At 62.5% G+C, this 57,671-nt stretch carries 49 protein-coding genes (2 of these 49 cut by a window edge); 33 read left to right on the top strand and 16 right to left on the bottom strand.

Annotated features, from left to right (window positions below; translation table 11 throughout):
- Window positions 1–485: the 5' end (the start) of an SMP-30/gluconolactonase/LRE family protein gene (locus tag CIW50_RS10630; protein ID WP_149531180.1), read on the bottom strand. The gene continues 631 nt to the left of window position 1, outside the view; only the first 485 of its 1,116 coding nucleotides appear in the window; the start codon lies at window positions 483–485; the stop codon falls past the left edge of the window.
- Window positions 486–790: 305 nt separating this feature from the next.
- Here CIW50_RS10630 and CIW50_RS10625 point away from each other — a divergent pair, with 305 nt between their 5' ends.
- A complete protein-coding gene (locus tag CIW50_RS10625; RefSeq protein ID WP_172980288.1) occupies window positions 791–2,026 on the top strand; it encodes a tetratricopeptide repeat protein in 1,236 nt (411 codons plus the stop codon).
- Window positions 2,027–2,082: 56 nt separating this feature from the next.
- On the opposite strand, the gene CIW50_RS10620 is transcribed toward CIW50_RS10625, so the two are convergent.
- The 4 genes from CIW50_RS10620 to CIW50_RS10605 form a co-directional block, all read right to left on the bottom strand.
- Window positions 2,083–3,384: an MFS transporter gene (locus CIW50_RS10620; RefSeq protein WP_149531178.1), complete on the bottom strand. Its 1,302-nt coding sequence runs from the start codon at window positions 3,382–3,384 to the stop codon at window positions 2,083–2,085.
- 234 nt (window positions 3,385–3,618) lie between these two features.
- Window positions 3,619–4,542: an SDR family oxidoreductase gene (locus tag CIW50_RS10615; protein ID WP_149531177.1), complete on the bottom strand. Its 924-nt coding sequence runs from the start codon at window positions 4,540–4,542 to the stop codon at window positions 3,619–3,621.
- Between the two features lie 198 nt (window positions 4,543–4,740).
- Window positions 4,741–5,880: a thiolase C-terminal domain-containing protein gene (locus tag CIW50_RS10610; protein ID WP_149531176.1), complete on the bottom strand. Its 1,140-nt coding sequence runs from the start codon at window positions 5,878–5,880 to the stop codon at window positions 4,741–4,743.
- 4 nt (window positions 5,881–5,884) lie between these two features.
- On the bottom strand, window positions 5,885–6,298 hold the full coding sequence (locus CIW50_RS10605; protein WP_149531175.1) for a Zn-ribbon domain-containing OB-fold protein: 414 nt from the start codon (window positions 6,296–6,298) through the stop codon (window positions 5,885–5,887).
- A gap of 226 nt (window positions 6,299–6,524) precedes the next feature.
- Here CIW50_RS10605 and CIW50_RS10600 point away from each other — a divergent pair, with 226 nt between their 5' ends.
- The 7 genes from CIW50_RS10600 to CIW50_RS10570 all read left to right on the top strand — a co-directional run bounded on the left by CIW50_RS10600 (window position 6,525) and on the right by CIW50_RS10570 (window position 13,319).
- Entirely contained in the window at window positions 6,525–6,857 is a 333-nt protein-coding gene (locus CIW50_RS10600; protein ID WP_068735784.1) for an AtuA-related protein, read from the top strand.
- Window positions 6,858–6,897: 40 nt separating this feature from the next.
- The gene (locus CIW50_RS10595) at window positions 6,898–8,262 is read left to right on the top strand and encodes an amidase (RefSeq protein WP_149531174.1); all 1,365 of its coding nucleotides are present in this window, start codon (window positions 6,898–6,900) and stop codon (window positions 8,260–8,262) included.
- A 24-nt stretch (window positions 8,263–8,286) separates the two neighbouring features.
- Window positions 8,287–8,976, top strand: coding sequence for a DUF2848 domain-containing protein (locus CIW50_RS10590; RefSeq protein WP_149531173.1), 690 nt, complete (start codon window positions 8,287–8,289; stop codon window positions 8,974–8,976).
- A gap of 271 nt (window positions 8,977–9,247) precedes the next feature.
- Window positions 9,248–9,994, top strand: a complete 747-nt coding sequence (locus CIW50_RS10585; RefSeq protein ID WP_149531172.1) for a 2OG-Fe(II) oxygenase — start codon at window positions 9,248–9,250, stop codon at window positions 9,992–9,994.
- A 21-nt stretch (window positions 9,995–10,015) separates the two neighbouring features.
- Complete coding sequence (gene alkB / locus CIW50_RS10580; protein ID WP_149531171.1) at window positions 10,016–10,666, top strand: DNA oxidative demethylase AlkB; 651 nt, start codon at window positions 10,016–10,018, stop codon at window positions 10,664–10,666.
- 80 nt (window positions 10,667–10,746) lie between these two features.
- Window positions 10,747–11,991 (top strand): MFS transporter, encoded by a 1,245-nt coding sequence (locus CIW50_RS10575; RefSeq protein ID WP_149531170.1) that lies wholly within the window; start codon window positions 10,747–10,749, stop codon window positions 11,989–11,991.
- A gap of 110 nt (window positions 11,992–12,101) precedes the next feature.
- Window positions 12,102–13,319, top strand: a complete 1,218-nt coding sequence (locus CIW50_RS10570; protein ID WP_149531169.1) for an ABC transporter substrate-binding protein — start codon at window positions 12,102–12,104, stop codon at window positions 13,317–13,319.
- A 74-nt stretch (window positions 13,320–13,393) separates the two neighbouring features.
- On the opposite strand, the gene CIW50_RS10565 is transcribed toward CIW50_RS10570, so the two are convergent.
- The 6 genes from CIW50_RS10565 to hpaH form a co-directional block, all read right to left on the bottom strand.
- A complete protein-coding gene (locus tag CIW50_RS10565; protein ID WP_149531168.1) occupies window positions 13,394–15,019 on the bottom strand; it encodes a thiamine pyrophosphate-dependent enzyme in 1,626 nt (541 codons plus the stop codon).
- A gap of 15 nt (window positions 15,020–15,034) precedes the next feature.
- Window positions 15,035–15,904 (bottom strand): fumarylacetoacetate hydrolase family protein, encoded by an 870-nt coding sequence (locus tag CIW50_RS10560; RefSeq protein ID WP_149531167.1) that lies wholly within the window; start codon window positions 15,902–15,904, stop codon window positions 15,035–15,037.
- Between the two features lie 22 nt (window positions 15,905–15,926).
- Window positions 15,927–16,910, bottom strand: coding sequence for a 3,4-dihydroxyphenylacetate 2,3-dioxygenase (gene hpaD / locus CIW50_RS10555; RefSeq protein ID WP_149531166.1), 984 nt, complete (start codon window positions 16,908–16,910; stop codon window positions 15,927–15,929).
- Between the two features lie 77 nt (window positions 16,911–16,987).
- On the bottom strand, window positions 16,988–18,529 hold the full coding sequence (gene hpaE, locus CIW50_RS10550; RefSeq protein WP_149531165.1) for a 5-carboxymethyl-2-hydroxymuconate semialdehyde dehydrogenase: 1,542 nt from the start codon (window positions 18,527–18,529) through the stop codon (window positions 16,988–16,990).
- Window positions 18,522–18,920, bottom strand: coding sequence for a 5-carboxymethyl-2-hydroxymuconate Delta-isomerase (locus tag CIW50_RS10545; RefSeq protein ID WP_149531164.1), 399 nt, complete (start codon window positions 18,918–18,920; stop codon window positions 18,522–18,524). Before CIW50_RS10545 ends, hpaE begins: the two co-directional genes overlap by 8 nt.
- Window positions 18,921–18,936: 16 nt before the next feature.
- Complete coding sequence (gene hpaH / locus CIW50_RS10540) at window positions 18,937–19,743, bottom strand: 2-oxo-hept-4-ene-1,7-dioate hydratase (protein WP_149531163.1); 807 nt, start codon at window positions 19,741–19,743, stop codon at window positions 18,937–18,939.
- A 223-nt stretch (window positions 19,744–19,966) separates the two neighbouring features.
- On the opposite strand from hpaH, the gene hpaR reads away from it, so the two are divergent.
- From hpaR to CIW50_RS10505, 7 genes are all read left to right on the top strand, one after another.
- Window positions 19,967–20,434 (top strand): homoprotocatechuate degradation operon regulator HpaR, encoded by a 468-nt coding sequence (hpaR, locus tag CIW50_RS10535; RefSeq protein ID WP_172980306.1) that lies wholly within the window; start codon window positions 19,967–19,969, stop codon window positions 20,432–20,434.
- Between the two features lie 159 nt (window positions 20,435–20,593).
- Window positions 20,594–21,742, top strand: coding sequence for an ABC transporter substrate-binding protein (locus tag CIW50_RS10530; protein WP_149531161.1), 1,149 nt, complete (start codon window positions 20,594–20,596; stop codon window positions 21,740–21,742).
- A gap of 211 nt (window positions 21,743–21,953) precedes the next feature.
- Window positions 21,954–22,829, top strand: coding sequence for a branched-chain amino acid ABC transporter permease (locus CIW50_RS10525; protein ID WP_149531160.1), 876 nt, complete (start codon window positions 21,954–21,956; stop codon window positions 22,827–22,829).
- Window positions 22,826–24,604: a branched-chain amino acid ABC transporter ATP-binding protein/permease gene (locus CIW50_RS10520; protein WP_149531159.1), complete on the top strand. Its 1,779-nt coding sequence runs from the start codon at window positions 22,826–22,828 to the stop codon at window positions 24,602–24,604. The genes CIW50_RS10525 and CIW50_RS10520 overlap by 4 nt, the downstream gene beginning before the upstream one ends.
- Window positions 24,604–25,347: an ABC transporter ATP-binding protein gene (locus CIW50_RS10515; RefSeq protein ID WP_149531158.1), complete on the top strand. Its 744-nt coding sequence runs from the start codon at window positions 24,604–24,606 to the stop codon at window positions 25,345–25,347. Before CIW50_RS10520 ends, CIW50_RS10515 begins: the two co-directional genes overlap by 1 nt.
- Window positions 25,348–25,398: 51 nt before the next feature.
- Window positions 25,399–26,484 carry a malate/lactate/ureidoglycolate dehydrogenase gene (locus CIW50_RS10510; RefSeq protein ID WP_149531157.1) on the top strand — a complete coding sequence of 362 codons (1,086 nt, stop codon included), beginning with the start codon at window positions 25,399–25,401 and terminating at the stop codon, window positions 26,482–26,484.
- Window positions 26,485–26,548: 64 nt separating this feature from the next.
- The gene (locus CIW50_RS10505; RefSeq protein ID WP_149531156.1) at window positions 26,549–27,325 is read left to right on the top strand and encodes an HpcH/HpaI aldolase family protein; all 777 of its coding nucleotides are present in this window, start codon (window positions 26,549–26,551) and stop codon (window positions 27,323–27,325) included.
- 204 nt (window positions 27,326–27,529) lie between these two features.
- On the opposite strand, the gene CIW50_RS10500 is transcribed toward CIW50_RS10505, so the two are convergent.
- The 4 genes from CIW50_RS10500 to CIW50_RS10485 all read right to left on the bottom strand — a co-directional run bounded on the left by CIW50_RS10500 (window position 27,530) and on the right by CIW50_RS10485 (window position 30,668).
- Window positions 27,530–28,060, bottom strand: coding sequence for a MarR family winged helix-turn-helix transcriptional regulator (locus tag CIW50_RS10500; RefSeq protein WP_172980287.1), 531 nt, complete (start codon window positions 28,058–28,060; stop codon window positions 27,530–27,532).
- A 67-nt stretch (window positions 28,061–28,127) separates the two neighbouring features.
- Window positions 28,128–28,877, bottom strand: coding sequence for an ABC transporter permease (locus CIW50_RS10495; protein ID WP_149531154.1), 750 nt, complete (start codon window positions 28,875–28,877; stop codon window positions 28,128–28,130).
- A gap of 1 nt (window position 28,878) precedes the next feature.
- A complete protein-coding gene (locus CIW50_RS10490) occupies window positions 28,879–29,700 on the bottom strand; it encodes an ABC transporter ATP-binding protein (protein WP_149531153.1) in 822 nt (273 codons plus the stop codon).
- Window positions 29,700–30,668, bottom strand: coding sequence for an ABC transporter substrate-binding protein (locus CIW50_RS10485; RefSeq protein ID WP_149531152.1), 969 nt, complete (start codon window positions 30,666–30,668; stop codon window positions 29,700–29,702). Before CIW50_RS10485 ends, CIW50_RS10490 begins: the two co-directional genes overlap by 1 nt.
- 297 nt (window positions 30,669–30,965) lie before the next feature.
- On the opposite strand from CIW50_RS10485, the gene CIW50_RS10480 reads away from it, so the two are divergent.
- The 13 genes from CIW50_RS10480 (at window position 30,966) to CIW50_RS10420 (ending at window position 52,682) form a co-directional block, all read left to right on the top strand.
- On the top strand, window positions 30,966–32,126 hold the full coding sequence (locus CIW50_RS10480) for an FAD-dependent oxidoreductase (protein ID WP_149531151.1): 1,161 nt from the start codon (window positions 30,966–30,968) through the stop codon (window positions 32,124–32,126).
- Window positions 32,105–33,055 carry a polysaccharide deacetylase family protein gene (locus CIW50_RS10475; protein ID WP_502707437.1) on the top strand — a complete coding sequence of 317 codons (951 nt, stop codon included), beginning with the start codon at window positions 32,105–32,107 and terminating at the stop codon, window positions 33,053–33,055. The genes CIW50_RS10480 and CIW50_RS10475 overlap by 22 nt, the downstream gene beginning before the upstream one ends.
- 175 nt (window positions 33,056–33,230) lie before the next feature.
- A complete protein-coding gene (locus tag CIW50_RS10470) occupies window positions 33,231–34,229 on the top strand; it encodes a Bug family tripartite tricarboxylate transporter substrate binding protein (RefSeq protein ID WP_172980286.1) in 999 nt (332 codons plus the stop codon).
- Between the two features lie 772 nt (window positions 34,230–35,001).
- Window positions 35,002–36,525 (top strand): UxaA family hydrolase, encoded by a 1,524-nt coding sequence (locus CIW50_RS10465; RefSeq protein WP_149531149.1) that lies wholly within the window; start codon window positions 35,002–35,004, stop codon window positions 36,523–36,525.
- Between the two features lie 102 nt (window positions 36,526–36,627).
- Window positions 36,628–39,933, top strand: a complete 3,306-nt coding sequence (locus CIW50_RS10460; protein WP_149531148.1) for a transglutaminase family protein — start codon at window positions 36,628–36,630, stop codon at window positions 39,931–39,933.
- Between the two features lie 31 nt (window positions 39,934–39,964).
- Entirely contained in the window at window positions 39,965–42,472 is a 2,508-nt protein-coding gene (locus tag CIW50_RS10455; RefSeq protein ID WP_149531147.1) for a circularly permuted type 2 ATP-grasp protein, read from the top strand.
- Window positions 42,469–43,347, top strand: coding sequence for a transglutaminase family protein (locus tag CIW50_RS10450; protein ID WP_149531146.1), 879 nt, complete (start codon window positions 42,469–42,471; stop codon window positions 43,345–43,347). The genes CIW50_RS10455 and CIW50_RS10450 overlap by 4 nt, the downstream gene beginning before the upstream one ends.
- A complete protein-coding gene (locus tag CIW50_RS10445) occupies window positions 43,344–44,543 on the top strand; it encodes a BaiN/RdsA family NAD(P)/FAD-dependent oxidoreductase (protein ID WP_149531145.1) in 1,200 nt (399 codons plus the stop codon). Before CIW50_RS10450 ends, CIW50_RS10445 begins: the two co-directional genes overlap by 4 nt.
- A gap of 153 nt (window positions 44,544–44,696) precedes the next feature.
- Window positions 44,697–46,031, top strand: coding sequence for a globin-coupled sensor protein (locus CIW50_RS10440; RefSeq protein ID WP_246664214.1), 1,335 nt, complete (start codon window positions 44,697–44,699; stop codon window positions 46,029–46,031).
- 73 nt (window positions 46,032–46,104) lie between these two features.
- Entirely contained in the window at window positions 46,105–47,487 is a 1,383-nt protein-coding gene (locus CIW50_RS10435; RefSeq protein ID WP_149531143.1) for an ethanolamine ammonia-lyase subunit EutB, read from the top strand.
- A gap of 225 nt (window positions 47,488–47,712) precedes the next feature.
- Window positions 47,713–49,296, top strand: coding sequence for a B12-binding domain-containing radical SAM protein (locus CIW50_RS10430; RefSeq protein ID WP_149531142.1), 1,584 nt, complete (start codon window positions 47,713–47,715; stop codon window positions 49,294–49,296).
- Between the two features lie 17 nt (window positions 49,297–49,313).
- Entirely contained in the window at window positions 49,314–50,099 is a 786-nt protein-coding gene (eutC, locus tag CIW50_RS10425) for an ethanolamine ammonia-lyase subunit EutC (protein ID WP_246664213.1), read from the top strand.
- A 243-nt stretch (window positions 50,100–50,342) separates the two neighbouring features.
- A complete protein-coding gene (locus CIW50_RS10420) occupies window positions 50,343–52,682 on the top strand; it encodes an efflux RND transporter permease subunit (protein WP_502707434.1) in 2,340 nt (779 codons plus the stop codon).
- Window positions 52,683–52,769: 87 nt separating this feature from the next.
- Here CIW50_RS10420 and CIW50_RS10415 read toward each other — a convergent pair whose 3' ends face one another.
- Window positions 52,770–53,267 carry a hypothetical protein gene (locus CIW50_RS10415; protein WP_149531140.1) on the bottom strand — a complete coding sequence of 166 codons (498 nt, stop codon included), beginning with the start codon at window positions 53,265–53,267 and terminating at the stop codon, window positions 52,770–52,772.
- A 461-nt stretch (window positions 53,268–53,728) separates the two neighbouring features.
- Here CIW50_RS10415 and CIW50_RS10410 point away from each other — a divergent pair, with 461 nt between their 5' ends.
- From CIW50_RS10410 to shc, 5 genes are all read left to right on the top strand, one after another.
- Window positions 53,729–53,971: a cysteine rich repeat-containing protein gene (locus tag CIW50_RS10410; protein WP_149531139.1), complete on the top strand. Its 243-nt coding sequence runs from the start codon at window positions 53,729–53,731 to the stop codon at window positions 53,969–53,971.
- A gap of 233 nt (window positions 53,972–54,204) precedes the next feature.
- On the top strand, window positions 54,205–55,086 hold the full coding sequence (gene hpnC, locus CIW50_RS10405) for a squalene synthase HpnC (protein ID WP_149531138.1): 882 nt from the start codon (window positions 54,205–54,207) through the stop codon (window positions 55,084–55,086).
- Window positions 55,083–55,937, top strand: a complete 855-nt coding sequence (gene hpnD / locus CIW50_RS10400) for a presqualene diphosphate synthase HpnD (RefSeq protein ID WP_149531137.1) — start codon at window positions 55,083–55,085, stop codon at window positions 55,935–55,937. Before hpnC ends, hpnD begins: the two co-directional genes overlap by 4 nt.
- On the top strand, window positions 55,937–57,187 hold the full coding sequence (hpnE, locus tag CIW50_RS10395; protein WP_149531136.1) for a hydroxysqualene dehydroxylase HpnE: 1,251 nt from the start codon (window positions 55,937–55,939) through the stop codon (window positions 57,185–57,187). Before hpnD ends, hpnE begins: the two co-directional genes overlap by 1 nt.
- A gap of 42 nt (window positions 57,188–57,229) precedes the next feature.
- Window positions 57,230–57,671, top strand: the beginning of a protein-coding gene (shc, locus tag CIW50_RS10390; RefSeq protein ID WP_502707433.1) for a squalene--hopene cyclase. It continues 1,532 nt past the right edge of the window; 442 of the gene's 1,974 nt are visible here — the first part of the coding sequence; its start codon is at window positions 57,230–57,232; its stop codon lies off the right edge, out of view.

Raw genomic sequence — 57,671 nt, 5'->3', positions numbered from 1 at the left:
GCCAGCGTCGTGACGCTGCCATTGTGCTCGAAGCGGACAAGGCGCGTGCGCTGCGCGGAAAGCTGGCGGCCCTCGGTGTCGAACGAATTTCCGTTGCTCTCCTCGGATGGATAGCGGAAGCGTTCGGAGATGTGGCCGTCATCGTCGAGATAACGCAGCTGGCGATTGGCAGGGATGTCGCTCCAGATCAAATACTGACCCTGCGCATTCCACGCTGGTCCCTCCGCCCACAGGCAGCCGGTATAGAGCCGCTTGATGACGGTGTTGCCGACTTTCGCCTTGAAGCGATTGGCGTCGATGACAACGATATCAGGATCGGGATAGCGCTGCGGCTCCGCACCACGGCCGAAGTTGCGCGCGAGGGCATCAGGTGCGATTAGCGTTGTCGCAGCCAATGCTGCGGCACTGCCCAGGATATTTCTGCGACTGAGTGAGTTGGATGGTGCGGCGGGGTGAGCGGATTCTTGCGTGAGCTGAGTTGGCATCGTCATCCTCCCGGCTTTTCTGGTTTTCTCCAGCCGTTGCCGGGAGTTTAAATACCGTTGCGACGAGGATGCCACACAATTCGTTGCTGCCGCGCGATCATGGCGGTGCACAAGCGCGCATCGCAGCGCGGTGAACGTTTTGATAGTTCCGTGCGACCAACACCAAAGCTCTCATTTGATGCGCGGTTCCCATGTCATCGTTTCGCTGTCACATACGTGTTGCAATCGCTTCTGCAGCATTGCTGTTTGTCACGTCATTGTCAGCGCAGGCGGACAATGCATGTCGTCTGCCGGTCAATGACCGCATGATTGCGGGTTGCACGGAGATCATCGATGACACTGCTGCGACGCCTGCAGAGCGCGCTGAAGCCATGAGCTATCGTGGGGCCGCACAGATGTCTCGCGGCAATCTGGAGCGTGCGCTGGCCGACTTCTCGGCTTTCATTGCGATGCGCCCGGACAGCGCACAAGGCTATTACATGCGTGCGACAGTTTATGAAAAGCAGGACAATCACGATCGCGCCCTCGCCGATTACGACAAGTCCATCGCGCTCAATCCGAACTATCCGTTTGCCTATGCGGCACGCGGTGCCATCTATGCCGCCAAGGGTGATTTCGGCCGCGCGCTCAAAAATCACGACGAGGCGATCCGGCTCAAGCCGGAACTGGCGGCGCTTTATAACAACCGGGGTCTGGCGCGCCGGGACAGCGGGGATATGAAGGGCGCGATCGCCGATTTCTCCACGGCTATCCGTCTCGATCCGAAAAACACATTGGCGCTGGCGTTTCGCGGCAACGCCTATCTGTCGCGCAACGATTCCGACCATGCGCTGGCGGATTTCGAAGCCGCATTGCGCCTGTCAACAACCAATCAGGACATGGCCTATTACGGACGCGCCGAGATCAAGCTGCAGCGCGGCGACAATGACGGCGCGATCGCCGACTATAGCAAGGCGCTCGAGCTTGCTCCCGATACCGTCGATGCCTACATCAATCGTGGCGTTGCGTTCTCGCGCAAAGGCGATTACGCCAGCGCGATTCCCAACTATGACGCTGCGCTGAAGCTGACGCCGAATGATCCCGCCATTCGCAACCGGCGCTCGCACGCGTACTTCATTACCGGGCACTTCGCCGAAGCGGCAGAGGATTTCGGCGATGTGGTGGAGAAGAGCCCGGAATATGGTCTTGCCAAATTGCTGCGCTACATCGCACGGGCGCGCAGCGGCGACTACGACATGGGCGAGCTGAAGCGCAACGCGGACACGTTCGATCGCAAGGACTGGCCATGGCCGATGGTGGCGGTCTATCTCGGCCAGATGACCCCCGAGGAGATGCTTGCCAAAATGAAGGGGATGCGGCTCGAAGACGACTTTGGCCCTTGCGGCGTGTCGTTCTATCTCGGGCAGTATTTGATGGTGAAGCACAAACCGCAGGAGGCGCTGCCTTATCTGAAACAGGCAGCTGAAGTGTGCCGGGGCGACGGCGAATTCGAGCGCGAGGCCGCGCGCAACGAACTCAAGCGGCAGCAGGCGTCGAACTGACAAACAAAAAGGGGCAGCGCCGGCGCTGCCCCTTCGACATTCGCCGGCCGGCGAAATCAGACCTCGTGTTTGTCCGAGGCGAAGATCGCGATGAGCGTGATCACCGCGGCGGCGAGCACGTAATAGCCGATGTAAGCGAGACCGTAATTCGCCTGCAGCCAGGTGGCGATATAGGGCGCCAGCGAGGCACCGAAGATGCTCGCCAGATTGAACGTCATCGACGCGCCCGTATAGCGCACGGTGGTCGGGAACGGTGCCGCGAGCGCGGCGCCGATCAGGCCGTAATTGATGCCGAAGATCGCCAGACCGATCAGCGCGAAGGCATAGATGCCCGCCACGCCGCCTGACAGCAGCGGTGCCAGGAAGAACGAGAACACGATCACCATCAGGCAATTGGCGATCAGGAGCGTGCGACGACCGATCTTGTCCGCGAGCAGGCCGGCCAGGATGTTGGTGGTGCCGAAGGCGACGGCGCCGGCGATCTGCACCTTGAGCGCGTCGAGCAGCGACATCTTTGCCACGCCGACATTGTAGGACAGCAGATAGGCCGTGCAGACATAGAAGAACACGAAGGTCATCAGACCAACCAGCGTGCCGAGCACAAGGCTGCGCTTGTGCTTGCGCAGCAGCTCCATGGCGGGCACAGCCACGCGCTCGGCCTTGTCGATGGCCTTCTGGAATTCCGGCGTCTCGGTGATCGAGAGGCGGACCCACAGACCGATGGCGATCAGCACAATGGAGGCGAGGAACGGCACGCGCCATGCCCAGCTCAGGAAGGATTCCGGCGAGACGAAATGCAGCAGGATGAAGAACGTGCCGGACGACAGGAACAGGCCGAGCGGCGCGCCGAGCTGCGGGAACATGGCGTACCAGTTGCGCTTGCCTTCCGGCGCGTTCTCGGTGGCGAGCAGCACCGCGCCGCCCCATTCACCCCCGAGGCCAAAACCCTGGCCGAAACGGCACAGCACCAGCAGCAGCGGCGCGGCGAGGCCGATCTGCGCGTGCGTCGGCAGCAGGCCGATCAGCACGGTCGAAATGCCCATGGTCAGCAATGCTGCGACCAGCGTGGTCTTGCGGCCGACGCGATCGCCGAAATGGCCGAACACGACAGCGCCGAACGGACGCGCAAAGAACGCGATCGAGAACACCGCGAAAGACGCCAGCAGCGCGGCGGTGTCGTTGCCAGCCGGGAAGAACAGTTTTGGAAACACCAGCACCGCGGCGGTGGCATAAACGTAGAAGTCGAAGAATTCGATCGTGGTGCCGATCAGGCTCGCCAGCAGAACGCGGGCGGGGGAATTCAGCGGCTTGGAATGCGGCATGGCCGCGGAGGGCATCGCGCCCGCGTGATCTGTCATGATGTTCGTCCAGCAAATGCGGTTTCGTCCGCAGATGCGTGACGTCAAACCCGTTGATTGCTGGTGGCATAGCCGGTCTTGGCCGGCGTTTGAATTCTTTATGACGAAATTTGAGCGATATCAGGTCAGATGAGACCGATATGCATGGCTATTTGAGCAATATCGTTTCGTTTTCGATTTTGGGTTGTAGAAGTCGGCTCGCGGGAGTGTTGCTCCGGCGAGCCGATTGGATGCTTAGACCGGATCCCAGCTGAAGATGTCAGCCGAACGGTCGAGCTTGTAGAACGACGGTTTCAACGCCGGCATACCGTGTTCGGCGAGGGTCTGCGGGGTCCAGCCTTCGTCGCGGTGGACCGAGCGCAGCGGGCGCGACTGGCCCATCAGGAAGATCTCGTTCATGCGCGCGGCGAAGATCTGTCCGGTGACGTCCTTGCCGGCGTCCGAGAGCAGATAGGCGACGAGCGGTGCGATCTTTTCCGGACCCATGCGCTGGATCCGTTCGACGCGGGCCTTCTCGGCTTCGGTCTCGGTCGGGATCGAGCCGATCATGCGGCTCCAGGCGAAGGGCGAGACGCAGTTCGAATTGACGCCGAAGCGGCCCATGTCGAGCGCGATCGACTTCGATAGGCCGACGATGCCGAGCTTGGCGGCCGCGTAATTGGCCTGGCCGAAATTGCCGATCAGACCCGAGGTCGAGGTGAAGTGCACGAACGAGCCGGAGTTCTGCTCGCGGAAATAACGCGCGGCGGCATGCGAGGTGTAGAACGAGCCCATCAGATGGACCTTGATTACCATCTCGAACGCATCGATCGACATCTTGTGGAAGATCGCGTCGCGCAGGATGCCGGCATTGTTCACCACGCCGTCGATCTTGCCGTAGGTGTCCACGGCCTGCTTGATGATCTTGCTGGCCGGGACCGCTTCGGCAACCGACTCGAAGTTAGCGACGGCGGTGCCGCCGGCCTTGGTGATTTCCTCGACGACCTGTTCGGCCGGTGCCGCGCCATCGCCGCCCGAACCGTCGGTGCCGACGCCGGGATCGTTGACGACAACCTTGGCGCCTTCAGCCGCGCAGAGCAACGCAATGCCACGGCCGATGCCGCGCCCTGCGCCGGTGACGACGATGACTTTTCCGTCGAGCGATTTGGTAGATGCCATGTAGTGGTTCCTCTTGGTGGTGTGATTGATGTTTTCTAACCTCGCCCCGCTTGCGGGGAGAGGTCGTCCCGGCGAAGCCGGGGCGGGTGAGGGGGACTATCCGCTTGCTCCGCGCCTGCGGATAGTCCCCCTCATCCGACTCGAACGCGCTTCGCATTCGAGCCACCTTCTCCCCGCAAACGGGGAGAAGGCACTGAGTTACTTCTCGTTCGTAAAAATCACCGTGCCCGACGCGGCGAACATGCCGCCGACGCCATGGCACACGGAGATTTTCGCGCCCGGCACCTGCGCCGGCGCGATGCCGCGCATCTGGCGGACGCTCTCCTGCAGCGCATACATGCCGTACATGCCGGAATGCATATAGCTGAGACCGCCGCCATTGGTGTTCATCGGCAGTTTGCCGCCGGGGCGGGTGTTGCCGTCGGCGATGAACTTGCCGGTTTCCTCATGCGGCATGAAGCCGAGATCGCCGAGACCATACAGCGGCAGATGCGCGAAGGCATCGTAGATCATCAGGTGATCGACGTCCTTGTGCGCGATCCCTGCTTCGCGGAACGCAGTCGGTCCTGCCACGGTGAAGGCACCAGATGAATCGAATGTCTTCATCTGGCTGACCATCGGCGTTTCTACGCTCTCGCCGGTGCCGAGAATATAGACCGGCTTGTTCGGGAAATCCTTGGCGCGATCCGCCGAGGTCAGGATTAGCGCACCGCCGCCGTCGGTGACCAAACAACACTGCAGGATGCGGAATGGATAGGCGATCATCTTCGAGTTCAGCACGTCATCGACGGTGATCGGCGCCTTCATCATCGCGCGCGGATTCTTCGCGGCCCATTCGCGCTGGAACACGGCCACGGACGCGATCTGCTCATGCGTGATGCCATGGGTCTTCATGTAGCGCAGCACGGGGATCGGGAACATGCTCGGCGGACCGTAGACGCCATAGGGCGCCTCGAACTGGCCCTGCAGGCTGTCAGCCGGCATCGAGCGCGGCAATTTGCCGATCATCGACTTGCCGGACTCCGCATGGGTGATCAGCACGGTCTTGCAGAGGCCCGCCTCGATCGCTGCCGCAGCATGGCGAACATGCAGCATGAAGGAGCAACCGCCCACTGATGTGCCATCGACCCAGGTCGGGGTGATGCCGAGATAATGCGCGATCTGCTGCGGTGTCTCGACTGCAGTGGCGATGCCGTCGATATCCGAGAGCTTCAGCCCGGCATCCTTGATGGCGTTAAGCGCCGCGTCCGCATGAAGCTGGATCTGCGACATGTTGGGGATGACGCCGAGTTCGGTGGTCTCGGCTGCGCCGACGACGGCGACTGCGTTTCTGCGCATGATCTCAGCCCTTCGCCGGACGGAATACGGGGAGGGTGATGGTGTCGTCGAGCTTCTCGAAGGCGACCTCTAACTTCATGTCGAGTTCGAGCGCTTCGGGCGTCTGCGGGCAATCGATGATGCTGCTCATCAGCCGCGGACCTTCGTCAAGCTCGACCACGGCGATGGCATAAGGCGGCGTGAAGCCCGGCGCGGCGGGGCGATGATTGATGACGTAGCTGTAGAGGAAACCCTTGCCCGAGGCCTGGAACACCGAGACCTTGCGCGAGGCGCAGGACGGACAGAACGGCCGCGGCGGAAAATACACATTGCTGCAGTCGTCGCAGCGCTGCAGGCGCAGTTCGCCGGCTTTGGCGCCGTCCCAGTAATGCTGCGTTTCAGGTGTCGGTTTCGGGCGCGCGCGGGCAGGTTCTGCCATGTTCGTGGTTCTCTCCCTTGGACGGGGATTTGGCCCCGTTCGTTGTCCTCTGGATGGACATTCCACATTCCACCGGGGGCGGTCCAGCGCGCATGCTGCATGGCCGTATCTGCTCACTGCGGGACGACACGGAATTTGAATTGGAATTCCGGTTGGAAAACGTGCGAGGCTTGTCCCGCTGCAACCTGACAGGGTAGGTTGGTACGGATGGTTCAGGGAGCATGACGTGAAGCTGCGCGAGATCGCCCATTCCCGCACCGGTGACAAGGGCAACATTTCCAACATCTCGGTAATTGCCTTTGACGCAAAGCTATATCCGTTGATAGTATCGCAGGTGACCGCCGCGCGCGTGAAGGCCCTGTTTGCGGGGATCGTCGCGGGCGAGGTGGTCCGCTATGAACTGCCCAATCTGGCGGCCTTGAATTTCGTCATGGATCAGGCGCTTGGCGGCGGGGTGACGCGATCGCTCGCGCTCGATGCGCATGGCAAATCGCTCAGCTCCGCGCTGCTCGATCTGGAAATCGAGGACACTTTCGGCGATACCGACCGGGCGCCGTGACCACTTGCGGGTCCGGCAAGACACACAGGATGCCGCGACCATGAGCAACGACTTCCACCAGACCGCACCGACCCTCGCCAGCCTGGCCGCCGATCTTGCCGCCGGCCGCACCACCTCCCGCAAACTGGTCGAAGCCTGTCTGGCCAAAATCGCCGATCCGAACGGCGAGGGCGAGCGCATCTTCATTCATGTCGACAAGGACGCGGCGCTGGCCGCTGCCGATGCCATGGATAGCTTACGCAAGGCCAATGCCGCGCCGTCGCGCTTCGCGGGCATCCCGATCTCCATCAAGGACCTGTTCGACATCAAGGGCCAGGTGACCCGCGCCGGTTCCCGCGCGCTGGACGATTCCGCGCCGGCCGATGCCGATGCCCCGACCGTCGCGCGTCTGCGTCGTGCCGGCTTCGTGGTGATCGGCCGCACCAACATGGTCGAATTCGCCTATTCGGGCATCGGCACCAATCCGCATTACGGCACACCCAAGGGCGCGTGGAAGCGCGAGGTCGGCCATGTGCCGGGTGGCTCGTCCTCCGGTGCCGCCGTCTCCGTGCTCGATGGCATGGCGCATGCGGCATTGGGTACCGACACCGGCGGTTCCTGCCGCATTCCAGCAGCCTTCAATGGCATCGTCGGCTACAAGCCGACCCAGCGCCGCGTGCCACTCGACGGCGCGGTGCCGCTGTCCTTCACCCTCGACAGTATCGGCCCTCTCGCACGCTCGGTCGCCTGCTGCGCGGCGATGGATGCCGTGCTGGCCGGCGAACCCGAATTTGAGCTCACGCCACGCCCGATCAAGGGCATGCGCCTTGCTGTACCGACCACCATGGCGATGGACGATCTCGATCCCGTCGTGGCCACCGCTTTCGAACGCGCACTGAAGAAGCTCGCCGACAAGGGCGCGATCATCGAGCGCATTGAGGTGCCTGAGTTCAACGATATCGCGCCGATGAGCACCAAGGGCGGTTTCACCGCTGCGGAGAGCTATGCCTGGCATCGTTATCTGCTCGCCAGCAAGGGCGACGTCTATGATCCCAGAGTCGCACTCCGCATCCAGCGCGGTGAGACCCAGAATGCCGCCGACTATCTCGATCTCCTGCCGATGCGTCGTTCGCTGATCGCGCGCACTGAAAAGCGCATCGCGCCCTTTGACGCGCTGGTGCTGCCGACCTGCGCGATCACGCCGCCCTCGATTGCCGACATGGAAGACGACAAGGTGTTCTCCAAGCAGAACCTGATGGCGCTGCGCAACTGCACCCTGATCAACATGATCGACGGCTGCGCCATCTCGCTGCCGATCTCGGCCCCGGACGAAGCACCGGTCGGCCTGATGCTGGCAGCCGCCGGCGGCTCCGACCGCCGCATCTTCGAACTCGCCGCGGGCATTGAAACCACCGTTCGCGGTTAATCTCTGGAAGACAAGGATATACGCATGACCACCGAGATCGCGTTCACGCTGGACGCAAAAGGCACCAAGACGCCGCTGATGCTCAAGATCACCCAGGGCGTCATCGCCGGCTGGACCGGCCGCGATCCAGTCGCGCGCGATCATCACATCAAGGAACTCGAGGCGCTCGGCATCGCGCCGCCGGCCTCGACGCCGATCTACTACCGCTGCTCGGCGCGCCGCTTCACCACCGATGGCATGATCGAATGCACCGACGAGAATTCGTCGGGCGAGGTCGAGTTCTGCCTGATCGCGTCGGGCGGCAAGACCTATGTCGGCGTCGGCTCCGACCATACCGACCGCAAGGTCGAGACCTACAACATCACCGTGTCGAAGCAGATGTGCGACAAGCCGATTGCGCCGGTGGTGTGGGAGCTTTCCGAACTGCTTCCGCATTGGGACCAGATCATTCTGCGCTCCTGGGCGACCATCAAGGGCGAGAAGGTGCTGTATCAAGAGGGCTTGCTGAGCGGCATGCTGACGGTGGCCGAACTGATCAAGAAGGGCTTTGACAGCGACAAGCTGCCCGATGGCACCGCGATGTTCGGGGGCACCTTTGCGGCGAAGGGCGGCATCCGCCCGGCGGAGCGCTTCGACTACGAGATCGAAGACCCCGTGCTGAAGCGCAAGATCAGCCATGGCTATGACGTGAAGACCTTGCCGGTGCTGGGGTAACCACACACACGCATAATTTCACACGCTTCATTCCGGGGCGCGGGCAGCGCGAGCTGCACGCGAACCCGGAATCTCGCGGTGTTTGGCTCCCGGAGACTCCCATGTCGAGATTCCGGGTTCACGATCGCCAAGCGACGCTCGCGCCCCGGAATGACGTTTTGGGGCATGCCGCTTTGCTATCCGGAAATCGGGTGGCTTCACCCACCCATCTCCCCAAAATGGCCGGATGGCCATGACAACCTTATCGCGGCCGGATAACGGAGGCGATGACATGGTTTCACTGGCGAAAAAGACGCCCGCGCAAAACGACCTCACGCCGCAAGCGCGTGTCGAAGGCATCGACTGGCAGCGCATTGGCGCTGAGCTCGACGCCCAGGGCTGCGCGGTGTTCGACAAGCTTCTTTCTCCCGACGAATGCCGCGCGCTGGCATCGCTCTACCCCGACGACGCCCACTTCCGCAGCCGCATCGTGATGTCGCGCCATGGCTTCGGCCGCGGCGAATACAAGTATTTCAATTATCCGCTGCCCGATCCGATCGCCGGCCTGCGTCCGGCGCTCTACGGACCATTGAGCACGATCGCCAATCGCTGGAACGAAACGATGGGGATCGACGTGCGATTCCCCAGCGATCACGCCGCGTTCTTGAAGCGCTGCCACAACGCCGGCCAGACCCGCCCGACGCCTTTGCTGTTGCAATACGAAGCCGGCGACTTCAACTGCCTGCATCAGGACCTCTATGGCGAGCATGTGTTTCCGTTGCAGGTCGCGATCCTGCTGTCGGAACCATCGGAAGATTTCACCGGCGGTGAATTCGTGTTGACCGAGCAGCGGCCGCGGATGCAGTCGCGCGCCGAAGTGGTAGACTTGCGGCAGGGTGATGCGGTGGTGTTCGCCGTGCATCACCGCCCGGTGCAGGGCACGCGCGGCAGCTATCGTGTCAACCTGCGCCATGGCGTCAGCCGCGTGAAATCCGGCCGGCGTCATACGCTCGGTGTGATCTTTCACGATGCGAAGTGACGATGCTAACGTGGCAAAGCCATGACCGATCTGTTCGCCGATATCACCGACGCCCAGCCTGCGCGCGAAGATCTCGCCGAGGGTGCGGTGCTGCTGCGTGATTTTTTCGCCGCCGAAGCGCCAGATGTGATCGCCGCACTGCGGGTCATCGTCAAACAAGCGCCGTTCCGTCATCTGATCACGCCCGGCGGTCACACCATGTCGGTCGCGATGACCAATTGCGGCCGGGTCGGATGGGTGTCCGATCCATCAGGCTATCGCTACGATCCCGTCGATCCCGACAGCGGCAAGCTGTGGCCCGAAATGCCGGCGCCGTTTCGCGATCTCGCCGCACGTGCGGCGGTTCGTGCCGGCTTCGAGGCCTTCGTGCCGGATGCCTGTCTGATCAATCGCTACAAGCCCGGCGCCAAACTCTCGCTGCACCAGGACAAGGACGAACTGGATCTGCGCGCGCCCATCGTCTCGGTGTCGCTTGGCCTGCCGGCGACATTTCTGTTCGGTGGTCTCACCCGCAGCGCGCCTCAGAAGCGCTATCGTTTGACGCATGGTGATGTCGTGGTCTGGGGCGGCCCGTCGCGGCTGGCGTATCATGGCGTTGCGCCGCTGCCGGACGGCGAACATCCGGTCATGGGCGGCCAGCGCATCAACCTGACCTTCCGCAAGACCTGTTGAACGAGACCTGTTGAGCGCTGCGCGTTGAAAGCTTTCCTTGGCTGTCGCGACCATTCTATGGTCGGTGGGGCGAGGGGACCATGAGCGAGCAGGAACGAAACGGCACACAGGCCGCCGCCAGCAATGCTGCGGGCGTCTATCTCGCCGTGCTGCAACTGATCTTCACGCTCGGCTGGGTCACCTATGTGATCTATCTGCCGAAGCTCGCCGCCGATGTCGGTATTGCGCCGACTGTCGTGATTGTCATCCTGATGCTCGATCAGGCGATCTTCACTGTCACCGATACGGCGATGGGTCTGGTCGCCGACAGGATCGCGCGCGTGGTCGGGCGGCTCGGTCTCATTGTCGGCATCCTGACTGCGGTGTCCTGCGCAGCCTTCGTCGCGCTGCCTTTCGTTGCCGGGCAGGGGCCGAAGGCACAGGTCGCACTCATTGTGTTGATCGTGATCTGGTCGGCGACATCCTCGGCACTCCGTGCGCCGCCGCTGACATTGCTCGGCAAATATGCCGCGCGCCCGTCGCGGCCGTTTCTCGCTGCGCTGGCCATGCTCGGCTATGGCGTCGCCGGTGCGCTGGCGCCCTATCTCGGCGCGACATTGCGCGGCGTCGATCCGCGGCTGCCTTTCGTTCTTGCCGGCTTGGTTTTGCTGATTGTAACGGTGGCGCTGTCGCGCGTCGAGCGTGGCCTCGTGCAGGTTAGTGCCCGCGAGGCAAAGGCTTTGCCGGCGCAGGGCAACGCGCTTGGCCGCATGCCGCAGCTCTTTGTCGGCGCCATGGTCATTCTCGCGCTGGGCTTCCAGCTACATTTCAGCATCAACAGCGCGCCGATGTTCCTGCGCTTCGCCAAGCCGGCCGATCTGGAATGGCTGATGCCGATATTCTGGATAGGCTTCAACATTGCCATGTTTCCGGCCAGCGCCGTGGTCAAGCGTCAGGGCGGCATCGTCGCCATCGGGGCAGCCGCATTGCTCGGCGCGTGTGCGGTGATCGGCGCGGAGTTTGCTTTCAATCTCAACATGCTGATTGCAGCGCAATTCATCGCTGGCGCGGCATGGGGCTGCATGATGGTGAGCGCGGTGTCGGCGGCGATGGCGATCGGCGAGACCGGCGCGGAGGGCAAGGTCATCGGTCTCGTCTTCTCGGCGCTGGCACTCGCAACCTTCGCACGCATGGCCGCGGTCGCCGGCGGACTGCAGAAACTGCCGGACTATGCGCCGTTGCTGCACTGGGCGCCTGTCGCATGCTGGGCCGTGGCCGGTGCTGGACTACTGGCACTTGCTGCGGTTCGGTGGCAGCGGCGTAGCGCATCGATATCGGTCGTCTGATGCTTTCCGCGCGTCGGAATTCAATTTAATCGGTCGATTAAATTTCGCTGGCCAAGGCATTCGGCCGCCATTACGCTTTCCTCAATAAAAACCAGAACGAGGAAACGACAATGACCCGAATGGGCATCTTGGCTGCCATTGCTGTTGCTTGCCTGAACGGTTCGGCGCTTGCCGAACCCATCACCAAACCTCTCACCATCGCCGTGCTGAACGACAAGAGTTCGGTGTTCTCCGATGCCGGCGGCACCGGCAGCGTGGTTGCGGCGCAGCTTGCGATCGATGATGTCGGCGGCAAGGTACGCGGCCTGCCGGTGAAACTGCTCGGGCCGGATCATCAGAACAAGACCGATATCGGCGTCTCGCTGGCGCGCGATCTCTATGATCAGCAGGGCGTCGATGCGATCTTCGACATCGGCAATTCGGCGATCTCGCTGGCAGTGCAGAACATGGCGCGCGAGCGCGGCAAGGTGCTGGTGCATGTCGGCTCGGCCACCGCCGACGTGTTCGGCAAGCAATGCGCGCCGACCGCGGCGATGTGGCTGTACGATACCTATTCGCTTGCGCAGGGCATCGCCAAGGCTGTCGTCAAGCAGGGCGGCGACACCTGGTATTTCATCACGGCGGATTATGCATTCGGCATCGCCATGCAGGCGGAAGTCTCGAAAGTGGTGGAAGCTGCCGGCGGCAAGGTCCTCGGCGCGGTGAAACATCCGGTCGGCACGATGGATTTCTCGTCCTTCCTGCTGCAGGCGCAATCCTCCGGCGCCAAGGTGATCGCGCTCGCCAATGCCTCGGGCGACACCGTCACCAATATCAAGCAGGCGCGCGAATTCCAGATCGGCGAGGGCAAGCAGAAGCTCGCCGTGTTGATCTTCTATCTCACCTCGGTCAAGGCACTCGGCTCCGAAGCCACGCAGGGCGTGCAGTATCTCGAGGGCTATTACTGGGACAATGACGACAAGAGCCGCGAATTCGGCAAGCGCTTCATGGCGAAGCACGGCAAGATGCCGACCCACGCGCAGGCCGGCGTCTACAGCGCCGTGAAGCATTACCTGCGCGCTGCGGAAGCCGCGAACAACAACGATGGCCTCACCGTGATGCGTCAGATGAAGGCGATGCCGGTGGACGATTTCTTCGCGCCGGGCGCCCGCGTGCGCGAGGACGGTCGGTTGATGAACGACATGCTGCTGGCAGAAGTGAAAAAGCCGTCAGAGGTCAAGGGGGAATGGGATCTGCTCACCATCAAGGGCAAGGTGAAGGCCGAAGACATCATGCGTCCGATTGCGGAAGGTGGCTGCACGATGCTGGATCCGCTGGTGAAGCAGTAACGCACAAGCACACACTCGTCATTCCGGGCGCGGGCGGTGCGAACCGCACGCGCCCCGGAACGACGAGCGTGGGGCTACGGCTTCTTCGGATGAATGAACGCCCACGGACTGACTTCCGAATCCCTCGGCACATCGATCGCGATCAGATACGGCCCACCGTCCGCCAGCGCCTTTTCCAGCGCCGGCTTGAACTCCGCCGGTGACGTCACCCTGATAGCACCGACGCCGAAGGATTCCGCGAGCTTGACGAAATCCGGATTGACCAGATCGGCGGCGACCACGCGGCCGTCGAACACCTGCAACTGGTCGCGGCGCACATTGCCATAGGCATTGTTGTTGAACACCAGCACCACCACGCCGATCTTGAACTGCACGGCGGTGGCCAGTTCCTGCACCGCGAACATGAAGCCGCCATCGCCTGTGATCGCCACTACCGGGCGATCGGGATGCGCGACCTTGGCGCCGAGCGCGGTGGGAAAGCCCGAGCCGAGCGTTCCCTGATAGCCTGAAGTAATAAAGGTGCGCGGCTGATAGACCGGAAAGCCGAACCATGAGGTGAAGCCGACCTGCGACAGCTCGTCGGTGACGATGGCGTTGTCGGGCAGCACGTCGCGCAGGATGTCGAGATAGGCCATCTGTGGCTGGATCGCCTGGATGTCCTTCTGCGCTTTCGCCGACGCCGCGCGGATGGTTTCGCGGCGGCCTGATGTCTTCGTGTATCCGGCCTTGCTTACGGCGGCGACCAGCGCGCGCGTTCCTTCTATCGCATCGGCAACGATCGGCGCATCAACCGTGAGCCGTCTGAATTCGACCGGATCGATATCGATGCGGATAGACTTCAGCCCCTCCGGCCGGAATGGCCAGCGGAACGTGGTCGGCAATTCCATCCGCGAACCGATGCCGATCATGAGATCGGTCTGCGGCCACAGATTATAGGCAGCGGCCATGGTGAGGCCGAGCTCATGCGCATTGCTGACGATACCGCGCCCCGAGCGGAACGCGACCACGGGCGCGTCGATCATTTCCGCGAGTTCGAGAATCGCATCACCCGCATCCATTGCGCCCGCGCCGACAAAGATCATCGGTGCCTTCGCGGCCTTGATCAGCGCGGCTGCTGCCTTGATACGATCCGGATCGGGCGAGGGCGCTGCGAACGGTTCAAGCCTCGTCGCATCCGCTGTCTCCGCGCGCTGCGTGAACACGTCCCACGGCATTTCCAGCGCCACGGGCCCGCGACGGCCGGACGTCATCTCCTGAAATCCGCGTGCCACTTTGATCGGTGCGTCTGCGGGATAGTCGATGCGGTCGGCCCACTTCACGAAACTGCGGAGCGTCGCGAGCTGGTCGGGCATCTCGTGCAGATGACCGCGGCCACGGCCAAGGTAATCACTCGGCACCTGACCGGTGAGGCACATCACCGGCTCGTTGCAGCCGAAGGCAGTCAGCATCGCTGCGCTGGCATTGAGAATGCCGGGGCCGGGGACGACGCTGAACACGCCCGGCTTGCCGGACGCGCGGGCATAGCCAAACGCCATATAGCCGCAGGCCTGTTCGTGGCGCGCGCCGATAACATTGAGCTTCGCCTGGTGAAAGGCGTCGAACAGGCCATAGACCTGCGCGCCGGGCAGGCCGAAGATGGTGTCGACGCTGTGAGCCTTGAGCCCGCTGACGATGGCTTCGCCGCCGGTGAGAACAGTCATGCGTATTCCAATCCGTTAGTGTTCGTCGACGACGCCATTGCGCAGCGTGCCGATGCCCTCGGCCGCGACTTCGATCACATCGCCGGGCACAAGATAGCGTGGCGGGTCGAAGCGCGCACCGGCGCCGGTCGGCGTGCCGGTGACGATGACGTCGCCGGGCACGAGAGTCGTGAAGGTCGAGATATAGCTCAGGAGATAGCGGAAGCCGAACATCAGGCGCGAGGTGCGATCGTCCTGCCGCAGCTCGCCGTTGACATGCGTGGTGAGGCGGATATCGGCGATCTGGCTTTCGTCCGTATAGGGCACGATCCATGGCCCGAGGCTGCCGGTGGACTCGAAATTCTTGCCTTGCGTGACGTTGAACTTGGCGTGCCGTACCCAGTCGCGGATGGTGCCTTCGTTGCAGAGCGTCAGTGCGGCGATGTGATTCAGCGCATCGCCCTCGGCGAGGTGTCGCCCGGCTTTGCCAATCACCAGCACCACTTCGCCTTCATAGTCGAGCTGCCTGGATACGCGCGGCCGCACCAGCGGCGTGTCATGTCCGACGAAGGAGCGCGGCGTACGCATGAACATCGAGGGATATTTCGGCGCGTCCTGACCGTCCTTGTATTCGGCGTTGCGGTCCGGATAGTTGACGCCAATGCAGATGATTTTTTCGGGGGCGGGGATCGGCGGCTGCCAGGTGATGGCGTCCAGTGCGAAATCCGCAGGCTGGTTGGCCGCGGCATCCGCGAGCCGATGCAGGGCGCCATGCGCGATGGCCTCGCGCAGTGTCGGATAGTCCCCGCCATAGCGCGCGGACAGATCGACGATCCCGTCGTCGGTGACGGCGCCGTATTTGGTGGTGCCTTGATAGGTGAAGGTGGCGAGGCGGGGGTGGGTCATCTGATATCCAATACTGTCTGGATCAATCCGCAATCGTCACATCAGCTACAAAGGCCGGTTCACGCACTGTCTGCCCATTGAATGGCGAGCCTTGTTCGAACCATGACCTTGGTGCCGGCGCGCCCCACAGGGTCTGGCGACGCGGGTCCTTCAGCGACCAGCGCAGCGGCTCGTGGTCGGTGTCCATGGTCTGGTAGTCTGACGTGTAGAGTTCGAGGCGATGGCCGTCGGGGTCGCGTACATAGAGGAAGAACGCATTGGAGATGCCGTGGCGGCCGGGGCCACGCTCCAGGTTCTTCAGATAGCCCGATGATGCCATCACATCACAGAGATGCAGGATGTTCATCGCGGTCGGCACCCAATAGGCGAAGTGGTGCAGCCGCGGTCCCCTTCCATTGGTGATGGCGAAGTCGTGGACGTTGCCCTTGCGATGCATCCAGGCGGCGGCGATGCGGCCGCCTTCGCCGTCTTCCTCGCCATATTCGGTGAGGCGGAAACCGAGCCGCGCATAGAAGTCGACGGTGTCCTGCACTTCAGCGGCGAAGACGTTGAAATGATCGAGGCGCTGCGGATGGCAGCCCTTGTAGAGATCGAAACGCCGCAGCAGATGCGGGCGCTTCTCCATCTTTGCAGTGAGTTCGATCTGAAAGCCGAACGGATCGGTGAAGTGCAGCGTGCGGCCCTGGAACGGCCGCTCGACGAAGGAATAGGTGATGCCGTTGGCGGCGAACCAGGCGGCCGCCTTGTCGAGATCGTTCTCGCTGGCGACGCGGAAACCGAGCCGGTGACAGGCGGCGACCTGCGCCTTGCGCAGCACCAGCGAGTGATGCTGGTGCTCCTCCACGGCGCGCAGATAGACGGTCTCGCTGTCGGCGTCCTCGACATGCAGGCCGACGGCGTTCTCATAGAAGGCGCGGCTGGCCTTGAGATCGAGGACATCCAGTACGACGTGGCTGGAGCGCAGGATGTTGAAGGGCGGATCGAACACGTGGGTCGGCACGGGCATGGCGTTTCCTAGCGTTTTTATTCACTCGTCACTCAGGGTTCACGTGCGTAAGGACGCACGCGCCCCGGAATGACAACCTAGATGCCTAGTCTCTGTATCTTGTGCGTCCCCTTCGCCAGCGAGACGTGTTTGGTTTCCATATAGAAGTCGAACGAATAGTCGCCGCCGTCGCGGCCGATGCCGGAAGCTTTCATGCCGCCGAACGGCGTCGGCAGGTGGCGGACATTTTCTGAATTCAGCCAGATCATGCCGGCTTCCAGCGCGTCGGCCACGCGCAGCGCGCGGCCGGTGTCCGAGGTCCAGACATAGCCAGTGAGGCCGTATTGCACGTCGTTGGCGATGGCGATGGCCTCTGCCTCGTCCTTGAACGGGATCACTGTCAGGAAGGGGCCGAACACTTCCTCCTGTGCCACGCGCATGTCCTTGTGCGCGCCGGTCACCAGCGTCGGCTGCACGTAATGTCCGCCGCCGGGGCCGTCATGCGGCTTGCCACCGACCGCGATGGTGGCACCGTCCTGCCGCGCGATGTCGAAATAGCTGCAGACTTTTGCGTGATGCCGTTCATGGATCAGCGGGCCGACTTCGGTCACGGGATCGAGCGGATGGCCGACCTTCAGCGCACGCACGCGAGCCTTGAGCTTCTCGATGAATTTGTCGGCAATGCTCGCCTGCACCAGCAGGCGACTGGACGAGGTACAGCGCTCGCCATTCAGCGAATAGATCATGAAGACGACAGCATCGAGCGCGCGGTCCAGATCGGCATCGTCGAACACGATCACCGGATTCTTGCCGCCGAGTTCGAAATGCACGCGCTTCAAGGTCGGCGCACCCTGCGCCATGATCGCCGAACCCGTGGCGCTTTCGCCGACAAAGGCGATAGCCTTGATGGCGGGGTGCTCAGTCAGCGCCTTGCCGGATTCCTCGCCGAAGCCATGTACCGTGTTCAGCACGCCGTCGGGCAGGCCGGCCTGCTTGGCAAGCTTTGCCAAAAGGTCAGCCGTGACCGGCGACCATTCGGCCGGCTTGTGCACCACCGTGCAGCCTGCGGCCAGTGCCGGTGCAATCTTCCAGGTGGACAGCATGAACGGCGTGTTCCACGGCGTGATGACGCCGACCGGGCCGATCGGCACGCGGGTCGAGACATTCCAGTGCTCATCCGCCGGCATGTTCAGGCCGTCGCGGGCCTCCAGGCATTTGTCGGCATAGAAGCGGAAATTCTCGGCGCCACGGATCGCCGCCTTGGCCATGAAGCGATGCGCCTGGCCGGTATCGATACATTCGAGAACGGCGATGTCGTCAGCATTGTCCTCGATCGCATCGGCGACGCGATGCAGCAGCTTCTTGCGCGCGGTCGGCGCCATGTCGCGCCATTCCTTGAAGGCGCGCTGGGCGGCCTTGGCCGCACTGTCGATATCCGCTGCCGTGCCGCGCGCGACCTGCGCCAGCACACTGCCATCGATGGGCGAAGTCGTCTCGAACACCTCACCCGACGATGACGGCACGATCCGGCCATCGACGATATTGCCGATGCCATCGGCGCGTAACGCCTTCAGCAGCGGCGCGGCGCGTTCCTGATTGGCCGTGAAGACGGCGGCGGGATCGGCAGGGGTCTTAGCCATTGTTGGCCTCGGCTTTCAGCAGGTCGTGAATGGTGTTGCGCTTCCAGCTCGTCGCGCTGTCGTTGATCTGCATGTCGAACGACAATGCGAATCGGCCTGACGCAAAGACGGTTTCGAGATGGCTGGAGACCGTCTGGAAAATCTGTTCGCCGGCCTTCTGGCGAACCTCGAGCGAACGGCCTTCGCCGATCCGCAACAGGATATCGAGAAAGCTGAGGCCGGCGCGGCCGTCGGCTATGGCGTAGTGCTCGCAGCGGATCGCGCGCACGCGGATGCCGCCGAGCGGGAAGATTCCGGTCTGCACCGCAGCGTTGCGGACCACCTCGCACAGCGCTGACATGTCGATGGCTTCGTCGAGATTGGCCGAATATTCGATGGTGAAATGCGGCATGGTGCGCGATCCCTGTTCAGCCGAAGTAGCAGCTCACGGTGCCCCAGGGGCCATAGTCCGCCTGGATCGTGTCGCCTTTGCGGGTCTCGATGGGGCGAATGAATGATCCGGCGAGCACGACCTGACCGGGCTCCAGCGCAAGCCCATGTGGCGCGATCTTGTTGGCAAGCCAGGCGACGCTGGTGGCGGGATGATTCAGCACACCGGCGGCCAGGCCCGTTTCTTCGAGCTGGCCGTTGCGATGGCACATGGCGCCGACCCAGCGCAGGTCAGTCTCCAGTGGCCGCATCGGGCGGCCGCCGAGCACGATGCCGGCATTCGCTGCATTGTCGGCGATGGTGTCGAAGATCTTTCGCGTGGCTTTGGTTGCGGCATCGACGCGCTCGACGCGCGTGTCGAGGATCTCCAGCGCCGGGACCACGAAGTCGGTGGCATTCAACACATCGAACATCGTGCAGTCCGGCCCGCTCAGGCGTGTCTTCATCACGAAAGCCAGTTCGGCCTCGACGCGTGTCGCGATGAAGCGGTCGGTGGGGACGATACCGCCGTCGGCGAAGAACATGTCGTCGAGCAGCACACCTGAATCGGGTTCGTCGATATTCAGCGCGCTCTGCATCGCCTTGGAGGTCAGACCGATCTTGTGGCCGCGCACCACACGGCCTTCGCCGGTCTTGGTGGCGATCCAGGCCTTCTGGATCGCATAGGAATCATCGATGGTGATCGCCGGATGATCCAGCGACAGTTGCCGGATCTGCGTTCGGGTCTTCTCGGCATGGTGCAGGCGCTGCGCCGCGCCTGATATCTCTAAAGAGGTGAGTGCCATCGGGTCATCATCCCGCGCAGAAAAGCCGCGCGAAAAACCGATTAACATGTTAAATGGTTGTGATCAAACCCGCGCGTGATATTTCGATTGTGCAATGCACGCGCGAGAAAATGCAGAGCGAGACATGACCAAGCCGCACAAGGCCCGGACCGAAGGCAAGCCTGCCGAAAAGGAGACCGCTGAAAAAGAGGCCGGTGGGAAAAAGGTCGCTGCGAAAATTCCGATGCGCGACTTCTCGCAGTCGCTGCCGATGTCGCTGCTGCGGACACGGGAATCGGTGATGCGACATTTCCGCCCATCACTGCGGGCGCATGATCTCACCGAGCAGCAGTGGCGCATCATCCGCGCGCTAGCAGCCTCCGGCGAGATCGAGGTGACGGAGCTGGCACGCGTCGCATTCCTGTTGGGCCCCAGCCTGTCGCGAATCCTGCGCGATCTGGAAGCCCGAAAGCTGATCGAACGGCGGCTGCTGAAGGCCGATTTGCGCCGCAGCATTGTTTCGATCACGTCAAAGGGATTGAAATTGATCGAGGCTGTCGCGCCGACATCGGAGGCGATCTATGCCGAGATGACGAAACGTTTCGGTGTGCGCAAATTGTCGGACCTGCAGGCCTTGTTGCATGAGCTGGAGGCCGCGCTGCTGGCGATGCCTGCGGCCGACGGCGCGGAGGACGATCTCTCCGATCAATAGCGCGCCTGCATAATTTTGCGGCAAAGCCGTCTCGCGGCCTGCGATTGTTAATTCGTCGTACCAATTTCGCAGGGCTGTAGACAGGAGAAGAATTTTTCGCTCAACTCCCGCCATCAAAAGAAGGCTGGCGCTCAAGTCCGGTCTCTTAGGGAGAGAATGATGACGCTCACGAGACGTGGATTCACGGCTGGTATCGCGGCTGGCTTTGCAGCCCCCTACATTATGGGCAGCGCGCGCGCCCAGGGCGGCGGAACGATCAAGATCGGCATGTGCGCGCCGATTACCGGTCCGGCGGCGGAAGCCGGCAAATATGCGACCGGCGGCGCCAAGCTTGCGGTCGAGGCCATCAACAAGGCCGGCGGCATCCTCGGCAAGCAGATCGAACTGATCATCGAGGACGATCAGACCACCAATCCCGGCATCGTGCTGGCCTTCTCCAAGCTTGCTGCCAATCCCGAGATCGTCGGTTTCCTCGGCTCGATCCGTTCGACTCAGGTGCATGCGATGGCGCCTGACGTCATGAAGCTCGGCAAGCCCGTGATGTTCGGCGGCACCGATCCCAATCTCACGAAGCTGGGCAATCCCTGGCTGTTTCGTTTCCGCCCGAACGACAGTTATTCCGGCCGCGTCATCGCCGAATATGGCGTCAAGAATCTCGGTAAGAAGAAGTGGGCCGTGCTGCACTCGACCGATGCCTTCGGCACGGCGGGCGGCAAGGCGCTGACCGAGGCGCTCGGGCCGCTCGGTGCAACCGTCGCGCTCGATCAGGGCTATGCCAATCAGAGCCAGGATTTCACGCCTGTCGTGCTGGCGATCAAGCAGTCCGGCGCCGAGATTCTCGGTTCGTATTTCACCTTCGAGAACGATCTCGGCATCTTCGCCCGCCAGTTGCGTCAGCTCGGCGTCAATATTCCGTGGGTCGGTTCGCCCTCGATCGTTAACGTCACCGCGCTGAAGCTCGCGGGGCCGGCGCTCTATGGCACCTTTGGCGTTGCCGACTATGCGGAAGAGTCCTCCGAGGCGTCGAAGGCCTTCGGCAAGGCTTACCGCGATGCCTACAAGGTCGCACCGGATAACCAGAGCTCGTGGCCGTATGACGCGATCAACGTGCTGGCGATGGCCATCAAGAATGCCGGCTCGACCGATCCGCAGAAGATCCGCGAGGCCATCGTCGCCATCAAGAAATATCCGGGCGCTGAAGGCGAGTACAATTTCGACAAGAATGGCGACGGTCTGCACGGCTACAACATCGTGAAGAACGAGAAGGGCAACATCGTCTTCGACAAGCACATCGAGTTCGATAACTGACGGTGAGGGCCGTCCTCCGACGGCTTTCACCGTCATCCCATGGCGCGCGCGGCTTCGCGCGTGAACCTCAGCCACTCCAATTGGAGTGGCGGGGTATCCCGAAGTGTTCAGCGCCTGCTGCCACACACGCCATGCCGGGATTCCGGGTCTGCGCCCAAGCGGGCGCATCCCGGAATGACGAGTCAAAATCACCTCCCACCGAGCGCGCCTGATGGATCTGGTACTGCAGTTACTGTTTACGGGCATCGGCATCGGAGCCGTCTATGCGCTGGTCGCGCTGGGCTTCGTGCTAATCTTCCGGGCCACCAATGTCGTCAATTTTGCGCAAGGCGAGTTCTCGATGGTCGCCGCCTATCTCATGGTGGTTTGCGCCGTCGATCTGGAATTGCCTTACTGGCTGTCCTTCATCATTGCGCTCGCCGGCATGGCTGTCATCGGCGTCATCTTCAATCTCGGCGTCTATTATCCGTTGCGTCACCGCACCTATCTGCCTGTGATCATCGCCACCATCGGCGCGTCGATCCTGATGGCCAATGGTGTGCTGGCGCTCTACGGCCCGCAGCCGCAGGTGCTGCCGGGCTGGTTCGAGACGCCCGGCATCCAGCTCGGGCCGGTCTATCTCGACAGTCAGTATCTCCTGATCATCGTGGTCACGATTGCGCTGGTGATCTTCAATTACTGGTTCTTCGAACACACGATGATCGGCAAGAAGCTGCAGGCGACGTCGCAAGACAAGGAAATGGCGTCGCTGCTGGGTATCTCCGTCTCCACCATGATCATGATCACCTTCATCTATTCGGCCGTGCTCGGCGGCCTCGCGGGTCTTCTGGTGGCGCCGATCCTGTTCGTCTCCATCCAGATGGGCTCGACCATCGCGCTGAAGGCCTTCGCCGCCACCATCATCGGCGGCTTCGGCGATGTCGCCGGCGCCATCATCGGCGGCCTTGCGCTCGGGATCATCGAGACCTTCGGGGCTGCCTATATCTCCGTGCCGTATAAAGACGGCTTTGCCTTCCTCGTGCTGGTCTTGTTCCTGGTGTTTCGTCCGCAGGGCATCTTCGGCGAACGTGTCGCGGAGAAAGCATGAGCACCTCCAGCGAAAACATCGATGCGGTGGTCATCACGCGTCCGAAGCCGTTGCTGCTGCGCCACGCTCCGTATTTCATCGGCGCCGCCATCGTGGTCTTTCTGGCGTCGTCGATGCAGTTCGACGGCTACATCCTCAATATCCTGATGCAGGCCACGACCTTCGCCATCGCCGTGTTCGGCTTGTCGGTGGTGCTTGGCCTGTGCGGGCAGATCAATCTGGCGCAGGCGGCATTCTTCGGCTTCGGCGCCTATGCGGTCGGCATCGGCACGACGGACTATCAGCTCAGCTACTGGCTGTGCCTGGTCGCCGGCTGCGTAATGGCACTGATTGCTGGCGCCGTTCTCGGCCTGTCGACGCTGCGGCTCGGTGGTCACTATCTCGCGATGGTGACGATCTCGTTCCAGCAGATCGTGACACTGGTGATGATCAATGCGATCTGGCTCACCAAGGGGCCGGACGGCGTGTCCAAGATCGGCCGCCCGTCGCTGTTCCTGTCGTCGCAATCCTATCTGGCCTTCTGCGTCGCGATGCTCGCTTTGGTCGGCTACATCGTCTGGCATCTACCGGAGACGCGGCTCGGCCGCGCGATGCGGGCCGTGCGTGACAACGAGCTCGCAGCCGGCGTTAACGGCATCGATGTGTTCCGCACCAAGGTCTATGCCTTCGCCATATCGGCCGTGCTCGGCGGCCTCGGCGGCGGCCTCTTTGCGGGCGGCTTCGCTTACATCAGCCCGGACCAGTTCTCCTTTGCGGAGTCCATCGTGTTCCTGACGATGTCGCTGCTCGGCGGCGTGGCATCGCCGATCGGCTCGGCGATCGGCACGGGCTTGCTGATCCTGATTCCGGAATGGCTGCGTTTCCTCAAGAGCGTGCCCGGCCTGTATCTGGCGATCTACGGCCTGTCGGTGATCCTGATCATCCGTTTCATGCCCGATGGCATCTGGGGCTTCGTCACCGCGGCCTATGATCGCATGCGCAGCAGCAAGAAGGTGGCAGTCACAAGCGCGCCGCTGCAGCTCAAGCCGGCGGCGACCGGCGGCGATATGGTGCTCGAAGTCACCGGCCTGTCGAAACATTTCGGCGGGTTGAAAGCCGTGGATGAGGTTGATATTGCCGTTCGCCGCGGCGGTGTGCACGCGCTGATCGGGCCGAACGGCTCGGGCAAGACGACGACGCTGAATGTGTTGTCGGGTCTCTACAATGCAACCTCGGGCAAGGTGGTGCTGGACGGCACCGACGTCACCACCATGCCGCCACATCTGCGCGCGGCAGCAGGCCTCGGCCGCACCTTCCAGAATATCCGGCTGTTCCGCTCGATGACCGCGCTCGAAAACGTCATCATCGGCGCCGAACGGCCGGGCAATACGCTGACCGGCAAGGGCGATGAAGCCGCGCTCACCGAGCGCGCGCTGGCGGCGCTGACTTTCGTCGGCCTCGGCCCGCGCGCCATGGAGCTGATCTCCAGCTTCTCCTACGGCCATCAACGCCTGATCGAGATCGCGCGCGCACTGGCGGCGAACCCGACGCTGCTGCTGCTCGACGAGCCCGCCGCCGGTCTCAACTCGACCGAGAAGCTTGAGCTGCACGAATTGCTCAAGCGTATCGCGGCGCAGGGGCTGACCATCCTGATCATCGATCACGACATGACGCTGGTGTCGGAAGCAGCCCAGCACATCACCGTGCTGAATTTCGGACGCCGCATTGCCGATGGCGAGTCGATGGCGGTGCTGCGCCATCCCGATGTCGTCTCAGCCTATCTCGGAACCGACTGATGCCGCTTTTGCAGATCAACGATCTCAATGTCCGCTACGGCGAAATCGTCGCGCTTCGCGGTGTGTCGTTCAATGTCGAGGAAGGGCAGGTGGTGACGCTGCTCGGCGCCAACGGCGCCGGCAAGTCGACCACGCTGCGCGCGATCTCCGGTCTGGCCAAGCCGGCTTCGGGCGACATCCTGTTCGACGGCAAGTCCATTGCAGGCCTCGGGCCGGAAGCCATCGTGCGGATGGGCATCTCCCATGTGCCTGAGGGCAGGCGGGTGTTTCCCGGTCTCACCGTAAAAGAGAACATCATGCTCGGCGGCTCCAACCGCAAAGCGAGCAAAGCAGAACTGTCTGGTGAAGCCGACGCGATGTTCGACCTTTTTCCCGACATACGGAAATTCTCCGATGCGCTGGGCTGGACGCTGTCCGGCGGCCAGTTGCAGATGGTCGCCGTCGCGCGCGGCCTGATGGCCAAGCCGCGGCTGTTGCTGCTCGACGAGCCGTCGCTCGGTCTCGCGCCGGTCATCGTGCAGGCGGTGTTCCGCATCATCACGGAGATCCGCCAGAGCACCACGGTCTTGCTTGTAGAGCAAAATGCGCGCATGGGACTATCGGTCGCCGATCAGGGTTACGTGCTGGAAACAGGCCGTATCGTGCTTGGCGGCAAGCCGGAGGATCTCTGGGCCAACGAAGCCATCGCCGCCGCTTATCTCGGTGGTCACGGCAAACCTGCAGCGGGTCTCCCGGCCCATTGAGGGCTTGCACCGACGGCCTCGCTGCCCAACAACAAGGACGAATGTCCCGCCATGGTTACAGTTCAAGTCAACAAGCTCATCGATTTCGTCGCCGACGTTTTCAGCCATGCGGACTCTTCCCCGGAAGAGGCGAAGCGCATCGCGACCTATCTGACGACGGCGAATCTCACCGGCCATGACAGTCACGGCGTCATCCGCGTGCCGGTCTACATCCGCTGGCGCAATAACGGGATGATCACCCCGAACCAGACCATCGAAATTCCTGTCGACACGCCATCGCTCGCCGTGGTCGATGGCCGCTTCGGCTATGGCCAGACCGTCGGTCCGCAGGCCGTGAAGCTCGGCATCGAGAAGTGCAAGGCGGCCGGTCTCTCGGCCATCGCCACAAAGAACTCCGGTCACATCGGCCGGGTCGGCGACTGGGCTGAAATGGCCGCGGCTGAAGGGCTGGTCTCGATCCATTTCGTCACAGCGGCTGGCTCCGTGCTGGTCGCGCCTTACGGAGGCGTCGAGCGTCGTCTGTCCACCGCGCCCTATTGCGTCGGCATTCCGCGCCCCGGCCAGATGCCGGTGGTGCTCGATTTCGCGACCTCGGTCGTTGCCGAAGGCAAGGTGCTGGTCGCCTCGCGCGGCGGCAAGAAGCTGCCGAAGGGCGCGCTGATCGCGCCCGATGGCACGCTGAGCGAAGACCCGGCATTGTTGTACGGCCCGCATGAGATGCAAGGTCCGCGCGATCATTCGCAGGGCACCGGCGCGATCCGTGCCTTCGGCGATCACAAGGGCTCGGGCCTCGCATTGATCTGCGAATTGCTCGGCGGCGCGCTCACCGGCAACGGTGCCACCAAGTATGATCGGCCATTCGCCAATGGCATGTTCTCGATCTATATCGATCCGAAGGTGATCGACCCCGCTAACTTCTTCGATGGTGAAGTCGCGCGCTATGTCGATTTCTTCAAGAGCGCCAAGCCGGCTGCCGGCGTCGATGCGGTTCTGATCCCCGGCGACAACGAAGCGAAGACCCGAGCCGAGCGCACCGCCAATGGCGTGCCATTGCCGGACGAAACCTGGGCCGCCATCGTGCAGACCGCGCGCGACGTCGGCGTCAGCGAAGACGCAGTGAAGAAGGCGACCTCATAATTTTTCGAACTCAACTCTGCTGCACTCAAGTCATCACCACCAACCAAAAGAAGGACCATCGACGATGGCAAACAAGGTCAAGGAAATCTGGAAGTCCGGCAAAGCTGTCGTCAACGGCTGGTTGGCAATCCCGTCGGGCTTCTCCGCCGAAGTGATGGCGCAGTGTGGCTTCGACAGTGTCACCGTGGATATCCAGCACGGCGTGCAGGACTACATGTCGATGGTGGAGTGTTTCCAGGCGATGGGTGCCCATCCGGTGACGCCGATGGTGCGTGTGCCATGGAACGAGCCAGGCATCATCGGCAAGGTGCTCGATGGCGGCGCCTATGGCGTGATCTGTCCGATGGTCAACACCAGGGAAGAAGCCGAGAACTTCGTTCAGTATTGCAAGTATCCGCCGCGCGGTACCCGCAGCAACGGCCCGATCCGCTCGGGCATGTATGGCGGCGCAGGCGACTACCAGAAGACGGCGAATGACGAGATCATCTGCCTGCCGATGCTGGAGACCAAGACCGCAGTCGACAACATGGAAGCCATCCTCGATGTTGAAGGCATCGATGGTGTCTATGTCGGGCCCTCCGATCTCGGCTTCTCCTACGGACTGGTGCCGAAGCTCGATCGCGAAGAGCCGGAGATCATGAAGATCTACGACAAGCTCATCAAGGAATGCGACAAGCGCGGCCTCCACCCCGGCATCCACTGCTCGGGTCCCGCCGGTGCTGCCAAGAACATCGGCATGGGCTTCAAGCTAGTGACGCTGCTCAACGACAGCGGCATTCTCGCCACCGGCGCGAAGAACTGGGTCAACGACACCCGCAAGGGCTCGGGCGGCAAGGCGTAAGCAGCCACAATCTCGTCGTTCCGGGGAGCGCGCAATGCGCGCGAACCTCAGCCACTCCAATTGGAGTGGCTGGGAACTTCGCAATGAGAGCCACCTCTCTCCGCACGTGACGTGAGAGGTGATGAACACGTCAAGATTCCGGGCCCGGTCCCGCCGCCTTCGGCGTCGGTCCCGTCCCGGAATGACGGTGTTAAAGATTGGCGGTCATTGCTCGGATGATCGGGCGTCCGTTTTCGCCTCGCTCTGTCGGCTGTCGATCGCGTCGGCAAATCGCGAGAGGTCACGGACCAGTTGTTGCTGCCCCTCCGGGCCGAGCGGCGCCAGCAACTCCCGCTGCACGTCGAATACCCGCGGGATCGCCTCATTGATGATGGTCTCGCCCGCCGACGTAAGCTGGACGCGCAGCGTGCGGCGATCATTCGGCTCCGGCAGCCGTGCCAGGTAGTTCTGCGCTTCCAGCTTGTTGAGCCGGCTGGTCAGGCCGGCGCCTGACAGCAGCAGCGATTGGGCGATCTGCTTCGGCGACAGGCTGTAGGGCGCGCCGGCGCGGCGCAGCGCCGTCAGCACGTCATAGGTGCCGCGCGTCAGTTCGAAGGGCGCGAGCGCCTCGTCGATGAGGGCCGTGCATTGCATCTGAATCCGGCCGATCAGGCCGTAGATGTGCACCGGACTGGGGTCGATATCCGGCCGCTCCGTCTGCCACTGCGAGAAAATGGCATCGACCTGTTCGCGCATCGCCGCGCGCGCACGCGTCGGACGACGCGAGGGTGGTTTCGATCCAGATGTCTCGTCAGTCATGGTGTCAGGGCGTCCAGTCGATCACACGTCGTTCGATAAACTCGATGCCGTGAAACAGCGCAATACTCAACACGGTGAGCAGCGCGATGGCTGCGAAAGCGAGCGGCGTCTGCGACTGCGCGGTGGAAGTCAGGATCAGATAGCCGAGCCCGTCCTGCGCGGCGACGAATTCGCTGATCACAGCGCCGATCACGGCGAAGGTCACCGCCACCTTGCAGCCGGTGAAGAAGTGCGGCAGCGCCACGGGAACGCGCAGCCGGCGGAACACCATATGCGGCGAGGCACCGAGCGAGCGCATCAGGTCGAGCATGGTCTTTGGCGCAGCCTCGAAGCCGGCGACCATATTGACGAGGATCGGGAAGAAGCAGACCAGCACCACGACCAGGATCTTCGGCCATTCCGAGAGGCCGAACCACAGGATGATGAGCGGCGCCACAGCGACCTTCGGCACCGACTGCAGGCCGAGCAGGATCGGATAGATGATCCGGCGCGCCAGCGGATTGAGGCTGATGATGATCGCCAGCGGCAGCGACAGCGCGATCGCCAGCACGAAGCCGAGCACGGTCTCGCGCAGTGTTACCAGCGTGTTCGATGCCAGCTCCGGCGCCCACTTTACGGCGGATGTGTAGATCTCGGAGGGTGCCGGCAGGATCCAGGTCGGAATCTTCAGGGCGTCGCAGATGATTTCCCAGCCGATCAATAGGGCCACATAGATCAGCGGCGTGGCGGCGCGGTCGATGAAGCGTGAGATCATGTCAGCCACCCGTCCGGTTGAAGATGATGTCGCGGATCTGGTTCTTGATCTCCTGGAAGCGCGGCAGCTTCACGGTGTCGGCATCGCGCGGACGCGGCAGATCGATGGTGATGTCGGCACGGATGGTGCCGGGGCGTTCCGACATGATCAGAACGCGGTCACCGAGCAGGATCGCTTCCTCGATGTCATGGGTGATGAGCAGCGCGGCGCGGCCCAGCTCCTGCCAGAGGCGCGAGAGTTCCAGCGACAATTCCTCGCGGGTGAGCGCGTCGAGCGCGCCAAAGGGTTCGTCGAGGAGTAGCAGGCGCGGATCGGAGATCATGGCACGGCAGAAGGCAGCGCGCTGCTTCATGCCGCCGGACAGTGCCTGCGGTCGCTGATGGGCGAAATCCTTCAGGCCGGTGAGTTCGAGCAGCTTCAGCGCACGCTCGCGCGCGGCGGCTTTCGGCAGCGCCAGCACGTCAGCGGGAAGCAACACGTTGTCGAGCACGCTGGTCCATGGAAACAGTACGTGCTCCTGAAACACGATGCCCACTTCATGCGACGGACCGTCGAGCGGCGTACCATAGCGTTGCATGGTGCCGGTGTCGGGCATTTCCAGCCCGGCAACGAGGCGCAGCAGCGTGGACTTACCGCAGCCGGATGGGCCGACCACCGAGACGAAACTGCCGGGATCGATGCGCAGATCGACCGGACCGAGCGCATGGGTCGCCTTGCCGCCTTTGCCGGGATAGGTCTTGGTGACGCCCTTGAGGTCGATCGCAGGAACCACCGCCGCGGCAGTCCGCGACGACGCATCATTGGATGTGGAGATTGCCGTCATCAGTCGATGAAGCCCGGCGCGAACAGGTCTTCCGGCTTCACGGGATTCTTCAGCGTGAAGTTGGCCGACATCACATCGACGGTGCTGGCAATGCTCTTCGGGTCGATATGGCCGAGTGATCCCTTTACTTCTGCGAGCTCCTTGACCAGCCTGGTCTCGCCTTCGATCACCGTCGGCTGCAGTTCCTTCTGATACTTCGCCATGATGGTGGCGGCTTCCGCCGGATTGGCGAAGGCGTCCTTCATGCCCTTGATGGTGGCGCGGACGAAGGCCTTCACCTGATCCGGGCTCTTTGCGATCATCTCCTCAGAGGCGATCAGGCCGTTGCCGTAATAATCGAGATTGGAGTCGGCGTAGTTGATACGGATGACTTCCTTCGGCGCCACGGCTGCTGCAATCAGCGGCTCGCCGACCGAGAACTGGCAGATCGCATCCGCGCGGCCATTGGCGAGCAGCGACGGCAGCGCTGAGCCTTCGGCGACCACCCACTTCACCTTGCTGGCGTCGATGCCGGCGGCCTTGGCGAAAGCCGGGAACAGCAGGCGCACCGAGCTTGATGCGGTGTCGGCGACGGTCTTGCCTTCGAGATCCTTCGGCGAATTGATGCCGCTGCCCTTGATGGCGAAGATCGCCTGCGGCGGTTTCGCATAAACCACCGAGACCAGCTTAACCGGCACGCCGTCATTGCCGCGCGCCAGCACCAGCGAGCCGGCATCGGCGAAGCCGAAGGTGGCGACGCCGGCAGCCACCTTCTTGATGGCGTCGGCCGAGCCCTGGCCGCGCACGAAGTTCACGTCGAAACCCTCGGCCTTGTAGTAGCCCTTCTCGCGGGCGACGTAGAAATAAGCGTGGCGGCCGTTAAAGCCGAAATCGGTGATGAAATTGATCTCGGCAGCCTGCGCGATGGAGACGCCGGCCGTAGCCAGGGTCGCGAGCAGGGCGGCGGTGAGGCGAGCGCGGAATTTCATGGTCTGACCTTCAGTGGCAGGTGAGGAGGAGGCCGGCTTTCGGGCGCAAGCAATGCACCCAAATTCGTTCGCAATCGAATAAATGCTAAAGGCGGCTTTGAGGAAGATCAACCGCGGCGCTGCCCAAAAACTCATCGAGATAAGTGAAATTCCGCGTAAAATCCGCGCATTTCGCTTGTTTCTGAGGCGGCTCATGCCGTTGCTTGACAGTCGCGACTGACCCGTTCTAAGCGAAATCATTAGCTATCGAACGATATGGCGCTCGGACGTTGGGGTGCCGCTGGAATGAGGTGAGAGATGGATCGCGGAACACGGATCGCCGTTCTCGGCGCGGGTCTCGCCGGATTGACGGTGGCGGGGCTGCTGCAGCGCGCCGGCTTCCCGGTCGCGGTCTATGAGCAGTCGCCGAGTTTTTCGCGCATCGGCGCCGGCATCATTCTTGGCGCCAACGTTTCGAAGGTGCTGCGCCGGCTCGATCTCGAAGACGCCTTCGCCGCCACCGGCATTCGCCCCGATGCGTTTCTTAGCCGCGCATGGGAGTCGGGCGAGCAGCTCTACAAGCTCGATTTCGACGCGGAATGCGAAGCGCGTTTCGGCGGCCCTTTTGTCAATATCCACCGCGCCGATCTGCATCAGTTGCTGCAGCGACCGCTCGCGCCCGGGACCATCCGTTTCGGTCACAAGCTCACCGGCATCGAGGAGCGCGGCGACGCGCTCACTTTGCGCTTCGCGAACGGCGCAAGCGCGGAAGCCGATATCGCCATCGGCGCTGACGGCATCCGCTCCATCACCCGCGAACTCATTCTTGGCGTGGAAGAGCCGCGCTTCATCGGGCGTTCTGCACCGCGCGCGGTGTTTCCGGCGAGCCGCATCAAGGGGGACCCTATCGACGACTGTACCAAGTGGTGGGCGCCCGATCGGCATACGCTCGCTTACTACATGACGCCCGACCGCCAGGAGGTCTATGTCATGGCGGCGCTGCCGATGGCGCGCTGGGACGGCGATGGTTCACCGGTGAAGGGCGACCGCGACGAATTCATTGCCGCGTTCGACGATGCGCATCCCGATCTCAGGCGCGCGGCGGAGGCGGCGGAAGATGTCACCGTGTGGCCGATCTTCGACCGGCCGCGCAACGACACCTGGCACAAGGGCCGCGTGGTGCTGATGGGCGATGCCTGTCACGCGGTGCGTCCGTTCATGGCGGCTGGCGGCTCGGCGGCCATCGAGGACGCCGCGGTCCTCGGCCGCTGCATCGCGGAGTTCGACGATCCCGCCACGGCTTTCGCGCGTTACACGATGATCCGCATTCCGCGTGTCGCCGACATCCAGCAGATTTCCATCGCCAATTCGTGGATGCATGGTCCGACCGAGACCGACTGGTTTTTCGGTTACGATCCCTGCACCGTCCCCCTCGACCGCGCCATTCCGGAGGCCCTATGTCCGAATTTGCAGCGATGAAGCCCGGCGACGTCCGCCCCGATGCGATGGTCACGCGCGATCTCGTCGGCTATGGCGCCACATCACCCGATCCGCGCTGGCCGAACGGCGCGAAGATCGCGGTCAGCATCAGCCTGAATATCGAAGGCGGCGGTGAGTCCACACTGGTGAATGGCGATGCAGTCTCCGAAGGCATGCTGAATGACATCGGCGTGCCGACGAAAGAGGGCGTTCGCGTTCCTCTGGTGGAGTCCGTGTTCGAATATGGCAGCCGTCGCGGCGCCTGGCGCGTGCTCGATGTGCTCGATCGCTTCAAGGTGCCTGTCAGTATTCTCGGCGTCGCGCGGGCCATGGAGCAGAATCCGGAACTGGCGAAAGCCTGCGTTGCGCGCGGCCACGAGATGGTCAGCCACGGCTATCGCTGGATTGATTATTGCGATGTGGATGAAGCGACCGAGCGCGCGCATATCCGCAAGGCGATCGAGATATTCACCGAGCTGACCGGTAGCCGCCCGCTTGGTTGGATGACCGGCCGTCCCGGTCCGAATACGCGGCGCCTGCTCGCGGAAGAGGGCGGCTTTCTCTACGACCGCGACTCGCTCGCCGACGAGCTGCCCTATTGGGTGAAGACCGAACACGGTCCGTTTCTCGTCGTGCCGTATTCCTATGAAGCCAACGACAACCGCTTCAATGAGAATTCAGGCTTCGCGACCGGCGAGCAGTTCTTCACTTACATGCGCGATGCGTTCGATGTTCTCTACGCGGAAGGCGTCGCCGGTGCGCCGAAACTGCTGTCCATCGGTCTGCATGACCGTTTGATCGGCCGTCCTGGCCGTGTTGGCGGGCTCATCAGGATGCTCGAACACATGAGCGCGCATGATGGCGTATGGTTCTGCCGCGGCATCGATATCGCGCAGCATTGGCGAACGCATTTTCCGCCGACGCCATGATGCGCTGCTGACGGCCGGGCAATATTCCGACTGAAGGCATGCACGCCAGAGGCGGCGTTGTCGCACGTGTTCTCGAATGCCTGAGCGTGTCACTGCTGCTTTGCCTTCGCAGGCCAAGCCGGTCATACTCGACGCACCTGTCCGGAGAGACAGGATCAGCATCGGGAGGACGATCGTGCGAAACAACCTGCACCTGCTCAACCGTCGTCAATTCGTCACTGCGAGTGCAGGCGCAGCTGCATTGTTCAGCGCGCCATCGCTCGTCCGCGCGAACACCTGGCCGACCAAGCCGATCAAGATCCTTGCCGGCTCCGCAGCCGGCGGCCAGACCGATCAGTTCGCGCGCGTCTACGGCGAATATCTGTCGCGTGAACTCGGGCAGACCGTGGTGGTCGAGAACAAGGCGGGTGCCGGCGGCGCCGTTGCGGCGATGGAGCTGAAGCGCTCCGATCCCGACGGCCACACGCTGATGGTCTGCAACACCACCGCCTATATGCTCAATCCCGTCCTCATCAAGGACATCAAATACAGTGTCCCGCAGGACTTCGCCTGGGTGGCGGTGATGCCGGGCGGAAGCCTGTCGCTGATGGTGAGCGAAAAGATCGGCGCGAAGACGCTGAAGGACTTCATCGACTATGCGCGCAAGACCGAGAAGGTGAATGTCGGTACATATGCTGCCGGCTCCTTCGCGCATATGGTCATCGTCGAGCTCAACAAGCAGTATGGGCTGAAGATGGAGGCCGTGCATTATCGCGGCGAGGCGCCGATGTGGCAGGATCTCGCCGGCGGCTCCATCGATGCCGGCTTCGGCAGCTACGCCGCGGCGCTGCCGGTGCTGCAGACCGGGAAGGCCCGCGCCGTCGCGGTGTCGCGCCGCCGCATCGAAGCGCTTCCCGACGTCGCGACATTCGTCGAACAGGGCGCAACGTCGCGCGCGCATAGCCTTTTGACTTTTCAGGGATGTGTGGCTCCGGCGAAGACGCCGCCCGAGATCATCGCAAAACTGTCCGCGCTGTTCGTTGGCGCCGGAAAGAGCGACCGCGTGCGTGAATTCCTCAAGAGCCAGGGTATCGATGAGGGCCCGATGACGCTGGAAGCCAGCAACGCGCTCTACAGGGACGAGGCGCCGGTCTGGGCGGAGCTTGCGGCGGCGCTGGGGCCGCAGCCGCAGTAATTATGCGTCATTCCGGGGCGTGCGCGAAGGCGCGCCCGCGCCCCCAGGCAAACCAATTGGTTTGCCTGGGAATGACAGCTTGGGGCGCCAGAACATTTTTTCCTATCCGCCGTTGACAATATCCCTTCTTTGATTATATTCCCCTCCGTCCTGCCCCACCGAGAGGGGCGATCGCGATCGTCACGTTCGCGGGGTGGGATGCGGTGGACGCCGGAGATGCGGCGTCACGGGAGATGTGGGTGACGGCTGTCTTCGGGCAGGCCGGATCGTCTGTGGTCAGGATACCACTGGGACAGACGGCACGGTTTGTCTTTGGGTGGCAAGACCCTGCAGATCACGCGACGGACGACTTCATCCGAGGCGTTCGGTTCTTGGCTGCGCTAATCCGACCTCATCGCAATGGGGTCTAATAATGGTGGGTCTGAGGATTCATCTGGAAAGCCGGGCACCCCGTCAAACACCGCGTGCGGAACGCTGGGCACTTCCTTGCCCTGCGCCTCCGAAAGTCCTGATGCATTCACTATTGCGGAAGACCGCATGGCATCAGGCCCAAGGGTGCAACGGGCACCCGGCGTTCCGCACGCCCTCTCACAGGAGGGCGGGAATGCAAGCGACGACGGCGCCCCCGCGCCGCAAACAATGGGGGTGATGACGCATGTCTGATCGGCGTCATCAGGGGCCAAAGCAGGGCTGACGTCGCCTGCGTCTTTCAGCTAGAGTCATTCCAAACAAGAGGTCTGCCAGACCACAAAACGCGCGCGAGGAAATTCCAATGGCTCCATCTCCCGTCATTCGTCTGCATGACAACGACGCCGTATTGATCGCGCGCACCACGCTGCTGCCCGGTATCGAGGTGATGACAGGCGTCGTGACGTCGGAACGCATTCCGGCCGGTCACAAGGTCGCGATCCGGCCCATCGCCACCGGCGAGGAAATCCGCCGCTACGGCCAGATCATCGGCTTCGCCACGCAGCCGATCGCGCCGGGCCAGCATGTCCATACGCAGAACATGGGCATGGGCGATTTCGATCGCGACTACGCCTATGGCGTCGACGTCAAGCCGACGCCGAATTTTGATCTGCCCGCGAGTTTCATGGGCCTTCGGCGCAGCGACGGTCGCGTCGCCACGCGCAACTATATCGGCATCCTCACATCGGTGAATTGCAGCGCCCATGTCGCCAGCATGGTCGCCGACGTCTTCAAGAAGAATCCCTTCACCGGTCACAATCCGCTCGCCGACTATCCCAATGTGGATGGCGTCGTGGCGCTCACGCACAAGACCGGCTGCGGCATGACGCAGGACGAACCGCTCACATTGTTGAGGCGGACGCTCGGTGGTTACGCGCGTCACGTGAACTTCTCGCATGTGGTGGTGCTCGGCCTCGGCTGCGAGATCAACCAGATCGGCGGCCTGATGCAGGAGCAGAAGCTCGCAGGACGCCTGCGCGAAATGCAGATCCAGGAGATCGGCGGCACGCGCAAGACCACGGAAGCCGGTGTTGCCTTCGTCAATGAAGTGCTGGCCGATGCCAACAACGTCACGCGCGAGGAAGTCTCTGCCAGCGAACTTACGGTGGCCCTGCAATGCGGCGGCTCCGACGGCTATTCGGGCATCTCGGCCAATCCGGCGCTCGGTGCGGCGAGCGATCTGCTCGTGCGCCACGGTGGCACGGTGGTGCTGTCGGAAACGCCGGAGACCTATGGCGCCGAACATCTGCTGACGCGCCGCGCGGTGTCGCGCGAGGTCGGCGAGAAGCTGGTCGGGCTGATGCGCTGGTGGGATGCCTATTGCGCGCGCGAGGGAGCCGAGATGAACGCCAATCCGAGCCCCGGCAACAAGGCAGGCGGTCTCACGACGATTCTCGAAAAATCGCTCGGCGCCATGGCCAAGGCCGGCTCGACCAATCTCGTCGACGTGCTGAACTATGCCGAGACGATCACCAAGAAGGGTTTTGTGTTCATGGACACGCCCGGCTACGACCCGGTGGCCGCAACCGGGCAGGTCGCCGGTGGCGCCAATCTCGTCTGCTTCACCACCGGCCGTGGCAGCGTGTTCGGCTGCAAGCCGGCACCGTCCATCAAGCTCGCTACCAACACGCCGATGTTCAAGCGCATGGAAGAGGACATGGACATCAATTGCGGAACCATCCTCGATGGCGACGAGACGGTCGGGGAATGCGGCCAGCGCATCTTCGAGCTGATGCTCAAGACCGCCTCCGGCGCGCCGACCAAGAGCGAAAGCTTCGATTTCGGCGGCGCGGAGTTCGCGCCCTGGGTGCTGGGCGCGACGATGTGAGGAAGTTACGCCCTCACAACGTGCACATCGTGCCCGTTGTTAGAGCTTGATCCCTGGCACCTCCGGTGTTCTGCTTAAAAAAGCTGCTGGAGTTGCGCCACTGTGTCGATCTTCGTCGCACTGAACCACGTCACCCATTACAAATATGATCGGCCGATCACGCTGGGGCCGCAGACCATCCGGCTGCGACCGGCGCCGCATGCGCGCACCCCGATCCTGAGCTATTCGCTCAAGGTCACGCCGACCAACCATTTCGTGAACTGGCAGCAGGATCCGCAGGGCAACTGGCTGGCGCGCTTCGTCTTCCCGGAACCAGCGAACGAGTTGAAGATCGAGGTCGACTTCACCGCCGAAATGACCGTGATCAATCCGTTCGACTTCTTCGTCGAGCCCTATGCCGAGACGTTTCCCTTCGCCTATACCGACGACCTGAAGATCGAACTCGCGCCTTACATGGCGACGACCGAACCGGGGCCGCGCTTCACGGCCTATATGGCTGAGATCGCGAAGGAGGCGCCGAACACCGTCAACTTCCTCGTCGATCTCAATGCGCGCCTGCGCGAGAAGGTCAACTACATCATCCGCATGGAGCCCGGCGTGCAGACTCCGGAGGAGACGCTGCTGTCCGGAGCCGGTTCATGCCGCGATAGCGCTTGGCTCCTGATCGAGACGTTGCGTCACCTCGGTCTCGCCGCGCGTTTCGTCTCCGGTTATCTGATCCAGTTGCGGCCCGACATCGATCCGATCGAAGGGCCGCCTGAGGTCGAGGCTGATTTCACGGACCTGCACGCCTGGGCCGAAGTCTATATCCCCGGCGCGGGCTGGGTCGGCTTCGACGCGACCTCCGGCATGCTGACGGGCGAGGGGCACGTCCCCGTGGCTGCGACACCGCATTTCCGTTCGGCCGCGCCGATCTCCGGCATGGCCGGCTTTGCCGAAGTCGAGTTCGCGTTCGCGATGGGCGTCAAGCGTATTCGCGAGGCGCCGCGGATCACCAAGCCGTTCTCGGATGAATCCTGGGCCAGGCTCGATGCGCTCGGCGAAAAGGTCGATGCCGATCTCAAGGCCCATGACGTGCGCCTGACCATGGGCGGCGAGCCGACATTTGTCTCGGTCGACGATATGGAATCGGCGGAGTGGAATACGGCCGCGGTCGGCCCGACCAAGCGCGGCCTCGGCGACGATCTCATTCGCCGGCTGCGGACGCGCTTCGCGCCCGGCGGCCTGATGCATTACGGGCAAGGCAAATGGTACCCTGGCGAAAGCCTGCCGCGCTGGGCGTTCGGTCTGTATTGGCGCAAGGACGGCGTGCCGATCTGGAAGAACGATGCGCTGATCGCACGGATCGAAGGTCCGCGCACCTCGGACATCAACGGCGCAGAGCGCTTTGCCGAAGGCACAGCCAAGCGCCTTGGCCTGCCGCGCGATTATATCATCCCGGCCTTTGAAGATCCCGCGCACTGGCTGCAAAAGGAAGCCGGCCTTCCGAATAATGTGGATCCCAGCGACTCCAAGCTCGCCGATCCGGAAGAACGCTCGCGCATGGCGCGGGTGTTCGATCAGGGACTGAATACGCCGAAAGGTTTCGTGCTGCCGATCCAGCGCTGGAATGCCGAAGCGCCGAAGACCGACACCCGCTGGCGGTCCGAGCGCTGGAAGCTGCGTCGCGGCAATCTGTTCCTGACGCCCGGAGATTCGCCGCTCGGGTTGCGGCTGCCGATCGCCTCGCTGCCGCATATTCCGGAAGAAGAGTATCCGTTCATCGTCGAACAGGACCCGCTTGAGCCGCGCGACGCGCTGCCGGTATTCGACGCTGTTGCATCGGCAGAAAGCCAGCCGGCTGCACAACATGTCGAGGAGCAGCAGATCCGCTCCGGCGGCGTGCGCACCGCGATGTCGATTGAAATTCGCGACGGCATTCTCTGCGCCTTCATGCCGCCGGTCGAGAAGTTTGAAGATTATCTCGAACTGGTGACGGCGCTGGAGGCGACGGCCGAAGAACTGCAGATGCAGGTGCATGTCGAAGGCTATCCGCCGCCGTTCGACCCGCGCGTCGAGGTGATCAAGGTGACGCCCGATCCCGGCGTGCTGGAGATCAACATCCACCCCGCCTCGAGCTGGCGCGAGGCCGTCGATACCACGACATTTCTCTATGAAGAGGCCGCGAAGACGCGGCTTGGCGCCAACAAGTTCCTGCTCGACGGTCGCCACACCGGCACCGGTGGAGGCAATCACGTTGTGGTTGGCGGCAGTTCGCCAGCGGATTCACCATTCCTGCGCCGGCCGGATCTCCTGAAGAGTCTCGTGCTGTATTGGCAGCGGCATCCCTCGCTGTCCTATCTGTTCTCCGGCATGTTCATCGGTCCGACCAGTCAGGCACCGCGCATCGACGAGGCGCGGCATGACGGTCTCTATGAATTGGAGATCGCGCTGGCACAGGTGCCCAGTCCTTCGGACCAAAAGTCCGGCGTGAAGGCGCCGCTGTGGCTGGTGGATCGGCTGTTCCGGCACATCCTCGTCGATATCACCGGCAATACCCATCGCGCGGAGATCTGCATCGACAAACTCTATTCGCCAGATGGCACCACGGGTCGCCTGGGTCTCGTCGAATTCCGTGCGCTCGAAATGCCGCCCGATCCGCGCATGTCGCTGGCGCAGCAGTTGCTGATCCGCGCGCTGATCGCCCGGATGTGGCGCGAGCCGCAGGACGGCAAGTTCGTGCGCTGGGGCACCACGCTGCATGATCGCTTCATGCTGCCGCATTTCATCTGGGAAGATTTCCAGGACGTGCTCAACGAGCTCGGCCAGTCCGGCTACGAATTCTCCAGGGAATGGTTCGAGGCGCAGCTCGAATTCCGCTTCCCGGTGTTCGGCCATGTCACCTATGGCGGCGTGACATTGGAAGTCCGGCAGGCGCTGGAGCCGTGGCATGTGCTGGGCGAAGAGGGCTCGGCCGGCGGCACTGTCCGCTATGTCGATTCCTCGGTGGAGCGGCTGCAGTTGAAGGCCAACGGCTTCACGCCGGGCCGGCACGTCATCACCTGCAACGGCAGGGCGCTGCCGATGACCGACACGGGCCGGGCCGGCGAGGTCGTCGCGGGCGTCCGCTTCAAGGCCTGGCAGCCGGCGTCGGGCCTGCATCCGACGATTCCGGTTCATGCGCCGCTGGTGTTCGACATTTATGACAGCTGGAACAGGCGGTCGCTCGGCGGTTGCGTCTATCATGTGGCGCATCCGGGCGGGCGCAATTACGACACCAAACCGGTCAATGCCTACGAGGCGGAGGCGCGGCGGCTGGCCCGTTTCGAGGAGATCGGCCATACACCGGGCGAAATCGCCCCGCCGCGGGAAGAACGCACACTTGAATTCCCATTGACCCTCGACTTGCGAACGCCTCTCCTGCATTGAGAATGCTGGACGTTTAGGCTGGAGAGTCGGAATGACGGGACAGGCCGGTCAGGGGAAGAAGCCCCGTCCGGGTCATCGTAAAGTCGCGCAATGGACGCGCGACTACGAACGGCTGCCCGGGATTTCCGACGAATTCATCGCCCAGGACGGCACTCCTCGCGAGGTCTGGACGCGGTTTTTCGAGGCCTTCGGCGCCCTGGCGCCCGCGGATGTTGAACGCCGCTTTGGCTCGGCCGACCGCCATCTGCGCGAGGCTGGCGTGACCTACCGTGCGCCGGGCGAAATCGCCGACCGGATCTGGCCGCTCAGCCACGTGCCGCTGCTGATCGACGAATCCGAATGGCAGCAGATTTCCGCGGCGGTGACGCAGCGCGCCGAATTGCTGGAGAAGATCCTCGGCGACCTCTATGGCGATGCCCGCCTCGTTGCGTCCGGCGCGATCCCGGCGGCGGCGATCGCCGGCAGTTCGGAATATCTGAGGGCGATGCGCGGTGTGAAACCGCCCGGCGGCCACTATCTCAACGTCTATGCAGCCGATCTCGGCCGCGGCCCCGATGGCCGCTGGTGGGTGCTCGGCGATCGCACGCAAGCGCCGTCCGGCATGGGCTATGCGCTGGAAAACCGATTGGTGCTGTCGCGCGCCTTCACCGATCTCTACAAGTCGATGAATGTGGAGCGCGTCGCGCCGTTCTTCGAAGCTTTCCGCGACAGTTTGCGCGCCTCCGCCGATCGTGACGAACCGCGGGTTGGCCTGCTGTCGCCAGGGCCGTTCAGCGAGACCTATTTCGAACACGCGACACTGGCGCGCTATCTCGGCTTCCTGCTGGTGGAAGGCGATGACCTCGCCGTATCCGGTGATCGCGTGCACATCCGCACCGTCGCCGGCCTGAAGCGGCTGGATGTGCTGCTGCGCCGCGTGGATGCCAATTCGCTCGATCCGCTGGAGCTCGATGCCTCGTCACAGCTCGGCGTGCCCGGGCTGATCGATGTGGTCAGAAAGAACGGCGTTGTCGTGGCCAACATGCCGGGCTCCGGCGTCATGGAAGCGCGCGCGCTTTTGGGTTTTCTGCCGAGCCTCAGCCAGAAGCTGCTTGGTGAGCCACTCAAGATGCCGCATATCGCCACCTGGTGGTGCGGCCAGAAATCGGCGCGCGAGGAAGTGCTGGCGCGGCTAGATGACTTCGCCATCGAAGGCGCCTATGGCGGATCGGTGCCGGGCTTCCCCGGCCACACGCCGGTGCTGCCGGCGCAGCTCTCGCCGGGTGAACGCGAGCGCCTGAAAGCGGCGATTACCAATCGCGGCGTCGATTATGTCGGGCAGGAGCTGGTGCAGCTCTCGACCACGCCGGTCTGGGACAATGGTCGTCTCGCGCCGCGTCCCTTCGTGCTGCGCGTCTTCGCCGCGGCGACGCCGGATGGCTGGACCATCATGCCGGGCGGCTTCTGCCGGATCGCCGATCAGCCCGATGCGCGCGCGGTGTCGATGGGCGCCGGCGCCCGTGCCGCGGATGTCTGGGTGGTGGCCGACAAGGCCGTTCCTGCGTCGACGCTGCTGCCGGCTGTCGACAATGTGCGTATCCGCCGCATTGCCGGCTGGGTGCCGAGCCGGGCTGCCGACAATCTGTTCTGGCTCGGGCGCTATCTCGAACGCGCCGAGTCCACGCTGCGCCTGATCCGTGCGCTCAGCGTGCCGCAGCGCGATCCCGGCAAGGGGGGCGCCACCGCGCAGCATTCGATCGAGCGCATCCACCGTATGCTGATGACCTGGGGGGCGACCTCGCTCACCTCGCGCTCGCAGCCTGCGAAGATCGCGGCTCAGGCATTGCAGGGCGAGGATAAATTCGGTTCGGCACTGTCGCTGGTGCGCTCGGCGCAACGTACGGCGACCTCATTGCGCGAACGGCTGTCGCCGGATGCGTGGCAGGTCATCACCGAAATGGCCGAGCGGCTTGCGTACGAAGTCGAAGATGACGATGACGTGGTCAGCGCCGCAGAACTGACCCTGCAGGAGCTGGCGAGCTTCGCCGGTCTCGCGCAGGAAAACATGAATCGTGCTGCCGGCTGGCGTTTCCTCGAAATGGGGCGCCGCGCCGAACGCGCCATCAACACCACGCGCTTCGCGCGGCAGTTCGCGTCGGACGACGCGACGAGTGACGATCTCGATATCCTGCTGACGCTGGTGGATTGCCAGATCACCTATCGGTCGCGCTACCTGGTCGGTCCGCTATTGGCGCCGGTGCGTGATCTGGTAGTCCTCGATCCTTATAATCCGCGCTCGGTGGCATTCCAGGTCTCGGCACTCAACGATCACATCGCCAGCCTGCCGACGCTGAAGGAAAACGGCCTGATGGAACGGCCACAGCGGCTGGCGGTAGCGCTGCGCTCGTCGCTCGTCACCGGCGAGGCGTCCGAGATTCATGCCAAGTCGTTGTTCGCGCTGGAGCAGGATCTGCTCACACTCGCGGATTCGATCGGCCTGCATTACTTTCCCCATGGCAGCAGCGCATCGCGCCCTGAAAAGCTCACGGGGCTGGCGTGATCTACGAAATCCGCCATGTCACGACCTACAGCTATGAGAGCCTGGTGAGCTTTGCGCGTTGCTCGCTGCGGCTGCAGCCCAATAGCAGCGCCGGGCAGCAACTGGTCTCGCACAGCGTCGATATCAAACCGGTGCCGGCTGCCCGTGCCACGCGGACGGACTTCTTCGGCACGCCCACGGAAAGCGTGCTGATCGAAACCCCGCATCGGGTGCTACGGATCGACAGCCGGTCGCGCGTCTATGTCGAACGTTTTGCGCCCGGTCGCGGCGATGACAGTCCTGCCTGGGAGAGCGTCCGTGAGGCGTCGTTCGATTCCAGCGACCTCAGCGGTGCCTCGCCGATCGGCTATGTCTTCGCCAGCCCGCTGGTGCCGATCATCGATGCCGTCACGGACTATGCCGCAGTAAGCTTTACCGAAGGGCGTGGCATTCTCGCCGGCGCCGTCGACCTGATGCATCGCATCCGCACTCAATTCAAATATGATCCGAAGGCCACGGTGATCTCGACGCCATTGCAGGAGGTGCTGGATAAGCGCCACGGCGTCTGTCAGGATTTTGCGCATATCATGATCTCGGGCATGCGCGGCCTCGGCCTGCCGGCTGCCTATGTCAGCGGCTATCTGCGCACTATTCCCCCGCCGGGCAAGGCGCGTCTGCAAGGTGCGGATGCGACCCATGCCTGGGTCTCGGTCTGGTGCGGAGAGGAGCTCGGCTGGATCGGCTTCGATCCGACCAACGATATCCTGGTCGAGAACGACCATATCGTGCTGGCGATCGGTCGCGATTTCTCGGACGTGTCGCCGGTCGATGGCGTGATCGTCGGCGCGCGCAAGCAGAAGCTCGCCGTTGCCGTCGATGTGTTGCTGCTGGAATGACCATCGTTCGTCGCGCGCATAACACCAGTGATGTCATCATCCTCGGTGCCGGTGCGGCCGGCCTGATGTGCGCTGGCATTGCGGGGCAACGCGGTCGCTCGGTGATGCTGTTGGAGCAGGCGAGGTCGCCGGGCGAGAAGATCCGCATCTCCGGCGGCGGGCGCTGCAATTTCACCAACCTGCACACGACGCCGGCAAATTTCCTGTCGCAGAATCCGCAATTCTGCAAATCGGCGCTGAAAGGCTTCACCCAGCAAGACTTCATCGCGCTGGTCGAGACATATCGCATCGCCTATCACGAGAAGACGCGCGGGCAGTTGTTCTGCGATGGCTCGTCCCAGCAGATCATCGACATGCTGCTGGACGAAAACCGCCGGGGCGATGCGCAGATGCGGCTCGGCGTCGGCATTCTCGGCGTGACGAAGAACGACAGCGGCTTTGTCGTCGCCACCGATCAGGGCGAGTATCGCAGCCAGTCGCTGGTGGTTGCCACCGGCGGGCCTTCGATTCCGAAAATGGGCGCCAGTGCCTTCGGCTACAAGCTGGCGCAGCAGTTCGGATTGAAGATGATCGCGCCGCGGGCCGCACTGGTGCCCCTAACCTTCGACGTTGCGGCGCTTGCGCAGTTCAAGGATCTGGCGGGCGTTGCCGTCGATGCCGTGGTCAGTGTCGGCAAGACCAAATTCGACGAAGCGCTGCTGTTCACCCATCGTGGTCTCAGCGGACCGGCGATCCTGCAGATTTCGTCCTATTGGCGCGACGGGCTCGACGTCGTCATCGACATGGCGCCGACGCGCGATGTGTTCGCCGCCTTGAAGGAGGCACGCCGCGAACGTCCGCGGCAGGAACTGGCGACGGTGCTCGGCGATCTCCTGCCAAAGCGATTGGCGCAGATGATCGCCGACAGGATCGCCGGCCCTCCGCGGCTGGCGGACTTCTCCGACAAGCTTCTGGCCTCGGTCGCTGCAGCAGTGAAGGAATGGCGGGTCCGGCCGAACGGCACCGAGGGCTATCGCACGGCCGAAGTGACGCTCGGCGGTGTAGACACCACAGAACTGTCGTCGAAGACATTCGAGTCGCAACAGGTTCCCGGCCTCTATTTCATCGGCGAAGTCGTCGATGTCACCGGCCATCTCGGCGGCTTCAACTTCCAGTGGGCATGGTCGTCGGGCGTCGCTGCGGGGCGGCACGTTTGAGCATCACGTTGCTCCCAGGCAGTGGCGGCTAAGTTTTTTGTACCAGGGATTGATCTAGATCATGCTGGTACCTCTGCTGTCGTGCCACGATAGGTTGTGCTGCAAAGATTCGATTTCAGCCTTTTGGGGGGAATTTCAATGCCGGACGCGACCATGATTTCAGAACGTCTAAAATTCAATCTCATCGATCACGACACCGTCGCGGCACTCCGGGAGGGGAAAACTTTCATTCTCGCAGAATTGCCGGCGATCCTCGATGCATTTTACGACCACATCTCTGCGTTTGCGGAAACCGCCGCATTCTTCAAGAGTCGCGACCAGATGATGCATGCGAAGAAGATGCAGATCGCCCACTGGTCTGTGATCCTCGAGGGGCGTTTCGACGATGCATATCAGGCTTCGGTGACCAAGATTGGCCAGGTTCACAACAAGCTCGGCCTTGAACCGCGCTGGTATATTGGCGGCTACAATGCGCTGGTGTCAGGTCTTGTCGATGCCATTGCGCAACGGATGCCTGCAGGCAGGTTCGATTTCAAAGCCAAGAACAGGAGGAGCCTGCTTCAGACGGCTATCATAAAAGCCGCCATGCTCGACATGGATCTCGCGATTTCGGTCTATATCGAAGAGGGAAGGCGCGACCGTCGCGTGGTTCTTGATCGTATCGCCAATGATTTCGAGAAGATGATTGGCGGCGTTGTCAATATCGTCAGTTCTGCATCTACCGAACTGCAGGCAGCGGCGCAGAGTATGACGGTGTCCGCTCAAACATCTGTGTCACAGTCGAATGTGGTTGAAGCCGCATCAAGAGATGCGACGTCTGGCGTGCAGGCGGTAGCGGTGGCAACCGAGGAACTGACCAGTTCCATCAAGGAGATCTCGCGGCAGGTGAACGATTCCGCGCGGATTGCCGGCGACGCCGTGCGTGATGCCGATGAGACCACGACCAAGATGCATCGCCTCGCCGAGGCTGCCCAGAAGATCGGCGCAGTGGTCGAATTGATCAACAATATCGCGGCCCAGACGAATCTGCTGGCACTTAATGCGACCATCGAGGCTGCGCGGGCCGGCGAAGCCGGCCGGGGATTTGCCGTGGTGGCACAAGAGGTGAAATCGCTCGCCGAACAGACGGCGAAAGCGACCGCTGAAATCGCCGATCAGGTCGGCGACATCCAGAGCTCGACAGCCGAGTCGGTGATGGCGATCGGTACCATCACCACCGTGATCAAGTCGCTGAGCGAAATCTCGGCCGCAATTTCGGCTGCGGTCGAGGAGCAGGGGGCCGCGACCAACGAAATCTCGCGCAGCGTGCAGGAAGCGGCAAACGGCACCAGCGAGGTGTCGTCGAACATTTCTGCGATCACGCGTCTTGCGGGAGAGACAGGAGCGGCTTCCGCCGAGGTTCTGGCATCCGCTTCAGAACTATCGCAGCAGTCCGAAAAGCTGCGTATGGAAGTCGACAAATTCCTCGCGACCGTCAAGGCTGCATAGCGCAGCTTTAGATGTTAGTCTGCTTCGCGAGCGTGGCTCCGGACTGTTTTCGGTGCCACGCTCTGGAGCAGCAATGATCTTTCGCCAAGCCATCGGCACGCAGTCATATGTCTTTGCGACCTTGCGCGAGTTGCTTGCCAAGGCGACGCCGCCGCGCTCCGGCGACCGGTTGGCAGGCGTCGCGGCAGACACTGCCGAGGAGATGATCGCCGCGCGGATGGCGCTGGCTGATGTGCCGCTCAGGCAGTTCCTGCAGGACATGGTTGTGCCCTATGAGGACGACGAGGTCACCCGTCTGATCGTCGACGGCCATGACCTGCTGGCGTTCATGCCCATTTCATCTCTGACCGTCGGTAGTTTCCGCGACTGGTTGCTATCGGACGCAGCGACGCCAGAGGTTCTGCGAGGCGTCGCCCCTGGCATCACGCCCGAGATGGCCGCCGCCGTTTCAAAATTGATGCGCAACCAGGATCTGATCCTGGTGGCGAAAAAGTGCGAGGTGATCACGCGCTTTCGCAACACCATCGGTCTGCGCGGTCGGATGAGCGTGCGCCTGCAGCCAAACCACCCGTTCGACGATGTCAGGGGCATCACCGCCTCCATTCTCGATGGGCTGATGCTGGGCTCCGGCGATGCCTGCATCGGCATCAATCCGGCGAGCGACGATCCTGCGGTACTGGGCGGATTGGTGCGGCTGCTCGACGAGGTCATCACCAAGCTGGATATGCCGACGCAGAGCTGCGTGCTCACCCATGTCACGACCAGCCTCGATCTGATCAACCAGGGCGCCCCGGTCGATCTGGTGTTTCAGTCGATTGCCGGGACCGAAGCCGCCAACAAGAGCTTCGGCATCGATCTGGCGATCCTGAAGGAGGCGCATAATGCGGGGCTCTCCCTGAAGCGCGGCACGCTTGGCCAGAACGTTATGTATTTCGAGACCGGGCAGGGCTCGGCGCTGTCTGCCAATGCCCATCACGGCGTCGACCAGCAGACCCTGGAGGCACGGGCCTATGCGGTCGCGCGGGCGTTCGATCCGTTGCTGGTGAACAGCGTCGTCGGCTTCATCGGGCCGGAATATCTCTATGACGGCAAGGAGATCATCCGCGCCGGGCTGGAGGACCATTTCTGCGGCAAGCTGCTCGGTCTGCCGCTGGGGGTGGATGTCTGTTACACCAACCATGCCGAAGCCGATCAGGACGACATGGACAATCTGCTGACGCTGCTGGCCGCGGCCGGCGTGACCTTCGTGATGGGCGTGCCGGGTGCCGATGACGTGATGCTGAATTACCAGTCGACGTCATTTCACGACGCGCTCTATATCCGTGACCTCTTTGGCCTCAAACGCGCACCGGAATTCGACGATTGGCTGCAGCGGGTCGGGCTGTCCGGAGCGGACCTTCGCATCCGCGATCGGGACGGCCTGCTGCCCGACCTGGCAGCGCGTCTGATCGCCTGACGTCAATAAACCGTCATAAGGCTTGGCGCTTTGTGCGCACTTGCGCGAAGCTGGTCACGACCTTGTCACCGCTCGCCACAATCTTGAAGAAATTCTGGCCCAGATTCGGAGGTCGTGATTAGATCGTCCAAACTATTCGGCAGGAGTGGAACGGTTTTATCTCGACAATGTTATTGAAGGTTCAGCGCTTATGGGGATCGCTGATGCATTCACAGAGGAATTTTGATGAGAGCTGAGGGCAGGCAGACGGTCCGGCGTATCTTGTGCGTCTTTCCGCGATACACCTCTTCATTTGGCACGTTTGAATATTCATATCCTCTGACCGACGGCGTTCAGGCGTTCATGCCTCCCCAGGGCTTGCTGTTGATTGCCGCTTACATGCCGGAGAACTGGGAAGTCCGGTTCATCGATGAGAACATCCGCGACGCTACGCCGGCCGATTTCCTGTGGGCGGAAGCGGTGATGGTTTCGGGCATGCATATCCAGCGCACCCAGATGAACGACATCTGTTATCGCGCGCATAAGTATGACCTGCCGGTGGCGATCGGCGGACCGTCGGTGTCGTCGTGCCCGGAATACTATCCGGCCTTCGATTATCTCCATGTGGGCGAACTCGGCGATGCCACCGACCAGTTGATCGATATCCTCGAGAAAGACGTGTCGCGCCCTGACCAGCAGGTCGTGCTCAAGACCGCCGACCGCCTCGACATGACCAAGTTTCCGATTCCGGCCTACGAATTGGCGGATATCCCGCGCTACTTCCTCGGCAGCATCCAGTATTCCTCGGGCTGCCCGTATCAGTGTGAGTTCTGCGACATTCCTGGCCTCTATGGCCGCAACCCGCGCCTGAAGTCGCCGGAGCAGATCACCGCCGAGCTCGACAAGCTGCTCGAATGTGGAATCATGGGATCGGTCTATTTCGTCGATGACAATTTCATCGGCAACCGCAAGGCTGCGCTGGATCTGCTGCCGCATCTGGTCGAATGGCAGAAGAGGACCGGTTTTGTCTTGCGCCTGTCCTGCGAGGCGACGCTGAACATCGCCAAGCGGCCGGAAATCCTTGCGCTGATGCGCGATGCCTGGTTCGGCACCATCTTCTGCGGCATCGAGACGCCAGATCCCGTCGCCCTCAAGGCGATGAAGAAGGATCACAACATGATGGTCCCCATCATGGAGGCGATCGAGACTCTGAACAGTTTCGGCATGGAAGTCGTGTCCGGCATCATCCTCGGCCTCGATACCGACAGGCCGGAGACCGGGCAGCATCTGCTCGAATTCGTTGAGGCGTCGCAGATTCCGCTTTTGACAATCAACCTGCTGCAGGCGCTGCCGCAGACGCCGCTATGGGATCGGTTGAAGAAGGAAGGGCGCCTGAACGAGGACGAAGGGCGCGACTCCAACGTGGACTTCCTGTTGCCCTATGACGACGTTGTAAAGAGCTGGCGGCGCGCCATGGGCAGTGCCTATGTGCCGGAGAAGCTGCTCGAGCGTTTCGAGTACCAGATCCGCCACACCTATCCAAACCGGATCAAGCCGCCGATCGGGGCCATGCTGACCTGGAAGAGCATCCGTCTCGGACTGGTGATGTTGCGCAATATCTTCTGGAAGGTCGGCGTGCTCGGCGATTACAAACGGGCGTTCTGGAAGTTCGCATTCAGGCGGCTGGCGCGCGGCGAGATCGAGTATCTCATCAGCGGGATTATGGTGGCGCACCACCTGATCAACTTCGCCCGTGATGCGTCCGGTGGTCAGACCAATGCTTCCTATTATTCGCTGAAGCTGCAGGATGCTGCCGTTCCCGCTGAATAGACGATAGCGTTGGCGTCATGACAGATCGACACGACATGACGCCGACTTCACCGCAACGCTTCCTCACGGAGTTGCGCGCGCTGACACCGGCGCGCGTCGGGCTCGGGCGGACCGGCGCCAGCCTGACCACGCAGGCCCTGTTGGATTTCACCTTGGACCATGCGCGCGCGCGCGACGCGGTTCACGCGCCCTTCGAGGCTGAAGCCATAAGGTCCGTGCTGACCGGGCAGGGGGCGAGCACGCTGGTGGTGACGAGCCAGGTGGCGGATCGTGCCGACTATCTCAAGCGCCCTGATCTGGGCCGCCGATTATCCCGCGAGTCGCGGGAGCTGCTTGAAGGGCGCAGAAGCGCGGCATGTGATCTGGTGATCGTGATCGCGGACGGCCTGTCGCCGGCTGCGGTCAATGCGCATGCGCTCGGTCTGCTGGACGCCTTGCTGCCCAAACTGGCGGGATTCGAGATCGGCGCCGTCGTTGTGGCCGTCGGTTCCCGGGTCGCGCTCGGCGATGAGATCGGTGCGCTGTTGAAGGCACGGATGACCATCATGCTGATCGGTGAGCGCCCGGGTCTGTCGGCACCGCAAAGTCTGGGCGCCTACCTGACCTTTGCGCCACAGTGGGGCCTGACCGATGCTGCGCGCAACTGCGTGTCGAACATCCAGTCCGCCGGCCTGTCCTTCGAGGAGGCTGCAGCCAAGATCGCGTGGCTGGCGCGCGAAGGCCTCAGCCGCGGCATGACTGGTGTCGCTCTGAAAGACGAAAGCGGCCTACAACTGGCAACGCCTCTCGTTGCACCAGTCTGAGACAACAGCCCCTGCGCTCTATTTTGTGACCTGAAACGCAACCTGCGCGCGGTCGCCGCCTTGCGATGTGTCACACAGACCTGCTACATCTGCGTGCGGCAGATTTACCGCATGATTTCAAGGGCTAGCGCTGTTCGGTCCCGCCGATTCCAGCCTCATTACTGCCCGCGACGCTTGCTAGCAGACGCCGCTGACGACAGGACTGGACAAGGCATGCACGACACGGATTCCCACGACGCTGACATGACCAAACTGCGCAAGGGGCCGGTCAGCATCGCCTTCGGGTTGGAGCGCATCGGCCTGATCGCGGTTAAGGCGCCGATCCTCTCCTGCATCATCCTGCTCGCGCTGGTGATCGGTGCCGTCTTCGGCATCCAGCGCATCAAGATCGACGATTCGCTGAGCCAGCTGTTCCGTTCTGACAGCAAGGAATACAAGCAGTACGAGGAAGTGACGAAGCGCTTCCCGTCGACCGAATTCGACGTACTGGTGGTGATCGAGGGCAAGACGCTGCTCGCGCGCGAGAACCTCGAAAAGATGCGCGAGCTCGTCACCGACCTGCAATTGGTCGATGGCGTGCGCGGCCTGATCTCGATCTTCTCGGCGCGTCAGACGCCCGCCCCCGGCAAGTTGCCGGCAGCGCTGTTTCCCAACGACCTTCCTGAAGGCGCCGACTACGACAAGTTCATCGAGACGGTGAAGCAGAACGAGTTGATCCGCGGCAAGCTTTTGTCCGACGACGGCACGCTGGCGCTGGTGGTGCTGTCGCTCGACCCGGCCGTGGTCAGCAATAACAAGCTCAGCACCGTGGTCGCCGATATCCGCAAGACCATGAATGACGACCTGGCGAATAGCGGCCTGACCAAGGAATTGTCGGGCGTGCCGGTGATGCAGCTCGAAATCCGCAATGCGGTCGAGCGCGACGGCCTGATCTACAATATCGCCGGCATTCTCGCCGGCTGCGTCATTGCGATCATTTTCTTCCGCAAGATCTCCTTCATGATCATCGCGGCGTTTCCGCCGCTGCTGGCGATCCTGTTGTCGCTCGGCGCACTTGGCTGGGCCGGCTTCAGCCTCAACATGTTCCTCAATGTGATGACGCCGCTGATTATGGTGATCAGTTTTGCCGACTCGATGCAGCTCACTTTCGCGGCGCGTGACCGATTGATCGCGGGCGAGGACAAGTACTCGGCATTTACGAATGCGGTTCGTGTTGTGGGTCCGGCCTGCGTCCTCACCCATGGCACCGCCGGCATTTCCTTCCTCGCATTGCAGTTCTCCGACTCGGATCTCATCCGCGCATTCGGCGAGGCTGGCCTCACGGCCACCATCATCGCGCTGGTTGCGGTGCTGTCGCTGGTGCCGGTGTTCGGCGTGCTGCTGGTGCGCAACGAGAAGGTCTTCGCCGCCAAGTTCCAGACCGCCGATGCCGGCGTGCAGGCGCTACGCGCCTTCTGTTACTGGATCGCGGTGCGCATGGTCGGTCGGCCGGGCCTGTTCAGCCTGATCTCGCTGATCGTCGTTGGTAGTCTGGGCGTGGTCTATGCCAATCTCGAACCGCGCTATCGCCTGGCCGATCAGGTGCCGGACAAGGAGCAGGCGGTCGCGGCCAGCGGGCGTCTCGACGCCAAGCTGACCGGTGCCAATCCGATCGACGTGCTGATCGAATTCCCCAAGGGCGCGGATCTGTATTCGCCGGACACATTGCAGACCATCGCCGAGGTTCATGCCATGGTCGAGAAGCAGGCCGGTGTGGGTAACGTCTGGTCGCTTGAGACGCTGCGGCGCTGGCTGGCGGAGAAGGCCGGCTCGACCGATGTCGCGACGCTGAAAGAATATGTCAGCGTGATTCCCGAACATCTGGTGCGCCGCTTCATCTCGGCGGACCAGACGGCGGTGGTTGTGTCTGGTCGTGTGCCCGACAGCGATTCGAGCCAGATCCTGCCGGTCGTCGATAAGCTCGACAATGCGCTGAACGCCGTTCGCACCAAGCACCCCGGCTATGAGATTGCAGTGACCGGCCTGTCGGCTATCGCGGCGCGTAACAGCGCCGGCATGATCGAGAAGCTCAATCACGGCCTGACGATCGAATTCGGTCTGGTCGCTATCTTCATCGGCCTCGCGTTCCGCTCGTGGGTGGTGATGCTGGCCTGTATCCTGCCGGGCATCTTCCCGGTGGTGCTGGCCGGCTTCGTGCTGTGGCTGCTCGGGGAGGGGCTGCAATTCGCCAGCGTGGTGGCGCTCACCGTGTCGTTCGGCCTGGGCCTCAGTGCGACTATCCACTTCCTCAACCGTCTGCGGCTGGAAGATACGCCGGGCACCGATCCCGCGGTGGCCGTCGAACGCGCGACTGTGCTGGTCGGCCCTGCACTGATCCTGACGACAGTGGTGCTCGCCTGCGGTCTCGTCGTGACGGTGTTCTCGGATCTGCCGTCGCTGCGGCTGTTCGGTTGGCTCAGCGCCTTCTCGATGGTGGCGGCATTGGTGGCCGACCTGTTCATCCTGCGACCGACCGCAATGTGGCTGATCAATCTGCAGCAGCGCCTGACCGGAAGCTCTGTTCTGGCAAAGCCGGCGAAGTAGAAGTCGGTATTCTGCAAAAGAAAAGCCCCCGGATGCGGGGGCTTTTTTGTGAATGCTATGTGAGCTTGAATGCTATGTGAGCTGACGTCAGCTCTTGACCATGTTGATCGAGACGCCGCGAATTTCGCCCTTGGAACTGATGGAGACCGATTGCTTGTTGCCGCGGGTCGTCAGCGTGATATTGGCTGCAAAGCCCGCCGCCTCAACGAAAACGTCGATCTGGCCGCCGCCAGCCTTACCGACCAGATTGCCGTAGATGTTGCGGCTGGCCTCGCTCCAGCTGCCCGAGATATTGTTGCCCTGGCTGGTCACATTGCTGGAGAGGTCGAACTTGTAGCTGTCGCTGGCGCACCGCAGCGTCTGAGCCAGTGCACTGCCGCCATCCACCTTGTAGGTCGCCCGGCAGCGAATGCGCTCCGACGACCCATCCGACATCGACACCGTTCCGGTCCCACTCCAGGCCCCGTCGAAGCCGACGAACGGTCCGGACTGAGCATGGCTTGCGGACATCGACAGCATCAGAATCGCGCCTGCGCCAGCGGCCTTGATGGCGTGCCCGAAACGCCTTGCAGAATGGAATGTCATATGAATTTTCCCAAAATCGCGCTGTCTAACCGAGCTATGCCGCGCCTCATCGAAGTTTAAGTGTCGCTGCGCACCTTTAGGTTCAATGGACTGATCATAATTAGACGATTGTAAAAGTAACATGTCACCGTTCACAACCCTAAAGGTTCCCGGAGCGGAACATGTGAACGCGCCCTCGTATTGGCAATAAGGCACCGTCTCCTACGCAGCGGGCGTCGAGATAATTATCTTAAAATCCTATCCTGTCCTGTGGGTGGGCATCAGCCGGTCCGGCCATATGCGCACCTTTTCGCCGCATTATTCGCGTTCGTCGGGGACGGATACTCTGTGTCCAGATTGCATCCATCGCCTCGAATTTGCCGATGCGCCTGAAGATAAGGCCTTCCCGGCGATGCGAATGTTTCAGTTTATGCTATGCACCACGCGGGCTGTGAATCTCGCCACCATATTGAAGGAAGACAATGCGTAAATTTCTCCTGGTACTGTCCGTGCTTTCCGCATCTGCCTCGACCGGCGCATTGGCCCAGCAAAACCAGCCCCGCAGCGGCACCGACGCGGAACAGAAGGCTTGCACCCGCGACGTGCAGAAGCATTGCCGTAACGTGATGGATCAGGGGGATCTGGTGATTCTCTCCTGCCTGAAGGAAAACCGCCCCAAGATCAGCAAGCCCTGCAACGACGTGCTGGTCAGCCACGGTCAATAATAAATAGCCCGCCGATGTGAGATTCGGGCTCGTGGCCATGGTTTTAGGTTTGCCGCGAGCCCGCTGAGACGCGATCCGGCCCGGCACTGGCTGCGGCCGAAAGTGGCATATTGGCATTGGTTTCACCGGCCAATTTGCCCTATATGGGGGCTCGCGGCCGACCCCGCCTGCCGGTATTTCCGGACCTTGGCGGCCCCCGAGCCACCCCTTCAATCCAACGTAGCCAGTTCTGGATGACCCCTGCGAGCGAACTGCGATCCGGCAAGACCGATCGTGACGAGAATTTTCCTGTCGCGTCGTGGATTATCCATCCGCGCCACCGGGCGCTGATTCTTGCCTTCTATAATTTCGTCCGGACCGCCGACGACATTGCCGATCACGCGCTGCTCGACGCGCCAGCGAAACTCGCCCTGCTCGACGAGCTGGAGGCCGATCTGCTCGGTCAAGGCGAGGGACAGGCCGAAGCCGTCGTCCTGCGCGAGGCGCTCCAGATGCGCGAGATGCCCCCGCGCCATGCGCTCGACGTCCTGACAGCGTTTCGTATGGATGTGACCAAGCTGCGCTACGCCGACTGGGATGAGCTCATTCATTATTGCTCGTTCTCGGCGATGCCGGTGGGACGTTTCATGCTCGACGTGCACGGCGAAAGCAAAGCCACCTGGCCTGCGTCGGATGCGCTGTGCGCGGCGTTGCAGATCAACAATCATCTGCAGGATTGCGGCAACGACTACCGCGATCTCGATCGTGTCTACATTCCGCAGGACGTGCTGGACCGGCACGGTGCCACGGTCGAAGACCTCAAGCAGGCGAAGGCGTCGCCGGCGCTGCTGGCCTGTATTCGCGAGCTGGTCGCCAGGACCGAAACCCTGATGCATGAGAGCGAGACGCTGGCGGTCCACATTGCCGACGCTCGGCTTGGCTGTGACGTTGCTGTCATCGAGACCTTCGCCTGGCAGATACTGAAGATGCTGAAGACGCGCGATCCGTTGAGCGAGAAAGTTCACCTCTCCAAGGCCAGCATGGCGGGCTACGCGCTGGCCGGCATTGCCGGCGGGCTGTGGCGCCGCGCGACCACCAGCGCGCCGATGCCTCGTTCGACGAGACCCGGCGCATGAACCAGATGACCAGCGAAGTGAACAACAGCGAACCTCAGAACGAGGTTCAGGGCGTTGCTGCCGGTAGCTCGTTCTACGCCGCGATGCGCATTCTGCCACGCGCCCAGCGCGACGCGATGTTCCAGATTTACAGCTTCTGTCGCCAGGTCGACGATATCGCGGATTCCGATGGTCCGCGCGATGTCAGGCTCGCCGATATGCAGCAGTGGCGTACAGATATCGATGCGCTCTATGCGGGGAACCCACCGGCGCGGGTACGCGACTATGTGGGGCCGATCAAGCAGTTCGGCATGCGCAAGGAGGATTTCATCGCCGTCATCGACGGGATGGAAATGGATATTCCCGAGGATATCCGTGCGCCCGACGATGCGACGTTCGATCTGTATTGCGATCGCGTTGCCAGTGCCGTCGGCCGCCTGTCGGTGAAGGTGTTCGGCATGCCGGACGAAGACGGTATCCTGCTTGCGCATCATCTCGGCCGTGCGCTGCAGATCACCAATATCCTGCGTGACATCGATGAAGACGCCGGTATCGGCCGTCTCTATCTGCCGCGTGAGCTGCTCTATCACGCCGGCATCACGTCAAGCGATCCCGACGTGGTACGCGCCAGCCTGGCATTGCCGAAGGTCTGTGCGCCGCTGGTGAAGCGGGCGCAGGCGCATTTCGAGAAGTCCGACGAGATCATGGCGCGTAACAAGCGCCGCGTGGTGCGTGCGCCACGGATCATGTCGAAATATTATCACGCCATCCTGGAATTGCTGGTGGTGCGTGGCTTTGCTTTGCCGCGCGACCCCGTTCGTCTCGGCAAGGCCTCCAAGATAGCGATCCTGCTGCGATACGCGATCATCTGATGTCCAAAACTGCTCATATCATTGGCGCCGGCGTGTCCGGCCTCGCTGCTGCTATCAGGCTCAGCAATGCCGGCTACCAGGTGCATGTGCATGAGGCGACCCAGCAGGCTGGCGGCCGTTGCCGGTCGTATTTCGATGTGCAGACTGGTCTGACCATCGACAACGGCAACCACTTGGTGCTGTCGGGCAATCGCCATGTCATGGACTATGCAAAGTCGATCGGCACCGAGGCCGGGCTCGTTGGTCCGCAGCGGGCGCAATTTGCATTTGCCGATGCCAAGACTGGCAAGCGCTGGCAGCTCGATCTCGGCGATGGCAAGATCCCGACATGGTTGTTCGACAAGACGCGCCGTGTCCCGGACACCGGCGTTGCCGATTATCTCGCGCTATCGCCGCTGATCTGGTCGTCGAATAGTCGCCTGGTCGGCGATGCCATTCGCTGTGAAGGCGTCCTCTATGATCGTCTGGTGCAGCCACTGCTGCTGGCCGCGCTCAATGTCGATCCGCCGGAAGGTTCAGCTGGTCTGGCCGGCGCCATCGTGCGCGAAACGCTGCTGGCTGGCGGGCAGGCGTGCCGCCCGCTGATCGCGCGCGCTGGTCTTAGCGATGTTCTGGTCGAGCCTGCGATCGAATTGCTGCGTGCCAAGGGCGCCGGCGTTCATTTTGGCCATGAGCTGCGCGGTTACACCATGAGTGGTGATCGCGTCACCGAGCTGAAGTTTGGCGCTGAAGACGTCATCACGCTTAGCGTGGACGACGTCGTGGTGATGGCTGTTCCGCCATGGGCCGCGAAGTCGCTCTTGCCTGGCGTGAAGACGCCGACCGAATTCCGTGCGATCGTGAACGCGCATTTCAACTACGTTCCGCCAGCAGGCCACGCGCCGCTGGTTGGCGTTGTCGGCGGTGTGGTGGAATGGCTGTTTGCTTTTCACAATCGCCTGTCGATCACGATCAGCAATGGCGACCGTTTCGTGAACACACCGCGCGAACAGTTTGCGCAACAGATCTGGGACGAAATCTGCAAGATTTCGAATATCCAGGCGCCACTGCCGGCGTGGCAGATCGTGCGCGAGCGCCGCGCCACTTTTGCCGCTACACCTGCGCAAAATGCCCTGCGTCCGGGCGCTGTTACGGATTTCAAGAATCTTTTTCTCGCGGGCGATTGGACCGATACCGGTCTGCCGGCAACTATTGAGGGATCGGTGCGGTCGGGTGACCGCGCCGCCGATCTCGTTCTGGCGATGCGCTGACCGTTGCGCAGCCAGACGATCATTCACGACGAGTACGGAGATATGGCGAGCGAGATGCATTCGGTCAGTCCAGAGATCACAATTCAGAATGCGGCGCTTGAGACGAGCATCGCTTCGGCGCGGCAGGGGCTGCTGAAGTTCCGGCAGCCTGACGGCCATTGGGTATTTGAGCTCGAAGCCGACGGCACGATCCCGTCAGAATACGTCTTGCTGCGACACTATCTCGGCGAGCCCGTCGATGCTGAACTCGAAGGCAAGATTGCCAACTATCTTCGGCGCACCCAGGGCAAGCATCACGGCTGGGCGCTGGTGCAGGACGGCGACTTCGACATGAGCGCCAGCGTGAAAGTGTATTTCGCGCTGAAGATGATCGGCGATTCGACCGACGCGCCGCATATGGTTCGTGCCCGCGAGGCGATCCGGTCGCGCGGCGGCGCTGCCAATGTGAACGTCTTCACGCGCTTCCTGCTGGCGATGTTCGGCA

Origin of the sequence: Tardiphaga sp. P9-11 (assembly GCF_008329525.1) — a bacterium.
In the GTDB taxonomy this organism is placed as follows: domain Bacteria; phylum Pseudomonadota; class Alphaproteobacteria; order Rhizobiales; family Xanthobacteraceae; genus Tardiphaga.
This window is presented reverse-complemented; position numbering and strand designations above follow the sequence as displayed.

What these genes read in the sequence shown, in the direction of transcription:
- CIW50_RS10625 (WP_172980288.1), top strand. Translation starts at nt 791, where the DNA reads ATGATTGCGGGTTGCACGGAGATCATCGATGACACTGCTGCGACGCCT.
- CIW50_RS10620 (WP_149531178.1), bottom strand. Translation starts at nt 3,384, where the DNA reads ATGACAGATCACGCGGGCGCGATGCCCTCCGCGGCCATGCCGCATTCC.
- CIW50_RS10615 (WP_149531177.1), bottom strand. Translation starts at nt 4,542, where the DNA reads ATGGCATCTACCAAATCGCTCGACGGAAAAGTCATCGTCGTCACCGGC.
- CIW50_RS10610 (WP_149531176.1), bottom strand. Translation starts at nt 5,880, where the DNA reads ATGCGCAGAAACGCAGTCGCCGTCGTCGGCGCAGCCGAGACCACCGAA.
- CIW50_RS10605 (WP_149531175.1), bottom strand. Translation starts at nt 6,298, where the DNA reads ATGGCAGAACCTGCCCGCGCGCGCCCGAAACCGACACCTGAAACGCAG.
- CIW50_RS10595 (WP_149531174.1), top strand. Translation starts at nt 6,898, where the DNA reads ATGAGCAACGACTTCCACCAGACCGCACCGACCCTCGCCAGCCTGGCC.
- CIW50_RS10590 (WP_149531173.1), top strand. Translation starts at nt 8,287, where the DNA reads ATGACCACCGAGATCGCGTTCACGCTGGACGCAAAAGGCACCAAGACG.
- CIW50_RS10585 (WP_149531172.1), top strand. Translation starts at nt 9,248, where the DNA reads ATGGTTTCACTGGCGAAAAAGACGCCCGCGCAAAACGACCTCACGCCG.
- alkB (WP_149531171.1), top strand. Translation starts at nt 10,016, where the DNA reads ATGACCGATCTGTTCGCCGATATCACCGACGCCCAGCCTGCGCGCGAA.
- CIW50_RS10575 (WP_149531170.1), top strand. Translation starts at nt 10,747, where the DNA reads ATGAGCGAGCAGGAACGAAACGGCACACAGGCCGCCGCCAGCAATGCT.
- CIW50_RS10570 (WP_149531169.1), top strand. Translation starts at nt 12,102, where the DNA reads ATGACCCGAATGGGCATCTTGGCTGCCATTGCTGTTGCTTGCCTGAAC.
- CIW50_RS10565 (WP_149531168.1), bottom strand. Translation starts at nt 15,019, where the DNA reads ATGACTGTTCTCACCGGCGGCGAAGCCATCGTCAGCGGGCTCAAGGCT.
- CIW50_RS10560 (WP_149531167.1), bottom strand. Translation starts at nt 15,904, where the DNA reads ATGACCCACCCCCGCCTCGCCACCTTCACCTATCAAGGCACCACCAAA.
- hpaD (WP_149531166.1), bottom strand. Translation starts at nt 16,910, where the DNA reads ATGCCCGTGCCGACCCACGTGTTCGATCCGCCCTTCAACATCCTGCGC.
- hpaE (WP_149531165.1), bottom strand. Translation starts at nt 18,529, where the DNA reads ATGGCTAAGACCCCTGCCGATCCCGCCGCCGTCTTCACGGCCAATCAG.
- CIW50_RS10545 (WP_149531164.1), bottom strand. Translation starts at nt 18,920, where the DNA reads ATGCCGCATTTCACCATCGAATATTCGGCCAATCTCGACGAAGCCATC.
- hpaH (WP_149531163.1), bottom strand. Translation starts at nt 19,743, where the DNA reads ATGGCACTCACCTCTTTAGAGATATCAGGCGCGGCGCAGCGCCTGCAC.
- hpaR (WP_172980306.1), top strand. Translation starts at nt 19,967, where the DNA reads ATGCGCGACTTCTCGCAGTCGCTGCCGATGTCGCTGCTGCGGACACGG.
- CIW50_RS10530 (WP_149531161.1), top strand. Translation starts at nt 20,594, where the DNA reads ATGACGCTCACGAGACGTGGATTCACGGCTGGTATCGCGGCTGGCTTT.
- CIW50_RS10525 (WP_149531160.1), top strand. Translation starts at nt 21,954, where the DNA reads ATGGATCTGGTACTGCAGTTACTGTTTACGGGCATCGGCATCGGAGCC.
- CIW50_RS10520 (WP_149531159.1), top strand. Translation starts at nt 22,826, where the DNA reads ATGAGCACCTCCAGCGAAAACATCGATGCGGTGGTCATCACGCGTCCG.
- CIW50_RS10515 (WP_149531158.1), top strand. Translation starts at nt 24,604, where the DNA reads ATGCCGCTTTTGCAGATCAACGATCTCAATGTCCGCTACGGCGAAATC.
- CIW50_RS10510 (WP_149531157.1), top strand. Translation starts at nt 25,399, where the DNA reads ATGGTTACAGTTCAAGTCAACAAGCTCATCGATTTCGTCGCCGACGTT.
- CIW50_RS10505 (WP_149531156.1), top strand. Translation starts at nt 26,549, where the DNA reads ATGGCAAACAAGGTCAAGGAAATCTGGAAGTCCGGCAAAGCTGTCGTC.
- CIW50_RS10500 (WP_172980287.1), bottom strand. Translation starts at nt 28,060, where the DNA reads ATGCGCGAACAGGTCGATGCCATTTTCTCGCAGTGGCAGACGGAGCGG.
- CIW50_RS10495 (WP_149531154.1), bottom strand. Translation starts at nt 28,877, where the DNA reads ATGATCTCACGCTTCATCGACCGCGCCGCCACGCCGCTGATCTATGTG.
- CIW50_RS10490 (WP_149531153.1), bottom strand. Translation starts at nt 29,700, where the DNA reads ATGACGGCAATCTCCACATCCAATGATGCGTCGTCGCGGACTGCCGCG.
- CIW50_RS10485 (WP_149531152.1), bottom strand. Translation starts at nt 30,668, where the DNA reads ATGAAATTCCGCGCTCGCCTCACCGCCGCCCTGCTCGCGACCCTGGCT.
- CIW50_RS10480 (WP_149531151.1), top strand. Translation starts at nt 30,966, where the DNA reads ATGGATCGCGGAACACGGATCGCCGTTCTCGGCGCGGGTCTCGCCGGA.
- CIW50_RS10475 (WP_502707437.1), top strand. Translation starts at nt 32,105, where the DNA reads ATGTCCGAATTTGCAGCGATGAAGCCCGGCGACGTCCGCCCCGATGCG.
- CIW50_RS10465 (WP_149531149.1), top strand. Translation starts at nt 35,002, where the DNA reads ATGGCTCCATCTCCCGTCATTCGTCTGCATGACAACGACGCCGTATTG.
- CIW50_RS10455 (WP_149531147.1), top strand. Translation starts at nt 39,965, where the DNA reads ATGACGGGACAGGCCGGTCAGGGGAAGAAGCCCCGTCCGGGTCATCGT.
- CIW50_RS10445 (WP_149531145.1), top strand. Translation starts at nt 43,344, where the DNA reads ATGACCATCGTTCGTCGCGCGCATAACACCAGTGATGTCATCATCCTC.
- CIW50_RS10440 (WP_246664214.1), top strand. Translation starts at nt 44,697, where the DNA reads ATGATTTCAGAACGTCTAAAATTCAATCTCATCGATCACGACACCGTC.
- CIW50_RS10435 (WP_149531143.1), top strand. Translation starts at nt 46,105, where the DNA reads ATGATCTTTCGCCAAGCCATCGGCACGCAGTCATATGTCTTTGCGACC.
- CIW50_RS10430 (WP_149531142.1), top strand. Translation starts at nt 47,713, where the DNA reads ATGAGAGCTGAGGGCAGGCAGACGGTCCGGCGTATCTTGTGCGTCTTT.
- eutC (WP_246664213.1), top strand. Translation starts at nt 49,314, where the DNA reads ATGACAGATCGACACGACATGACGCCGACTTCACCGCAACGCTTCCTC.
- CIW50_RS10420 (WP_502707434.1), top strand. Translation starts at nt 50,343, where the DNA reads ATGACCAAACTGCGCAAGGGGCCGGTCAGCATCGCCTTCGGGTTGGAG.
- CIW50_RS10415 (WP_149531140.1), bottom strand. Translation starts at nt 53,267, where the DNA reads ATGACATTCCATTCTGCAAGGCGTTTCGGGCACGCCATCAAGGCCGCT.
- CIW50_RS10410 (WP_149531139.1), top strand. Translation starts at nt 53,729, where the DNA reads ATGCGTAAATTTCTCCTGGTACTGTCCGTGCTTTCCGCATCTGCCTCG.
- hpnC (WP_149531138.1), top strand. Translation starts at nt 54,205, where the DNA reads ATGACCCCTGCGAGCGAACTGCGATCCGGCAAGACCGATCGTGACGAG.
- hpnD (WP_149531137.1), top strand. Translation starts at nt 55,083, where the DNA reads ATGAACCAGATGACCAGCGAAGTGAACAACAGCGAACCTCAGAACGAG.
- hpnE (WP_149531136.1), top strand. Translation starts at nt 55,937, where the DNA reads ATGTCCAAAACTGCTCATATCATTGGCGCCGGCGTGTCCGGCCTCGCT.